This is a genomic window from Photorhabdus sp. RM323S (assembly GCF_042879375.1).
GTDB classification, from domain to species: Bacteria; Pseudomonadota; Gammaproteobacteria; order Enterobacterales; family Enterobacteriaceae; genus Photorhabdus; species Photorhabdus tasmaniensis.
This window is the reverse complement of sequence record NZ_JBHFKZ010000021.1, coordinates 1-57,671: the sequence shown is the minus strand read 5'-3', so window position 1 is coordinate 57,671 and position 57,671 is coordinate 1. Positions and strand designations below refer to the sequence as shown.

50 protein-coding genes, 1 tRNA gene and 1 other RNA gene (1 of these 52 running past the window's edge) are annotated in these 57,671 nt (G+C 42.3%); 28 read left to right on the top strand and 24 right to left on the bottom strand.

Going from position 1 to position 57,671, the window contains the following annotated elements; genetic code table 11:
- Both ACGF7G_RS11170 and gltB read right to left on the bottom strand, forming a co-directional pair.
- Positions 1 to 770 carry the 5' portion of a glutamate synthase small subunit gene (locus ACGF7G_RS11170; protein ID WP_387465499.1) on the bottom strand. The gene continues 649 nt to the left of window position 1, outside the view, so 770 of the gene's 1,419 nt are visible here — the first part of the coding sequence; its start codon is at positions 768 to 770; its stop codon lies beyond the left edge, outside the window.
- A gap of 9 nt (positions 771 to 779) precedes the next feature.
- Positions 780 to 5,237: a glutamate synthase large subunit gene (gene gltB / locus ACGF7G_RS11165; protein WP_387465498.1), complete on the bottom strand. Its 4,458-nt coding sequence runs from the start codon at positions 5,235 to 5,237 to the stop codon at positions 780 to 782.
- Between the two features lie 745 nt (positions 5,238 to 5,982).
- Between gltB and arcB the strand changes: the two genes are divergently transcribed.
- The 3 genes from arcB to mtgA all read left to right on the top strand — a co-directional run bounded on the left by arcB (position 5,983) and on the right by mtgA (position 9,945).
- Positions 5,983 to 8,325 (top strand): aerobic respiration two-component sensor histidine kinase ArcB, encoded by a 2,343-nt coding sequence (arcB, locus tag ACGF7G_RS11160; RefSeq protein ID WP_387465496.1) that lies wholly within the window; start codon positions 5,983 to 5,985, stop codon positions 8,323 to 8,325.
- Positions 8,326 to 8,561: 236 nt separating this feature from the next.
- A complete protein-coding gene (gene elbB / locus ACGF7G_RS11155; RefSeq protein WP_387465494.1) occupies positions 8,562 to 9,215 on the top strand; it encodes an isoprenoid biosynthesis glyoxalase ElbB in 654 nt (217 codons plus the stop codon).
- Positions 9,216 to 9,219: 4 nt separating this feature from the next.
- Positions 9,220 to 9,945 (top strand): monofunctional biosynthetic peptidoglycan transglycosylase, encoded by a 726-nt coding sequence (gene mtgA / locus ACGF7G_RS11150; RefSeq protein ID WP_387465492.1) that lies wholly within the window; start codon positions 9,220 to 9,222, stop codon positions 9,943 to 9,945.
- Between the two features lie 98 nt (positions 9,946 to 10,043).
- Here mtgA and dolP read toward each other — a convergent pair whose 3' ends face one another.
- From dolP to ACGF7G_RS11130, 4 genes are read right to left on the bottom strand one after another with little or no spacing between them, the layout of a single operon-like run.
- Positions 10,044 to 10,619: a division/outer membrane stress-associated lipid-binding lipoprotein gene (dolP, locus tag ACGF7G_RS11145; protein WP_387465490.1), complete on the bottom strand. Its 576-nt coding sequence runs from the start codon at positions 10,617 to 10,619 to the stop codon at positions 10,044 to 10,046.
- A 10-nt stretch (positions 10,620 to 10,629) separates the two neighbouring features.
- The gene (gene diaA / locus ACGF7G_RS11140; protein WP_036842149.1) at positions 10,630 to 11,220 is read right to left on the bottom strand and encodes a DnaA initiator-associating protein DiaA; all 591 of its coding nucleotides are present in this window, start codon (positions 11,218 to 11,220) and stop codon (positions 10,630 to 10,632) included.
- A 24-nt stretch (positions 11,221 to 11,244) separates the two neighbouring features.
- The gene (locus ACGF7G_RS11135) at positions 11,245 to 11,625 is read right to left on the bottom strand and encodes a YraN family protein (protein WP_387465489.1); all 381 of its coding nucleotides are present in this window, start codon (positions 11,623 to 11,625) and stop codon (positions 11,245 to 11,247) included.
- A 60-nt stretch (positions 11,626 to 11,685) separates the two neighbouring features.
- Positions 11,686 to 13,428: a penicillin-binding protein activator gene (locus ACGF7G_RS11130; RefSeq protein WP_387465487.1), complete on the bottom strand. Its 1,743-nt coding sequence runs from the start codon at positions 13,426 to 13,428 to the stop codon at positions 11,686 to 11,688.
- A gap of 63 nt (positions 13,429 to 13,491) precedes the next feature.
- Between ACGF7G_RS11130 and rsmI the strand changes: the two genes are divergently transcribed.
- Together rsmI and rnpB are read left to right on the top strand one after the other, a co-directional pair.
- Positions 13,492 to 14,358 carry a 16S rRNA (cytidine(1402)-2'-O)-methyltransferase gene (rsmI, locus tag ACGF7G_RS11125; RefSeq protein WP_387465485.1) on the top strand — a complete coding sequence of 289 codons (867 nt, stop codon included), beginning with the start codon at positions 13,492 to 13,494 and terminating at the stop codon, positions 14,356 to 14,358.
- A gap of 77 nt (positions 14,359 to 14,435) precedes the next feature.
- Positions 14,436 to 14,811: RNase P RNA component class A (gene rnpB / locus ACGF7G_RS11120), an RNA gene on the top strand.
- Between the two features lie 42 nt (positions 14,812 to 14,853).
- Here the strand turns inward: rnpB and ACGF7G_RS11115 are convergent.
- Entirely contained in the window at positions 14,854 to 15,555 is a 702-nt protein-coding gene (locus tag ACGF7G_RS11115) for a pirin family protein (protein WP_387465484.1), read from the bottom strand.
- Between the two features lie 110 nt (positions 15,556 to 15,665).
- On the opposite strand from ACGF7G_RS11115, the gene ACGF7G_RS11110 reads away from it, so the two are divergent.
- Positions 15,666 to 16,562, top strand: coding sequence for a LysR family transcriptional regulator (locus tag ACGF7G_RS11110; protein ID WP_133815543.1), 897 nt, complete (start codon positions 15,666 to 15,668; stop codon positions 16,560 to 16,562).
- A gap of 812 nt (positions 16,563 to 17,374) precedes the next feature.
- Here the strand turns inward: ACGF7G_RS11110 and ACGF7G_RS11105 are convergent.
- The 6 genes from ACGF7G_RS11105 to ACGF7G_RS11080 all read right to left on the bottom strand — a co-directional run bounded on the left by ACGF7G_RS11105 (position 17,375) and on the right by ACGF7G_RS11080 (position 20,343).
- Positions 17,375 to 17,770 (bottom strand): DoxX family protein, encoded by a 396-nt coding sequence (locus tag ACGF7G_RS11105; RefSeq protein WP_387465482.1) that lies wholly within the window; start codon positions 17,768 to 17,770, stop codon positions 17,375 to 17,377.
- A 215-nt stretch (positions 17,771 to 17,985) separates the two neighbouring features.
- Entirely contained in the window at positions 17,986 to 18,258 is a 273-nt protein-coding gene (locus tag ACGF7G_RS11100; protein ID WP_387465480.1) for a YqjK-like family protein, read from the bottom strand.
- On the bottom strand, positions 18,251 to 18,652 hold the full coding sequence (locus ACGF7G_RS11095; RefSeq protein WP_133815540.1) for a phage holin family protein: 402 nt from the start codon (positions 18,650 to 18,652) through the stop codon (positions 18,251 to 18,253). The genes ACGF7G_RS11100 and ACGF7G_RS11095 overlap by 8 nt, the downstream gene beginning before the upstream one ends.
- A 1-nt stretch (position 18,653) precedes the next feature.
- Positions 18,654 to 18,959 (bottom strand): YqjD family protein, encoded by a 306-nt coding sequence (locus ACGF7G_RS11090; RefSeq protein WP_133815539.1) that lies wholly within the window; start codon positions 18,957 to 18,959, stop codon positions 18,654 to 18,656.
- 191 nt (positions 18,960 to 19,150) lie between these two features.
- A complete protein-coding gene (locus ACGF7G_RS11085) occupies positions 19,151 to 19,822 on the bottom strand; it encodes a DedA family protein (protein WP_133815538.1) in 672 nt (223 codons plus the stop codon).
- A gap of 290 nt (positions 19,823 to 20,112) precedes the next feature.
- Positions 20,113 to 20,343 carry a hypothetical protein gene (locus ACGF7G_RS11080; protein WP_387465479.1) on the bottom strand — a complete coding sequence of 77 codons (231 nt, stop codon included), beginning with the start codon at positions 20,341 to 20,343 and terminating at the stop codon, positions 20,113 to 20,115.
- 81 nt (positions 20,344 to 20,424) lie between these two features.
- Here ACGF7G_RS11080 and ACGF7G_RS11075 point away from each other — a divergent pair, with 81 nt between their 5' ends.
- Entirely contained in the window at positions 20,425 to 21,387 is a 963-nt protein-coding gene (locus tag ACGF7G_RS11075) for a TerC family protein (RefSeq protein WP_387465477.1), read from the top strand.
- A gap of 289 nt (positions 21,388 to 21,676) precedes the next feature.
- On the top strand, positions 21,677 to 22,924 hold the full coding sequence (gene sstT, locus ACGF7G_RS11070) for a serine/threonine transporter SstT (protein WP_387465475.1): 1,248 nt from the start codon (positions 21,677 to 21,679) through the stop codon (positions 22,922 to 22,924).
- A 129-nt stretch (positions 22,925 to 23,053) separates the two neighbouring features.
- Here the strand turns inward: sstT and ACGF7G_RS11065 are convergent, their stop codons facing one another.
- A complete protein-coding gene (locus ACGF7G_RS11065; RefSeq protein ID WP_387465473.1) occupies positions 23,054 to 25,075 on the bottom strand; it encodes an FAD-dependent oxidoreductase in 2,022 nt (673 codons plus the stop codon).
- A 435-nt stretch (positions 25,076 to 25,510) separates the two neighbouring features.
- On the opposite strand from ACGF7G_RS11065, the gene ACGF7G_RS11060 reads away from it, so the two are divergent.
- Together ACGF7G_RS11060 and ACGF7G_RS11055 are read left to right on the top strand one after the other, a co-directional pair.
- Positions 25,511 to 25,927, top strand: a complete 417-nt coding sequence (locus ACGF7G_RS11060) for a DoxX family protein (RefSeq protein WP_387465472.1) — start codon at positions 25,511 to 25,513, stop codon at positions 25,925 to 25,927.
- A 102-nt stretch (positions 25,928 to 26,029) separates the two neighbouring features.
- The gene (locus tag ACGF7G_RS11055) at positions 26,030 to 26,617 is read left to right on the top strand and encodes a GNAT family N-acetyltransferase (RefSeq protein ID WP_387465470.1); all 588 of its coding nucleotides are present in this window, start codon (positions 26,030 to 26,032) and stop codon (positions 26,615 to 26,617) included.
- A 53-nt stretch (positions 26,618 to 26,670) separates the two neighbouring features.
- Here the strand turns inward: ACGF7G_RS11055 and ACGF7G_RS11050 are convergent, their stop codons facing one another.
- A complete protein-coding gene (locus tag ACGF7G_RS11050; RefSeq protein WP_387465468.1) occupies positions 26,671 to 27,597 on the bottom strand; it encodes a VirK/YbjX family protein in 927 nt (308 codons plus the stop codon).
- Between the two features lie 529 nt (positions 27,598 to 28,126).
- On the opposite strand from ACGF7G_RS11050, the gene idi reads away from it, so the two are divergent.
- Positions 28,127 to 28,660, top strand: coding sequence for an isopentenyl-diphosphate Delta-isomerase (idi, locus tag ACGF7G_RS11045; RefSeq protein WP_387465466.1), 534 nt, complete (start codon positions 28,127 to 28,129; stop codon positions 28,658 to 28,660).
- Between the two features lie 45 nt (positions 28,661 to 28,705).
- Positions 28,706 to 29,650, top strand: a complete 945-nt coding sequence (locus ACGF7G_RS11040) for an SAM-dependent methyltransferase (protein ID WP_387465464.1) — start codon at positions 28,706 to 28,708, stop codon at positions 29,648 to 29,650.
- 472 nt (positions 29,651 to 30,122) lie between these two features.
- Here the strand turns inward: ACGF7G_RS11040 and nadS are convergent, their stop codons facing one another.
- Both nadS and ACGF7G_RS11030 read right to left on the bottom strand, forming a co-directional pair.
- Positions 30,123 to 30,419: a NadS family protein gene (gene nadS / locus ACGF7G_RS11035; protein WP_113044380.1), complete on the bottom strand. Its 297-nt coding sequence runs from the start codon at positions 30,417 to 30,419 to the stop codon at positions 30,123 to 30,125.
- 46 nt (positions 30,420 to 30,465) lie between these two features.
- A complete protein-coding gene (locus ACGF7G_RS11030) occupies positions 30,466 to 30,789 on the bottom strand; it encodes a type II toxin-antitoxin system RelE/ParE family toxin (protein WP_011148113.1) in 324 nt (107 codons plus the stop codon).
- A gap of 383 nt (positions 30,790 to 31,172) precedes the next feature.
- Between ACGF7G_RS11030 and ACGF7G_RS11025 the strand changes: the two genes are divergently transcribed.
- Positions 31,173 to 31,742, top strand: coding sequence for a Bro-N domain-containing protein (locus tag ACGF7G_RS11025; RefSeq protein WP_387465461.1), 570 nt, complete (start codon positions 31,173 to 31,175; stop codon positions 31,740 to 31,742).
- Between the two features lie 182 nt (positions 31,743 to 31,924).
- On the opposite strand, the gene ACGF7G_RS11020 is transcribed toward ACGF7G_RS11025, so the two are convergent.
- From ACGF7G_RS11020 to rpsU, 4 genes are all read right to left on the bottom strand, one after another.
- Positions 31,925 to 32,001: transfer RNA gene (locus ACGF7G_RS11020), tRNA-Ile, on the bottom strand.
- A gap of 323 nt (positions 32,002 to 32,324) precedes the next feature.
- On the bottom strand, positions 32,325 to 34,175 hold the full coding sequence (gene rpoD, locus ACGF7G_RS11015; RefSeq protein WP_387465459.1) for an RNA polymerase sigma factor RpoD: 1,851 nt from the start codon (positions 34,173 to 34,175) through the stop codon (positions 32,325 to 32,327).
- Between the two features lie 170 nt (positions 34,176 to 34,345).
- Entirely contained in the window at positions 34,346 to 36,091 is a 1,746-nt protein-coding gene (gene dnaG, locus ACGF7G_RS11010; RefSeq protein ID WP_387465457.1) for a DNA primase, read from the bottom strand.
- Between the two features lie 121 nt (positions 36,092 to 36,212).
- Complete coding sequence (rpsU, locus tag ACGF7G_RS11005) at positions 36,213 to 36,428, bottom strand: 30S ribosomal protein S21 (RefSeq protein WP_001144069.1); 216 nt, start codon at positions 36,426 to 36,428, stop codon at positions 36,213 to 36,215.
- A 307-nt stretch (positions 36,429 to 36,735) separates the two neighbouring features.
- Between rpsU and tsaD the strand changes: the two genes are divergently transcribed.
- A complete protein-coding gene (tsaD, locus tag ACGF7G_RS11000) occupies positions 36,736 to 37,749 on the top strand; it encodes a tRNA (adenosine(37)-N6)-threonylcarbamoyltransferase complex transferase subunit TsaD (protein WP_387465455.1) in 1,014 nt (337 codons plus the stop codon).
- A 69-nt stretch (positions 37,750 to 37,818) separates the two neighbouring features.
- On the opposite strand, the gene plsY is transcribed toward tsaD, so the two are convergent.
- Positions 37,819 to 38,469, bottom strand: a complete 651-nt coding sequence (plsY, locus tag ACGF7G_RS10995; protein ID WP_133815525.1) for a glycerol-3-phosphate 1-O-acyltransferase PlsY — start codon at positions 38,467 to 38,469, stop codon at positions 37,819 to 37,821.
- A 106-nt stretch (positions 38,470 to 38,575) separates the two neighbouring features.
- Here plsY and folB point away from each other — a divergent pair, with 106 nt between their 5' ends.
- On the top strand, positions 38,576 to 38,926 hold the full coding sequence (gene folB, locus ACGF7G_RS10990) for a bifunctional dihydroneopterin aldolase/7,8-dihydroneopterin epimerase (RefSeq protein WP_387465453.1): 351 nt from the start codon (positions 38,576 to 38,578) through the stop codon (positions 38,924 to 38,926).
- Between the two features lie 178 nt (positions 38,927 to 39,104).
- Positions 39,105 to 39,923: an undecaprenyl-diphosphate phosphatase gene (bacA, locus tag ACGF7G_RS10985; protein WP_387465451.1), complete on the top strand. Its 819-nt coding sequence runs from the start codon at positions 39,105 to 39,107 to the stop codon at positions 39,921 to 39,923.
- A gap of 93 nt (positions 39,924 to 40,016) precedes the next feature.
- Here the strand turns inward: bacA and ACGF7G_RS10980 are convergent, their stop codons facing one another.
- Both ACGF7G_RS10980 and ACGF7G_RS10975 read right to left on the bottom strand, forming a co-directional pair.
- Positions 40,017 to 41,243, bottom strand: a complete 1,227-nt coding sequence (locus ACGF7G_RS10980) for a multifunctional CCA addition/repair protein (protein ID WP_387465449.1) — start codon at positions 41,241 to 41,243, stop codon at positions 40,017 to 40,019.
- Between the two features lie 16 nt (positions 41,244 to 41,259).
- Positions 41,260 to 41,880, bottom strand: coding sequence for a TIGR04211 family SH3 domain-containing protein (locus ACGF7G_RS10975; RefSeq protein WP_387465447.1), 621 nt, complete (start codon positions 41,878 to 41,880; stop codon positions 41,260 to 41,262).
- A 747-nt stretch (positions 41,881 to 42,627) separates the two neighbouring features.
- Here ACGF7G_RS10975 and ACGF7G_RS10970 point away from each other — a divergent pair.
- The 12 genes from ACGF7G_RS10970 to hldE all read left to right on the top strand — a co-directional run bounded on the left by ACGF7G_RS10970 (position 42,628) and on the right by hldE (position 56,674).
- Positions 42,628 to 42,783, top strand: a complete 156-nt coding sequence (locus tag ACGF7G_RS10970) for a hypothetical protein (RefSeq protein ID WP_387465445.1) — start codon at positions 42,628 to 42,630, stop codon at positions 42,781 to 42,783.
- A 116-nt stretch (positions 42,784 to 42,899) separates the two neighbouring features.
- A complete protein-coding gene (locus tag ACGF7G_RS10965) occupies positions 42,900 to 43,814 on the top strand; it encodes a hypothetical protein (RefSeq protein WP_387465444.1) in 915 nt (304 codons plus the stop codon).
- 1 nt (position 43,815) lies between these two features.
- Positions 43,816 to 44,643: a DUF692 family multinuclear iron-containing protein gene (locus tag ACGF7G_RS10960; RefSeq protein WP_387465442.1), complete on the top strand. Its 828-nt coding sequence runs from the start codon at positions 43,816 to 43,818 to the stop codon at positions 44,641 to 44,643.
- 26 nt (positions 44,644 to 44,669) lie between these two features.
- Positions 44,670 to 45,458, top strand: coding sequence for a hypothetical protein (locus tag ACGF7G_RS10955; protein ID WP_387465440.1), 789 nt, complete (start codon positions 44,670 to 44,672; stop codon positions 45,456 to 45,458).
- Between the two features lie 2 nt (positions 45,459 to 45,460).
- Positions 45,461 to 46,684, top strand: a complete 1,224-nt coding sequence (locus ACGF7G_RS10950; protein WP_387465438.1) for an MFS transporter — start codon at positions 45,461 to 45,463, stop codon at positions 46,682 to 46,684.
- 1 nt (position 46,685) lies between these two features.
- Positions 46,686 to 47,804, top strand: a complete 1,119-nt coding sequence (locus tag ACGF7G_RS10945; protein WP_387465437.1) for a hypothetical protein — start codon at positions 46,686 to 46,688, stop codon at positions 47,802 to 47,804.
- 8 nt (positions 47,805 to 47,812) lie between these two features.
- A complete protein-coding gene (gene asnB, locus ACGF7G_RS10940; protein ID WP_387465435.1) occupies positions 47,813 to 49,513 on the top strand; it encodes an asparagine synthase (glutamine-hydrolyzing) in 1,701 nt (566 codons plus the stop codon).
- Entirely contained in the window at positions 49,510 to 50,346 is an 837-nt protein-coding gene (locus ACGF7G_RS10935) for a hypothetical protein (protein ID WP_387465433.1), read from the top strand. The genes asnB and ACGF7G_RS10935 overlap by 4 nt, the downstream gene beginning before the upstream one ends.
- Positions 50,347 to 50,442: 96 nt before the next feature.
- Positions 50,443 to 51,183, top strand: a complete 741-nt coding sequence (locus tag ACGF7G_RS10930; protein ID WP_387465431.1) for an NADPH-dependent oxidoreductase — start codon at positions 50,443 to 50,445, stop codon at positions 51,181 to 51,183.
- Between the two features lie 160 nt (positions 51,184 to 51,343).
- A complete protein-coding gene (locus ACGF7G_RS10925; protein WP_387465429.1) occupies positions 51,344 to 52,294 on the top strand; it encodes an inorganic triphosphatase in 951 nt (316 codons plus the stop codon).
- Between the two features lie 16 nt (positions 52,295 to 52,310).
- On the top strand, positions 52,311 to 55,154 hold the full coding sequence (glnE, locus tag ACGF7G_RS10920; RefSeq protein ID WP_387465428.1) for a bifunctional [glutamate--ammonia ligase]-adenylyl-L-tyrosine phosphorylase/[glutamate--ammonia-ligase] adenylyltransferase: 2,844 nt from the start codon (positions 52,311 to 52,313) through the stop codon (positions 55,152 to 55,154).
- Positions 55,155 to 55,249: 95 nt separating this feature from the next.
- Complete coding sequence (gene hldE, locus ACGF7G_RS10915; protein ID WP_387465426.1) at positions 55,250 to 56,674, top strand: bifunctional D-glycero-beta-D-manno-heptose-7-phosphate kinase/D-glycero-beta-D-manno-heptose 1-phosphate adenylyltransferase HldE; 1,425 nt, start codon at positions 55,250 to 55,252, stop codon at positions 56,672 to 56,674.
- Positions 56,675 to 57,671 lie beyond the last annotated feature (997 nt).

Below are 57,671 nucleotides of genomic sequence, written 5' to 3'. Positions count from 1 at the left end.
ACGCCATCAGCATCTTCGTTTGCCAGTCCCCCGCGCATTGACTGATAGGTCCCTACACCAAGAAATATTGCATCAAACTGCTCTGTCAGTTCGGATAGGGCGATATCTTTGCCTATTTCAGTATTGAGCCGGAACTCAATTCCCATCTCAGAGAAAATTTTACGTCGGCGTACCATCACCTCTTTTTCCAGTTTAAATGCAGGTATGCCAAAAGTGAGTAATCCGCCTATTTCCGGGTGGCGATCAAAAACGACGGCTTGTACGCCATTACGGGCTAATACATCAGCACAGGCCAGCCCTGCGGGGCCTGCGCCAATAATCGCAACTTGTTTGCCTGTTGGCTGAACTTGTGACATATCGGGCTTCCAGCCCATAGCAATCGCTTTATCGTTAATGTAGCGTTCGATATTACCAATAGTGACGGCACCAAATTCATCATTCAGGGTACAGGCACCTTCACAAAGGCGATCCTGTGGACAAACGCGTCCGCAAACTTCCGGCAGGCTGTTTGTCTGATGGGATAAATCAGCGGCTTCCATGATGCGCCCTTCATTGGCAAGTTTAAGCCAATTGGGAATGTAGTTATGGACAGGGCATTTCCATTCGCAATAAGGATTACCACAGGAAAGGCAGCGATCTGCCTGTGTTTGTGCCTGAATTGCTGAAAATGACTCATAGATTTCCACAAATTCTATTTTGCGGATCTTCAACGGTTTTTTAGGCGGATCGACGCGTTGTAAGTCGATAAACTGATAGACATTCTGGCTCATCTGGGCTCCTTATTGCGCTTGAATTCGCAACTCTGCGGAAGAACGACTGCGATGTCCCAGCAGGGCTTTAACATCACTGGATTTGGGTTTCACAAGCGCAAATTTGTTCAACCACTGTTGCCAGTTAGCAAGAATATCTTCGCCGCGCTGAGAACCGGTCAGGAGAACATGTTCAGTGATAAGTCCTCTCAAATGTTCTTCGTGGATAGCTAAGGTTTCTACTGCCAGAACTTCTACCAGCTCCGGGTTAACCCGTTTGCGGAAATCATCATTTTCATCCAGAACATAAGCAAAACCGCCGGTCATTCCTGCACCAAAGTTTATTCCGGTGCGTCCGAGAATACAGACGATACCGCCTGTCATATATTCACAGCCATTATCTCCGATACCTTCTACAACCGTAATAGCACCTGAATTGCGAACAGCGAAACGTTCTCCTGCACGTCCAGCGGCGTACAGCTTGCCTCCTGTTGCTCCATACAGACATGTGTTGCCAATGATGGTTGCCTGATGGCTTTTGAAGGCAGAACCGACAGGAGGGTGTATGACGATGCGACCACCGGCCATACCTTTACCAACATAATCATTGGCATCACCGATAAGTGTCAGCTCCAGACCGCCAGCATTCCAGACACCAAAACTTTGACCGGCAGTACCATTGAAATGAATTTTTATTGGCGCAGCCGCGACGCCCTGATTACCATATCGGGCAGCGATAAAGCCGGAAAGAGAAGCCCCGACTGAACGATCGGTATTACGGATATCAAAATAGAAAGTTTTACTTTGTTGGCTCTCAATATAACAAGAGGCTTGAGCCAATAAGTTTTTATTCAATGTACCATTATCAAATGGCGGGTTATTTTCAGTGCAATATAACGTTTTGCCCTGATGGGGTTCAGCTGTTGCCAATAGCGGCTCAAGATTTAACTTGCTCTGTTTTGCTGAAATACCTTCCAATACTTCCAGTAGTTCAGTTCGGCCTATTAAGTCAGTCAGATTTCTGACCCCTAATTCCGCCATGATCTCTCTGGTTTCATGGGCGATAAAACGGAAGTAATTCATTACCCGCTCAGGCAATCCGTGGTAATGGTCGCGGCGTAATTTCTCATCTTGCGTTGCAACACCGGTCGCACAGTTATTTAAGTGGCAGATGCGCAGATATTTGCATCCAAGGGCAACCATGGGGCCGGTGCCGAAACCGAAGCTTTCAGCACCAAGAATGGCCGCTTTGATAATGTCCACGCCGGTTTTCAATCCGCCATCGACCTGTAAGCGGATCTTATGGCGCAATCCGTTGGCAACCAGAGCTTGCTGGGTTTCCACTAATCCCAATTCCCAGGGGCATCCGGCATACTTCACCGATGACAGTGGACTAGCGCCAGTACCGCCATCATAACCTGCGATAGTAATTAAATCGGCATAAGCCTTGGCAACACCCGTTGCAACAGTACCAACGCCGGGCTCTGAAACCAGTTTTACTGAGATCAGCGCATTGGGATTGATCTGTTTTAGATCGAAAATCAACTGCGCCAGATCTTCAATAGAATAAATGTCATGATGCGGTGGTGGAGAAATAAGTGTTATGCCTGGTACAGAATAACGTAGTTTTGCAATATACGGTGTGACCTTATCACCCGGTAATTGTCCGCCTTCTCCAGGTTTAGCGCCTTGGGCCACTTTAACCTGAATCACATCAGCGTTGACCAGATAAGCGGGTGTCACACCGAACCGGCCGGAAGCAACTTGCTTGATACGGGAAACTTTTTTTGTACCATAACGTGCGGGATCTTCTCCACCTTCACCGGAGTTGGAAAAGCCACCCAATGTATTCATTGCTTCAGCCAGCGCTTCGTGTGCTTCAGGGCTTAATGCTCCAATCGACATCGCGGCAGTATCAAAGCGTTTAAACAGCGCTTCGGCGGGCTCCACTTCTTCAATGGGGGTAGGTTCATCTTTTGTCTTTATCGCCAGCAAATCTCGGATTGTGGTTACTGGGCGCTGATTAACCAAGCGGCTATATTTCAAATAATCGTTGTATTCGCCACTGTGAACCGCAGACTGTAGAGTGCTGATGACATCTGGGTTATAAGCATGGTATTCGCCGTTATGCACATATTTCAGTGACCCTCCCTGATCAACTGGATGGCGGGGAAGCCATGCTCGCTTGGATAAGTTTCGCAGATCCTGCTCAAAATCGCTAAAGTTAGCACCGCCAATCCGGCTGACAACACCATTGAAGCAAAGCTCAGTTAATTCAGAATGTAAGCCGACGGCTTCAAACAGTTTAGAGCAACGATAGGAGGCGATAGTCGAGATGCCCATTTTCGACATGATTTTATATAGCCCTTTATTGATGCCATTGCGGTAGTTGAGCATGACATCAGCATAGGGTTTATTAATCGTGCCATTATCGACCATTTTGGCCAGTGATTCGTAAGCCAGATAAGGATAAATCGCTGTTGCACCAAACCCCAATAGTACAGTGAAGTGATGCGGATCACGGGCACTCGCGGTTTCTACTATCAGGTTGGTATCACAGCGCAGGCTTTTTTCTACCAAACGGTGCTGAATGGCCCCGACAGCCATAGGAGCCGGTATGGGTAACTTCTCTGGCGTAATATTGCGGTCAGATAATACCAGCAATACTGCACCATCTCTGGCGAGCTGTTCAGCCTGGTCACACAATACAAACAGTGCATCTTGCAGATGAGTTTCCTGCGGGTTGAAAGTTAAGTCTAAACGTTCTGCACGATAGTGCGGACTTTGTTGGGTTGTTAATTGATGAAAATCAGAGTAGAGCAGAATAGGGGATTTGAAACTTAACCGATGAGCCTGTCCCTCAGCTTCACAAAATACATTCATCTCCCGTCCAATACAGGTAGTGAGAGACATAACATGCGCTTCACGCAGTGGATCAATTGGTGGATTAGTGACTTGAGCGAATTGCTGGCGGAAGTAGTCATAAATAATCCGTGGACGGCTGGAAAGTACAGCAAACGGCGTATCATCACCCATTGAACCTGTTGCTTCCTGCCCATTCTCTCCCAGGACCCGGATAATTTGATCCAGCTCTTCATTACTGTAAGCAAATTGCTTGTGATAGACCGCCAGTGATTGATCGTTCAGATCCCGGTGGCCGGCTTGCTCTTCCAATAACTCTTCAAACGGGATTAGGCGTTTGACGTTTTTGTCCATCCATTCTTTATAGGGATGGCGGCTTTTCAGGTCATTGTCTGTTTCTTCTGCATGAAGGATGCGGCCTTGGCGGGTATCGATCACCATGAGTTCGCCGGGGCCGACTCGTCCTTTTTCTACGACTTCGTCGGGTTGATAATCCCAGATGCCGACTTCGGAAGCACAGGTGATCAGCTTATCTTTAGTAATGACATAACGTGCCGGGCGTAAGCCATTACGATCCAGATTACAGGCAGCATAGCGGCCATCTGACATGACGATACCGGCAGGACCATCCCAGGGTTCCATGTGCATAGAGTTGAAATCAAAGAAAGCGCGCAGATCCTCATCCATATCAGGATTGTTCTGCCATGCAGGCGGGACCAGCAACCGCATAGCACGGATTAAATCCATTCCGCCATTGAGAAACAGTTCCAGCATATTATCCAGCGAGCTGGAGTCTGATCCTGTTTCGTTGACAAAAGGAGCGGCAGATTGCAGCTCAGGGATAAGCGGGGTTTTGAATTTGTAAGCCCTTGCCCGTGCCCATTGGCGGTTACCGGTGATGGTATTTATTTCACCATTATGAGCGAGATAGCGGAAAGGCTGTGCCAATGGCCAACGTGGGACAGTATTGGTTGAGAAACGCTGGTGGAACAGGCAGATGGCTGATTCTAATCGTAAATCAGCCAGATCAGGATAGAAACGGGGCAAATCTGCCGCCATGCATAGCCCTTTATAGATAGTCACTAGATTGGACAAACTACAAACATAAAAATCACTGTCGCTGATGCGTTTTTCTATCCGGCGGCGGGCAACGAATAAACGACGTTCTAAATCACGAGCGCGCCAGCCAGCAGGAGCATTAACAAAAATCTGTTCGATACGGGGGAGGCTGGAAAGGGCTATTTCGCCCAGAATATCCCTATTAGTTGGTACTTCACGCCAGCCAACGACTGATAGCGTTTCATTTTGCAGCTCCTGTTCGACTATTTCCCGGCAGTTTTGAGCAATCTGAGGGTCCTGGCTGAGAAATAGCATACCGACCGCGTAATTGCGGGCTAAACGCCACTCTTGCTCTTGTGCGACCATTCGAAAAAAACGATCGGGTTTTTGCAGCAATAAACCACAACCATCACCGGTTTTACCATCTGCCAGGATTGCGCCCCGATGTTGCATTCGTGCCAGTGCATGGATAGCGGTACGGACTACTTTGTGGCTTGGCTCCCCTTCAATATGGGCTATCAGTCCAAAACCACAGTTATCCTTTTCTTGAGATTTGTTATATAGCATAGTGTGAACCTCCCCAGGTTCTGTCCGACTCTCACAGAAACTCACAGAAATTTGTGAGATTAATATTTTTACCGGCGTCTGAATTGCGTCCTCAATCAACCGCCACTTGTTTATTGACTATGAACAGGCGGTACTGAAATGGTATTGTGTCACTGCATAATTATGGTTCAGATGAGGATCTGACGGATGGTTTCTAGTGACTTCCCAAGTTAACGAGAAATGTAGATCAGGTCAAATATAGCCGGGATAAGATAAATACAGGCAAAAAATAGAGTTAATCGCATGATTTTTCAATAAAAAAGGTAATATGAAAGTTGTGTGATATAGATCATGTTAGGATTTTAATGTGAGTTATATCACTAATATTAGTGTGATATCTGTTTTATATATACTGTTAAATGTTTATTTGTTGGATTTAAATTCTGACAAATTAAAACTAAATAGAATTAATATATATTTTTGTTTATTTATAAGAATAAAGTTTTATCTTTTTGTGGTTATCAACAGAGTGAAAAAGAATTTTATGCTTATTTTGTCAATGAATTTGATTATTTATTCATGCTTAGATTGTGCGAAAAGACCGGCAGGGGTAAAAAGCCAGAATAATGTTTGGGAAATTATCATCAGAACTATTAAATAATACTATTGTTCTATCAGATCAACAATTCCTGTATTCCTTCAACGAAGTAGCTGGCTTTTTACGGTATGATCTGGGTTGGTCATAATTAACGGGAATCTTTATGAAATGAAGCTGCTCAGGGGCTTGGCCCAATATTATGTTGATTTAATGATGAAATTGGGGTTAGTACGCTTCTCATTACTGCTTGCATCTGCGTTAGTTGTTCTTGCTATGGGTGTGCAGATGGTCGTCACTTTTTTGCTTCAAGGAGGAGTGCAAAGTATTGATTTAGTTCGCTCAATTTTCTTTGGTTTGTTGATTACTCCCTGGGCGGTCTATTTCCTTTCGGTTGTTGTTGAACAGCTTGAAGAATCCCGCCAACGATTATCCAAATTAGTTGAAAAATTAGAAGTGATGCGTCAGCGTGATCGGGAACTTAATCAGCAATTAAAAGACAACATCATCAAGCTGAATCAGGAAATTTCAGAAAGAGAAAAAGCTGAACAGGCGCATCTGATATTGTTGGATAAACTAAAAGAAGAGATGAAGCACCGTGAACAGGCTCAGATTGAATTGGAGCAGCAATCTATATTGCTGAAATCTTTTCTCGATGCTTCTCCTGATTTGGTTTATTACCGTAATGAAGATAATGAGTTCTCTGGTTGTAACCGGGCGATGGAATTGTTGACGGGTAAAAGCCAGAAACAACTTGTCGGGTTAACGCCAAATGAGGTTTATGACAAAGAAGTTGCCCGCAAAGTGATGAAAACGGATGAAAAAGTGTTCCGCCATAATGTTGCTCTGACTTATGAACAATGGCTAGTTTATCCTGATGGTCGAAAAGCCTGTTTTGAACTTCGGAAAGTTCCTTTTTATGATCGGGTAGGAAAAAGGCACGGGCTTATGGGGTTTGGGCGCGATATAACGGAGCGTAAGCGTTATCAGGACGCTTTGGAGAATGCGAGTAGGGATAAGACGACTTTTATCTCAACGATTAGTCATGAGCTTCGTACGCCTTTAAATGGCATTGTTGGTTTGAGTCGTATTCTGCTCGATACTGAACTGACCTCTGAACAAAATAAATATCTGAAAACGATTCATGTCAGTGCTATCACGCTTGGCAATATTTTCAATGACATTATTGAAATGGACAAACTTGAGAGGCGTAAAGTCCAGATTGATAATCAGCCCATTGATTTTACCGGTTTTATGTCCGATCTGGAAAACCTCTCTGGGCTGCTGGTACAGCCGAAAGGGATTAAATTTGTGATGGATCCCGAACTGCCATTACCTGCCAGGATCATGACCGATGGTACCCGCTTGCGCCAAATTCTGTGGAACTTGATTGGCAATGCAGTGAAATTTACTCAAAAAGGCGAGATTAATGTTCGAATCTGGTATGAAAAGGGTGAATGTTTGTTGTTTGAAGTCACGGATACGGGGATTGGTATTCCACTTGATGAACAAGATAAGATCTTTGCGATGTATTATCAGGTGAAAGGCAGTCATGGAGGCTGTCCGGCAACGGGAACCGGTATCGGGCTGGCTGTATCCAAACGTTTAGCTCAAAGTATGGGAGGCGATATTTTGGTGGAAAGTGAGCCGGGACGAGGTTCTCGATTTACACTATCTATCACTGCTCCTGCTATGGAAGAGAGCCTCCCATGCCAGGAAGAGTCAGAAGATTACCCACTGCCGGCTTTGCATATCTTGTTGGTAGAAGATATTGAGCTGAATGTGATCGTTGCTCGTTCAGTACTGGAAAAACTGGGTAACAGCGTAGAAGTCGTGATGAATGGTAAGGATGCTCTGGCGGTGTTCAAGCCAGGGGAGTTCGATCTGGTACTGCTTGATATTCAGTTGCCTGATATGACCGGATTAGACATCTCCCGGGAATTACGTAAGCGATACGCCAAAAAGGATCTGCCCCCACTTATTGCACTGACTGCAAATGTCTTAAAGGACAAAAAAGAATATCTGGATGCAGGCATGAATGGTGTGCTGAGTAAGCCGCTGTCTGTGAATGCCTTAACTGCCATTATTGAACAATTCTGGGGAGAACAGTCTGTGCATCATATGAAGCCGGAAGAAGAGGAGTCAGGATTGATAAAAGATGAAGATTTACTTGATACAGAAATGCTTAATCAATACATCGAGCTGGTTGGACCTCAATTGATTCGCGATAGCCTGAATGTGTTTGAGAAAATGATGCCGGGATACCTGTCTGTGCTGGAGTCGAACATGACAGCTAAAGACCAGAAAGGCATCACCGAGGAAGCACATAAGATAAAAGGTGCTGCGGGGTCGGTTGGATTGCGTCATGTACAACAATTGGCTCAACAAATTCAATCGCCTGATTTACCTGCATGGTGGGACAATGTTCAGGAATGGGTTGATGAGTTAAAGCAAGAATGGAGAAACGATACGGAAACTTTAAGGGAATGGTTGGCAGGCGCTGAAAAAAAATAACCCCAACCGAGGTTGGGGTGCGCGAATACTGCGCCAACACCAGGGAAAACTTTTTACCCGCCTATCTGATGCATCTTTGTTGCGGCGAGTAAATGGGGAATTCTCCGTACATCATACAAGTACCAACATAGCAAAGATAAGATTTTTTGTTACAAGATTCATTAAAATCTGTGATGAAGATTGGTGTTTAACCCCCTAAAGGGTTAAGCAATAATCTACGACAAATGGAGTGAGCTATGAAATCAGTTGCAGTTGTCTTAAGTGGATGTGGTGTATTCGATGGTAGTGAAATTCATGAATCAGTATTAACTATGCTTTCTTTAGATCGTTTAGGTGTTAAAGTGAGCTTTTTGGCGCCGGATGAGCCACAACTTCATGTTATTAATCATATTAGCGGTGAAGAAACTGGCGGAGAACGTAACGTCTTACAGGAATCAGCCCGTATTTCAAGGGGAAAAATCAAGTCTTTGTCACAAGCAAATGCAGATGAGTTTGATGCCCTGATAATTCCTGGGGGATTTGGTGTGGCAAAGAATTTATCTGACTTTGTGGTTAAGACAATTGATTGCGAAATAAATAAAGATTTATTAAGTTTAGTGAGAGCTATGCACAAACAACATAAACCTATGGGGTTCATGTGCATTGCTCCGGTCATGTTGCCAAAACTACTTAATAAACCGGTGAAACTAACTATTGGCAATGATCCTGAAACGGCTGCTCAAGTGGAGGCAATGGGAGGCATCCATATAATTTGTAAGGTAAATGATGTTGTTGTTGATTTGGAAAACAAAATTGTTACAACTCCAGCTTACATGCTTGCTGAATCTATTTCTCAGGCGGAGGTGGGAATTGATAAACTTGTCAGAAAAGTATTGGAAATGACTGAGTAACTGGATGAGAAATCCTTTGCAATTTTTATGGCGCTGGCTTAAAAAAATCGTAATCTCAGTTATTATCTTGTGGATAGTTTCCGTTGTTGCGTTTTCATTTTTGCCAGTGCCATTTTCTATGATTATGGTTGAGCGTCAAATTAACGCCTGGTTATCAGTTAATTTTTCTTATATATCTCGTTCTGACTGGGTAGGGCATGAACAAATATCGCCAAATATCGCATTGGCTGTTATTGCTGCTGAAGATCAAAAATTTCCACAGCATTGGGGATTTGACTTTGATGCTATTGAAAATGCCCTTGAGCATAATCAAAATAACTCTGGAAGGTTGAGGGGGGCTTCAACGATTTCTCAGCAAACGGCCAAAAATTTATTTTTGTGGGATGGACGTAGCTGGTTGAGAAAAGGATTGGAAGCTGGAATGACCTTTGCCATTGAATTAGCATGGTCAAAAAGCCGAATTCTGACGGTTTATCTTAATATTGTCGAATTTGGTGAGGGTATTTTTGGTGTTGAAGAGGCATCCAGACACTATTTTCATAAATCAGCCAGTAAATTGACTGCATCAGAAGCTGCTTTACTCGCTGCTGTATTGCCTAACCCGCACCGCTATAAAGTTGACGCACCTTCGGCTTATGTTTTACGGCGTCAACAATGGATTTTGCGGCAAATGCGGTTGTTGGGTGGGGTGAATTACCTTAAGAAAAACGAGTTATTGAAGAATAATTGAGGGAAGAATGGTAAAAAGGAAAAAGCGCCCGCGCCAAAGAATGACGCGGCTTAATATATCCAGGGTAGATTTATGGTGCTATCCCCCTCAGTATTGTGTTAATTCAGATAAGTAAACGCAGTTGTTACCCGCTTAACACCGTCAGTTTCGCTGGCAATTTTCGCTGCGGCGTTACCTTCTTGTTTAGTCAGAATACCCAGCAAAAAGACCTCGCCGTTTTCTGTAACGACTTTTATATTGGAAGACTTAACAGTATCACTAGCCAGAATTTTTGAGCGTACTTTAGTGGTAAGCCAGGTATCTTTAGAAGCTGTGCTTAATTGAACGGGTTTCCCTTGACGAATTTCATTGTATACAACATGAGCTCCATCAACACGCGATGCTATCTGTTTTGCGCGGTCTGAAAGGCTTGAATCCGGGCTTTGGCCTGTCAGCAAAACTTTCCCTTGATAAGCAGTGGTAATAACACGGATACGCTCTTTAATCTGCTTATCTTTGTTAAGTGCATTACTGACACGTGCTTCCAGCGTACCATCGTCAACCTGTTGACCAATAGTACGGGGATCGGTTGCGGTTTTAGTCGCTACAGCGGCAGAACCTATTACTGCCGCGCCAATACATCCTTGTAACATTACAGCGGCACAAACCGTAGCTAATAGGGAGAAAAATCGCATTATTGGCTCCTTAGTCATCCTGATGGGGAAAAAGTGTATTATCGATTAAGTCACACAGGCAGTTAACTGTCAGCATGTGAACTTCCTGAATTCGGGTGCTGCGATGAGATGGGATACGAATCTCCACATCTTGTGGCCCTAACAAGCCAGCAAGTTCACCACCATCATAGCCGGTAAGGGCGACAATCGTCATATCGCGGGTTACAGCCGCTTCAACGGCTTTAACAATATCCCGGCTATTTCCATGAGTGGAAATAGCCAATAACACATCGCCTGGCTGACCTAATGCCCGTACCTGTTTAGCGTAAATTTCATCATGTTGTTTACTGCTTGAAATCGCGGTTATTACCACATTGTCTGCGTTAAGTGACAATGCTGGCAGACTCGGGCGTTCAGTTTCAAACCGGTTGATCATATTGGCCGCAAACCGCTGGGCTGTTGCAGCAGAGCCACCATTACCACAGCAAAGGATTTTGTTACCATTCAGCAATGACTGAACCATCATTATTGCAGCCCGAGAGATAGCATCAGGTAATGCTTCTGCGGCTGCAATCTGAGTTTGAATACTTTCTGTAAAACAGACTTTAATTCTATCCAGCACGTTTATAACCTACCCAGTATCATTTTAGCGAGCGAACTCATCTTGATTGAAAGCATTTGGCAACCACACAAATTGTTGACCAGTAATAGCACAAATATCAAAGCGACAAGAAGTGGTTTCAAAACACTCACCTCGTTGAAACAGCCATACTGCGGCAGCGTGCAATAATTTTCTACGCTTGCTGCGGGTCACGGTCGCCAGTGCATCGCCATATTGCCCTTGTTTGCGAAAACGGACTTCAATAAAAACCCAAGTTTGTTTGTCTTTCATAATCAGGTCAATTTCACCGCCATGAACTTTCACATTCGCAGCGATAAAAGTTAGCCCCTGTTTTTGCAAAAACAACTTTGCCTGTGTTTCGTAGCTGCGTCCCAGCAAATAACTTGTTGGTTTTTTTATTTTCATCCTGAAAAGCGTTATTTGAATTTAATTGCCACCTGATGACAAGCGGCAATTAATGCTTAATTAAATGGTAGTGATTTGGCCTTGATGATATTGCATCCATTGGAGCTGTCGGAAAATCGCGCAGTTCTCCTGAACAGACAGCATCCCTGAGGCACCATTGAGATGGAAATCACTTTGAAGCTGTACCCGACTGAACTGATTTGCTAATGACCAGGCATCAATACCCATAGCGTAAAGGCGCATCAAAGAGTAATCATTGGCAAATTTACCGGCTGCTTGTTGCATCAGTGGCAAGTTAGCGCCAGCGATTAATGGAATGTCGCTGAATTGCATTCCTTCCATCTCCAGACGGAAATCAGGACCGGCACCAGCTTGATTACTGCGGGAGCTTGCATAAAAGGCTGGTTTATTACGGGAACTGATTGCCATATCAATCATCGGTTTAATCAGAGTCAATTCATCTAAAGTGGAAACAATATAAACTGCGTCCACTGAGCCGCCGGCAGAAGTAGGAACGACATCTGTATTTAGCTGGGGAATTTCCAGATCACCAATAGTGGTTGATACAGGTTGATTGTTTGTTGCACTGATGGCTGTTCCGGTCAGGCGAATACCTGTGCCTCTATTAATTAACTGTTTCAGTTCGGTGGAAGAGCCAAAGGTTTGTTGCAGAACAGTATGCCCACCTTGTTTTTGCCATTCCTGTGCAAATGCCTTGGCAATCCGGTCACCAAAGGTACCCCGGGGAACGAGTATCAGAGGATTCTGTTTCTGTTGTTGCCAAATATGCTCCGCGGCATTTTTCGCTTCATCTTCTGGTGATAAAGAGAAATAACAGACATTGGGCCGGGGTTGCGCATTATCTAACTCGTTCAGCACCAGCATGTTTAATGACGTATTCATCTGAACCAGTTTAACCACATTTGGTTTCAGTAACGGCCCGACAACTAAATTCACGCCGTCTTGTTCAGCCTGAATCAATAAATTTTCCAGTGGCTGGCTTGCCGTATCATAGATTTTGACCTGTTGTGTGTTAACCGGCACATTGGCTATGACGGGCATTGACTGAACGGCTGGTGTTGTTGGTTCAACGGGAATCTCTGCATTTGGCAGGGCATCGGCAGAGACCACTGCATCTGACGTATTATCGTTGATTGCTGTAGATAAATTTGCCGGATTTTCTGTTGGCAGTAGTGGGGCTGGCAAACCAGCCTGAGCATCAAGAAAACCCTGGCGGATTGCTTCGCCGAATACTTTTGCCTGACCGCTTAATGGCAGGAACAGTGCAATATGGATGTCAGTGCTTTGCGATTGGATGGCGGCTGGTTGTAGCTGGGTTGGGAGTGACTGCGCGGCTGGGTTTTGTGGATAACGAATTTTCCAGTCACGGACAGCTGCTTGTAGTTTGTCAGAGTCCTGTTTGTTATCCTGATAGGTACTGAGTAAGTCCAGCCAGCCTTGCAGAATATTTTCATCAGCGTTGATGACCAACTCACTGCGATTGTGTGGTGAAAGACGGGTCAGCGTTTGCCAGGTATCATCAATATTTTTTTGATGAGCGACATTGTCTTTCAGAAGTGGCTCCTGAGCGATATAAGCACGGATGACATCCAGAGAAGGTTCGCCATTAGCGGCATCAATGATGGATTGATAACGGGCGATTTCTGTACTGACTTTATCCTGAGTTTGCAAAGGTTGTTGTCCCTGTTGGTCAGGTATGGAACACCCTGCGATGATCATAACTGCCAGCATAGCTGAACAGACTAAACCAGTTTTGATACGCACAAAAATTGAGGAAAGCATACTGTATCCAGCGATGTTTTTTTCAAAGATGCTCAATTTTAAATCGGTCATTCGGATGAAACAATGAATCAACCCAATCGAGCAGTGGTTACGACATCCACGCTATATGTTGTGCCAACCCCCATTGGAAACCTGGGTGATATCACTCAGCGTGCACTTGAAGTTCTTGAGCATGTCGATCTGATTGCGGCCGAAGATACGCGACATACTGGCTTGTTGCTTCAACATTTTGCCATTAATGCGCGCATGTTCGCACTTCATGATCATAATGAACAGCAGAAAGCAGATCAATTAATTACAAAACTTCAGCAGGGGCAGAGTATTGCATTAGTCTCTGACGCGGGAACGCCACTGATTAATGATCCTGGTTATCATGTGGTTCGCCGTTGCCGTGAAGCCGGTATTCGTGTTGTTCCTCTACCTGGGCCTTGTGCGGCTATAACCGCATTGTCTGCTGCTGGTCTGCCATCAGATCGTTTCTGTTACGAAGGGTTTTTGCCAGCTAAGAGTAAAAGCCGGAAAGATACCTTACGGGCTTTGGAGCAGGAGCCGCGGACGTTAATTTTTTATGAATCCACTCATCGTCTAATCGATAGTTTAGAAGATATGGTTGATGTGTGGGGAATTAAACGTTACGTCGTTCTGGCACGAGAATTAACAAAAACCTGGGAATCAATTCAGGGGATGCCGGCAGGTGAACTTCTGGCATGGGTTAAGGAAGATGAAACTCGTCGCCGTGGTGAAATGGTATTGATCGTTGAAGGTTATAAAAAACCGGATAACGATGCTTTACCGCCAGAGGCATTAAGAACGTTGGCGCTCCTTCAGCAAGAGTTGCCGTTGAAAAAAGCGGCTGCTCTGGCGGCAGAGATCCATGGTGTGAAGAAAAATGCGCTTTATCGCCATGCTCTAGGAGAGCATGAAGAGTAACAATAATTGTTGATAAACAAGGCATATAATCAGTAAACGCCTATACATCGTTTGTTAAACCTCTTATAATCCGCTGCGGAGTTGACTAGACAGTCGCTGCTTTATCATCGTCCTTTTGGACGATAGGTAGGGGAGAGGAAAGTCCGGGCTCCACAGGGCAGGGTGCCAGATAACGTCTGGGGGGTGAAAGCCCACGACCAGTGCAACAGAGAGCAAACCGCCGATGGCCTGCTTATGCAGGATCAGGTAAGGGTGAAAGGGTGCGGTAAGAGCGCACCGCGCGGCTGGTAACAGTCCGTGGCACGGTAAACTCCACCCGGAGCAAGGCCAAATAGGGGTTCACTAGGTACGGCCCGTATCGAACCCGGGTAGGCTGCTTGAGCCAGTGCGCAAGTGCTGGCCTAGATGAATGATTGTCCACGACAGAACCCGGCTTATCGGTCAACTTCACCAATTTAGCCCCATTAGGTTAGTCCTGATGGGGCTTTTGCTTTTTCAGGCGGCCAGATCAATTAACAACCCCTGGAACTCAGTATCTGCTTTTAAAACCAGACGATTTTCTTCATGAATAAAAGCGCCATCTCCACATTTAATCAAAGCGTTATCCTTCGAATTGCCTTTTATTTTTATATTGCCGTTCAAGGATTGCAGATAAGCATTTTTTCCTTTTAATTGCAGATGGTGAGATTGGCTCTTATTAAGAGAAATATGATTTACCCACACTTGCTGGCGTAATTGCATACTGCCATCCTCTGCGGTTGGAGAGGCAAGCATAGTCAATGGTTGCTCTGGTAACGCCATCCGTTGCAACGGTAAGCTTTCCTGCTGAGGGAAGGCATTTAGCCAAAGTTGTAAGCGGGTCAGTGGCTTATTCGCACTGATATTATGTTCACTGTAGCTGATGCCTTGACGGGTAGAAAACAGTAAACATTCTCCCTTGCAGGCTCTGACATGATTGCCTTCACTGTCACGATATTCTGCTTCACCTCGCAGAATAATGTTTAGTATATCCACATGTGGATAAGATTTAGGCTGGAAAGCGGCTTTTGGTGCGATAACTTCCTGATTCAGTACACGCAGAGCGCCATAACCTAAAAACTTTGGATCAAAATAGTGACCAAATGAAAATGTATAACGGGCCTGTAGCCAACCATAGTCAGCTTTTCCACATTGCTTTGCTGTTCTATTTATAATCATGATGGCGGTTACCTTCAAAAAACACACACTAACGATAGTAATTATCTGGACGGCGAAATGTTAGCCAGTTAATCTGGTCACCATATTCAAATTTCCTGATTGAGAAAAATATGAGCAAAGAACGAGCGCTTACACTGGAGTCTCTACGGGTCATGGATGCGATTGACCGGCGGGGAAGTTTTGCTGCGGCAGCCGATGAGCTTGGCCGTGTTCCTTCTGCACTTAGCTATACGATGCAAAAGTTGGAAGAGGAGCTGGATGTGGTGCTGTTTGACCGTTCGGGTCACAGAACCAAATTCACCAATGTTGGCCGTATGTTGCTTGATCGTGGACGTCAATTGCTTGAAGCTGCGGATAAATTAACCGCTGACGCAGAGGCATTAGCGCGGGGTTGGGAAACTCACCTGACAATCGTTTGTGAGGCATTGGTCCCTGCTTCTTCATTGTTCCCATTGGTGGGCAAACTTGTTCAGAAATCGAATACCCAGCTCTCTTTATTGACTGAGGTTTTGGCTGGTGCATGGGAGCGGTTGGAAACAGGTCGGGCGGATATTGTTATTGCACCGGATATGCATTTCCGTGCATCGGCAGAAGTGAATTCACGCCAGCTTTACAGCATTACCAATGTCTATGTCGCCAGCCCTGATCATCCTATTCATCAAGAACCAGAGCCTTTGTCTGATGTCACGAGGGTGAAGTACCGTGGTATTGCTGTGGCAGATACAGCAAGGGAGCGCCCGGTATTGACGGTTCAGTTGTTAGATAAGCAACAACGTTTAACGGTGAGTTCGCTGGAAGATAAACGTCGGGCTCTTTTGGCCGGGTTAGGAGTTGCCACTATGCCTTATCCTATGGTGGAACAAGATATTACGGCGGGTCGTTTGCGGGTGATTAGCTCTGAATACAGCCATGAGACAAATGTCATTATGGCATGGCGGCGAGACAGTATGGGAGAAGCTAAATCCTGGTGTTTGCGGGAAATTCCTAAATTGTTTGCTAACCGCTAAGATAGATGAAAAGCTGGAAAAATCCGTTATGATCTTCCGGCTTTATTTATTATCTCCCGTGGAGAATATCTTTGTCAGGTTAGAATTATATTTATATATCACATGTTATTTTGGTGCGCTCAATATTTTCCGAATAAATTAACCTTATATAATTGAAATGTATTCTCTTAGGTTTAATTAATGAATGATGTAATCAGATAATTATTTTATTGCCATATTTTATATTTATTCGGTGAAAATAAATTACATTTATATAAGTGATACATATATACTGAAAAATTCATTTCCATTAATAAGTAGAGGGAATAAAAGATTATTATAAAACTTGGTATTATTGTAGAGATGATTTTTGATTGGAAATAATTCACTCTATTTTTTTGGATTATTTTTGTAACTTGGTTTTTATATAATGCATTGATTTAAATCATTATTATTTTTGTTTGCGGTTTTTGGGTCTACTTCGTGGAATTAAATTAATTTAATGATATTGAGGTGGAAAAACTTAATATAATAATAGATATGATTTTAGAGTTGTAATTTTGTTATTATTTTTAATATAAAATTTATTTTTCCTGATTTTTATATATTTAACATAATTAGATATTTTAGTGGTTTTGGTAATGAAAAAAGATGCGGTAATTTATATTTATTGCAATGTAAAATTTTCATTACTTGATTAAATGGCTTATTAAAAGTAATAATAAATAGACTGAATATCCATTAAAACAGGCGTTATTATTCAGCGGGTTCTATTTAAAAACAAGCCGAAAGATCTTCTGGATCCTCCGGCTAATTATTTACCTTTAGGTAATTTACCAATTCTTATTTATTAGACGGTCGATACTGAATTTACCTGGCCCCGAAATAGCCAATAACAAATAGCCACCGCCGATAGTCAAATTCTTTAGAAACATAGTTTGGTTCATGCCTTCAGCAAAGTTGCTGTGGAAAAGCAGGGCAGTCAGCATACAGAAACTAAAAGTAAATAGCGCTGTTGTACGGGTTAAGAAACCGAACAGAATGGCTAGGCCGCCACCCAGTTCAAGCAAGATAGTCAATGGTAATAAAAAACCAGGAATCCGCATGGCTTCCATATATTGTTGAGTACCAGCATAGGCATCACCTAACTTTCCATAACCTGCAACGATAAACAGGATTGGCATCAAAATACGGGCTAATAGCAGGGCTCTATCTTCAAATTTTTTCATTAATGACTCCAAGGATACAGATAAATAATGATGATTTACTTAATGATTAGGCTGCACTAACTTGAAATAGCACAATTTGCTAATTATTAACAGATGGAATGTATACTAAAGAGAGGGGCGCTTAGTTGTAAGTAAGGATTATTAACAATTTTATACAAAGTTTTTGAATGTAAGTAATGTGATTGATAATCAATAAGATATATTATGAAGAATAATTACTTCTTTCTTTTCAATATCTTCAATGCACCAATGACTCGGCGGGTCCAGCGATAGAATTTCACTGGGTGACGAAGACCATATAAAGAGATGGTACTGGCTCCGAGTAGCAGATAAGGTTTTAATGACAAAAGCTTTTTCCAGCCTTTGTCATAAGGCTCGGTGATATTTCGCCAGTGCTGGGTATCGTTAGAAAGTATCAGCCGTTGTAACAGGATACTTTTGAGTAATTGTTGTTTTTTCAGTTTTCTTTTTTGGCTCTGTTTACTCATTACTATGATCCTCCAGCATCTCTCTATCAATCTTTAATTGCTCGCGGGTTGCGTTAAGTAATGTTGAATTACGGGATTTCCTGATAGTCCATATCAGGCCAATGAGCGCCAGGGTTAACAAAGTACCTGTGGTGACGGCTAATGCAGTAAGACGCCAGGCTGGATCGACAGCCCAAAAAATCAGAGCAAGCAGGCACATCAGGCCAAAAGCGGTAAACAGCAATGTCAGACCGGTCATTAATATCAGTTGTATCAGCGTTGCCTTTTCCTTTTCCAGTTCTACAACGATCAGTTGTAAGCGGGTTTCTACCATCCCGATAATGATGGTGGCAATGCGTTGAAGAGAATCAAGGACCCCTTTACCGGGGCCTTGAGATTTGGATGGGTGGTTCATATTAGCGTTTAGCCAACAATACACCTAATACGACAGCCACGGCGGCACCAATGCCAATACTTGTCCACGGTTTGTCGTGAACGTAGTCATCAACATGACGAGCCATCTCTTTTGTTTGCATAACGACTTTGTCACTGACAGTACCAAGTTTCATGCGAGTTTCTTGGAGTACGGCTTCTATTTTTCCGCGGATTTTTTCCAGTTCGACATCGGATTTATCACCGGAATTTTTGATCACTTCCTCTAGTGTTTTCGAGAGGGATTTTAATTCAATGCGTAAGTCTTCAGCAGTTTTGTTATGTACCATGTAAATACTCCTTATGTAGGTGTGTATATTTGATTTAGTCAGTCGATTTTCCAGAGGCTGGAAAAGACTATCCTTAAATATAGCTTATATTTTAGAAGGTGAATGAAAAACATTAGCGTTATTTCACTATTCTGCCGCAAACAATACTTTTGTCTGCGACAGAAGGGGATTTAAGGATTTTTCAGAATGAACTACTTTTTTTGAGGGGATTGACACGTTTTTTTACGTAACACAACTAACAAACTACCGCTAAAACCAATAATTAGTAAAGCAAGTGGCAGTAATATCAGGAAATTCATTACCAGATCTTCATACTGACGGAAAATAGGGGTTTTACCGAGTGCATAGCCCAGAGAGGTCAGGATAACGACCCACAGGAAGCCACTGAGCCAGTTAAAAAACTGGAAACGGCTGTTTTTCAGGCCCGTTAGACCTGCAAGTGTTGGTAATAGGGTTCTTATAAATGCGAGGAAACGGCCGATAAGTAAAGCAGACAGACCGTGGCGGTGAAAAAGATTGTAAGCTCTCTGATGATAATGAGCTGGGAGGTGGGAGAGCCAACTTTGTACTATCCTAGTATTTCCTAACCATTTCCCCTGAAGATAACCGACCCAGCAACCTAAGCTTGCTCCGGTGGTCAATATAACAAGTGTTACCGGGAAACTCATTGCACCTTTGGCAATTAATACGCCAACTAATATAAGTAAGCTGTCTCCTGGTAAAAATGCAGCGGGAAGCAGGCCATTTTCAAGGAAGAGTATCAAGAATAGCATGATATAAATGGCCCATAGTAGGGATGGATTGGCCAGAGTTTCATAATCCTGGTGCCAAAGTGCATATATAAGTTCTTTTACTATTTCCATCAGGTGTTCCTAAAATGCCTTTGTTCGTTCATCCTGAAAGCATAAGGCTAAACCGATTAAACTGTATCCTGTTTTAGTTATTTGGCCGGTTATAACGCCTTTTCAATCCGTTAAGAGAGGCAAATGGTGCGGCCTGCGACACTGTAACAAAATCAAGAGTGACTAAACAGAAAATTTTGGTGATCAATTGAACATTGATTGGGGTGGAATAATAAATTGATCTGATGAGATCGGTTTATTGGATTTTTAATTTAAATTAATCGCTATTTTCTCACTGTTTTATTTGCAGTTTATTGGCTATTTCTATGAGTCAATATTTTTGCGATGATGGATTGATTCTTGAGTGAATTTGATTTACTTTTCACCATAGCAAAGGGGAGTAACTTCCTTGCCGGTTTATCGTCATTACGATGCAATAGCATCCGGTAGCCGGGCAACCTTGAACTGATACCTGGTGGTACATTTTTTGTGTTGTAAGTGAGACCTTGCCAGAAGGCGAGGGTTGCTTGCAATACATTCATCTCCATTACGTGGGGAAGAAATATAGCAACGGCTGACGTCTTCTGAGACTTCAGCCGTTTTTGTTTATGTAGAGAAAGAAAATGAACTCAGTGGGTAATCCTGTTTTATGGGGAAGTTTCGCCGTTTTAATTACGATTATGTTGTTACTGGATCTGCTCTTACAAGGGCGTAAGAAAGAGCGGACAATGTCATTTCGTCAAGCTGCTGTCTGGAGCGTAATTTGGGTAAGTTTGTCACTCTTATTTACATTAGGATTGTGGTGGTATTTCAGAGAAACTGTAGGGGAAGCTGTCGCCAATAGTCAGGCAATGGCTTTTCTTTCGGGTTATTTACTTGAAAAAGCACTCGCTGTTGATAACGTGTTTGTCTGGCTGATGTTGTTCAGTTATTTTGCCATTCCGGTAAATTTGCAGCGCCGGGTGCTCATTTACGGTGTCTTAGGCGCAATTGTGCTGCGTACTGTGATGATCTTTGCAGGGAGCTGGCTGGTTTCTCAATTCAGTTGGATACTCTATCTATTTGGCATCTTTCTGTTGGTTACTGGCGTTAAGATGGCGTTGGCAAAAGAGGATAATTCTCCGATAGGGGATAAACCTTTTGTCCGCTGGTTCAAATCGTGTATTCGTATGACTGATCATCTGCACGGGGAACGTTTCTTTGTTAAAGACAATGGGTTGTTGTATGCGACCCCATTGATTTTGGTTCTGATTTTGGTTGAAATCAGTGACGTTATTTTTGCTGTAGACAGCATTCCTGCTATTTTTGCAGTCACAACAGACCCTTTTATTGTTTTGACCTCTAACCTTTTCGCTATTTTAGGATTACGTGCAATGTATTTTCTGTTGGCAGGTGTAGCAGAGAAATTCACAATGCTGAAATATGGTTTATCCGTCATTTTGGTATTTATCGGTATTAAGATGCTGCTAATGGATATTTATCATATTCCTATGGGCGTTTCTCTGGGGACTATTGCGATTATTTTGACAATAACAATGATTATTAATGTTTGGGTAAATAAGTATAAAGCTAAAGAGATCCAGTAATCAGGGAACTATTTTTTAACAGGCAACCTTATCTTCTTGTTCAGGGGGATAGGGTTTCTTATTGTCTTAAATTACTGAAAAATGGTTAAACATAAAAGTAAATAATTGTGCTTTGTAAATGTGTAAATTGCCGTTTTGATCACACAAATGTGAATGCATTGTTAATAAGTGCTGACAAGGTTGTATATTTTAACTGTTTCTGCTTTCCACCATTCTTGGGTTCCCTATACTGAGGCAGCAAACACAAAAAATAGAGGTTCAGCTGAACTGTTAATAAAATGGGTCAATTATGGAAAAACAAAAGCGTGGCTTCGTGCATTACATTGCACAGGGGAGCTTGGTTAAACAAATTTTGGTCGGTTTAATTGCAGGGATACTATTAGCGTGGTTGGTGCCTTCGGCTGCCAAGTCGGTCAGCTTGCTTGGGTCGTTGTTCGTTAGCGCCTTAAAAGCAGTAGCCCCGGTATTGGTATGGATTTTGGTTATGTCTTCTATTGCTAATCACAAAGAGGGCCAGAAAACCAATATTCGTCCAATTCTTGTCCTCTATATTCTGGGTACTTTTTCCGCCGCTTTAGTTGCTATGGCCGGTAGTTTTATGTTCCCGTCACAATTGGTGCTGGCTGTAAATGATGTTCAGATGTCTCCTCCTGAAAACATTATGGAGGTGATTAAAGGGGTATTGGGTAATGTTGTCGCTAATCCGGTGAATGCGTTACTAAATGGTAATTATGTCGGTATTCTTGCCTGGGCTATTGGTTTGGGGATCGCACTGCGTCACGCGAAGGATTCAACTAAATCTCTGATTCATGATATGTCTGAAGCGGTTACTCAGATTGTTCGGGTAGTAATCCGTTGTGCACCTGTTGGTATCTTCGGCTTGGTGTCATCAACTATCGCAGAAACCGGTTTTAATACTTTGTTGGGATATGCCCAACTGCTGGCTGTGTTACTGGGTTGTATGCTGGTTGTCGCATTTGTTGTAAACCCATTGATCGTTTATTGGAAAATTCGTCGTAACCCTTATCCACTGGTATTTGCTTGCTTGCGTGAAAGTGGCGTGACAGCATTTTTCACCCGTAGTTCGGCTGCGAATATTCCGGTGAATATGGCTATGTGTCGCCGTATGAATCTGCATGAAGATACTTATTCGGTTTCCATCCCGTTGGGGGCAACGATCAATATGGAGGGTGCTGCGGTGACTATCCCGGTATTGACTCTGGCCGCGGTAAATACGCTCGGGATACCCGTTGACCTGCCTACAGCATTGTTGTTAAGCGTGGTTTCTGCCATTTGTGCCTGTGGTTCTTCTGGTATAGCGGGTGGTTCCTTACTGTTGATCCCTCTGGCCTGTAGTATGTTCGGTATTTCTAATGAAATTGCTATGCAGGTTGTGGCGGTTGGTTTAATTATTGGTGTATTGCAGGATTCGGCAGAAACCAGCTTGAACTCTTCTACTGATGTATTGTTCACCGCTGCGGTTTGTCAGGCTGAGGATGACCGTCTGGCGTTGGATCAGCTAACTCAGCGTGATTGACTGACGTTTTCCGGTTGAAGTTAAGAAGATGGTAATAGGTAAGAAGAATAAAACGTCCGCGCCAGGAATGGCGCGGTTCGAGCGTTTACTGCATCTTGGCGGTCTGCCTGTGACCGCCATTATTTATCGTCAGATTTTAAGCCCCAATCGAGTGCCCTGATTGATAGCCCGTCGGGCATCCAGTTCAGCAGCAACATCTGCGCCGCCAATAAGGTGCACGGTTTTTCCCGCTTGCTGTAACGGTTGATACAGTTCTTTCAGTGGCTCTTGTCCGGCACAAATAATGATGTTATCTACGGCAAGACAGCTCTGTTCCCCGTTACAGCTGATATGTAATCCCTGATCATCTATTTTCAGATATTGCATATTGTTGAGCATTTTCACGCCACGCATGTGCAGACTGGTTCTGTGTACCCAACCTGTTGTTTTACCTAATCCTTCACCCACTTTGGTCGGTTTACGTTGTAGCAGATAAATTTTTCGGGGGGAGGGTTCTGGTTTCGGGCCTTCAAGCGATAAACCACCACGATGTGCCAGATTCTGGTCAATGCCCCATTCTTCGCTGAAAGTGGTACGATTAAGGCTGGTGCTTTTTCCCGGTTGACTCAGATATTCAGCGATATCGAAGCCAATTCCACCGGCACCAATGATAGCTACATGCTGACCGACAGTTTTTTTGTCCCTGATAACATCTAAGTAGCTCAGTACTTTTTCGTGATGAATACCATCAATAGTGAGTTGACGGGGCACGATGCCACTGGCGATGATCACTTCATCGAAACCGGCGAGTATTTCTGTCGTTGCGGTCTGATTCAGCCGTACATCAACATGATGGATTGCTAATTGACGCTGAAAATAACGTAATGTTTCATGAAACTCTTCTTTACCGGGGATCTGTTTGGCAATATTGAATTGCCCGCCAATCTGCCCATGACGTTCAAACAGAGTGACATGATGACCACGGCTGGCAGCCGTCACGGCAAATGACAATCCAGCAGGTCCTGCACCGACAACCGCCAGTTTTTTGGGCATGGTAACCGGTTCGGCAGCCATTTCTGTTTCGTGGCAGGCGCGGGGATTAACAAGGCAGGAGGCTATTTCACCGACAAAAATCTGATCCAGACATGCCTGATTACAGCCAATACAGGTGTTTATCTCATCAGCTCGTCCTTGTTGGGCTTTCAGAACAAATTCAGCGTCAGCTAGAAAAGGCCGTGCCATGGAAACCATATCCGCACAACCTTGTGCCAGCGCTTGCTCTGCAATTTCTGGATCATTAATCCTGTTTGTTGTGATCAATGGGATTGAAACTTTCCCCATCAACTTTTGCGTTACCCAACTGAATCCGGCGCGGGGAACCATCGTGGCAATAGTTGGAATTCGTGCCTCATGCCAGCCGATACCCGTATTGATAATAGATGCCCCCGCTTGCTCAATAGCGACGGCTAATTGCTCGATTTCCTGCCAATCAGAGCCCTCTTCGACTAAATCCAGCATTGAAAGCCGGTAAATCAGAATAAATTCCCGTCCGGTTGCTTGACGGACTGCTTTGACAATCTCCACGGCAAAGCGCATTCGATTTTCAAAACCGCCACCCCATTGATCCTGGCGGTGGTTGGTGCGGGTAGTCAGAAATTGGTTAATCAGATAGCCCTCAGAACCCATGATTTCTACACCATCATAACCTGCTTGCTGTGCCAATTGCGCACAGTGAGCGAAGTCAGCAATGGTTTGCTGAATGTCTTCTTCTGTCATTTCACGGGGCATAAATGGGTTAATCGGGGCTTGAATGGCAGTAGGGGCGACAAGATTCGGCTGGTAGCTATAACGGCCGGTATGCAGGATTTGCATGGCAATTTTTCCACCAGCCTGATGAACCGCATCTGTAATAACTTTATGATGGATAAGGTCTTTTTCATCTACCAAAAATGCTGTGCCTTTTCCTATAACACCTTGTTTATTTGGGGAAATTCCGCCTGTGACAATCAATGCTACACCTCCTGCTGCCCGTTCAGCATAAAAGTGGGCAAGCCTCTGGGCGCGATCGGGATGTTCTTCTAACCCGGTGTGCATTGATCCCATCAGAATGCGGTTTTTCAGTGTGGTGAACCCCAGGTCTAAAGGGGTGAACAGGTGAGGGTAGTGGCTCATTGCAATCTCCGTCGGGTGTTTGTCAATCATAACCAGATTATTGTTATTGTGTCCGAAACCACGAGGCAAAAACATCAGGTGGTCGGATGAGATAGTGGTTCAAATCTAGATGGAATAAGGTTAATTGGGAAAAAAATGTTAAATGAATGTGACGTGTATCATAAAATCTCGTTCTGCCATAGGTTGATTAAAGAGAGTGGGAATGCAGAAGTTGTTGATGGACTCCTTGATGATTGATTTTATCATTCTCAATGACAACGATGTTGTTGGTATTTTCTAAGCTTGGTATATAACAATTAGTTATTAGCATTGTTATGAAATAATAATAATTATCAAAAAATCGGGAAGTAGAGTTCAGTATGATTTGTGTAAGCTAGATTTTATGGCGAAATGGACAATATAGAGGATGATATTCGATCCCATTGAGGTGTAATTATGTTGAAACAATTTGACCAGTTTGTGAACTACCCTGATTTTGCAAAGTTATTTCTGCGGTTATCACTGGGATGTTTGATGTTATTGCATGGTATTCATAAAGTTCAACCTGATGGACTGAAAGGCATTGAAGCCATGCTGACCAATGTAGGGGTTCCCACTTTTATTGCTTATGGTGTATTGATTGGTGAAATTGTTTGCCCGGTTTTAATTATCCTTGGTATTTTTACTCGTGTTGCTGCATTGATAGTTGCTCTGACAATGGGTGTCGCAGTAGTACTTATCCACGGTTCTGATATTTTCTTCCTGAACAATGCAACGGGGGGATGGGGTGTTGAAAGTGCGGGTTTGTTTTTCCTGGTCGCATTATCCATCATGTTCCAGGGTAGTGGGCGTTTTACTTTAATAAAAGATTAATTTCTCATATATTAACCCCATTCTGGTTTTGATTCTGGAATGGGGAGATGTCTTCTATACTTAACTTATTTATTAATACCAACGGTTATTATGAGAAAACAAATGACTGAATGGGTCACTCTGGAAGGGAAAAGGGTTATTCTTGAACCTTTGACGCACCAGCGGCATGATGAATTTGTACAGGTAATTGAAGAGGGGGAATTACATAGATTGTGGTACACCAATATTCCTTCACCGGTTGATCTGAGCAAAGATATTGATCGCCGTTTATTCTTATATGAGAGAGGCACCATGCTGCCTTTTGCTGTTGTTGACCACCGGACAGGCAAAGCCGTTGGAATGACCACTTATATGAATATTGATTCTCATGCTCGCCGGATGGAAATCGGTTCTACCTGGTATGCGCGTTATATCCAGCGGACATATATCAATACAGAAGCGAAGTATCTGCTATTGAAATATGCTTTTGAAGAATTGAGTTGTATCGCCGTAGAATTTCGTACTCATTTTCTTAATCATCAGAGTCGGAAAGCGATAGAACGGCTGGGTGCGAAACTTGATGGGATTTTGCGGAGTCATACTTTATCTAAAGATGGTAGTATCAGGGATACTTGTGTTTACAGCATTATTAATGGTGAATGGCCTGCGGTCAAAAGCCATCTTGAATGGCAGATGGTTAAACCAAGATAGAAGCCATTTCAAAAACCAGGCTATGCCACACTGGGTGGCGGCCTGATTCTGATTTAATTTGAAGGCAGAGAATCCTGCATTCCATTATCCAGCTCATCCAGTAATTGATAACGGCGACGATATTCAGCTCGTTTCTTACTGGCGATATCTTCAAGAGATTTTCTTTCAATGGTTAATGGCAGATGGAAATCTTTATTTTTCCCCCTTGCTCCACCTAATGATTCCCAGAAAGAATCGTAATCAGCAACTAATTTGTCTTTCTTTTTATGCCAATAGCGCAGGCTTTTATAGATGTGGGTATCATTGCTGGCTGCCAGAATTTGTTGACAACCAAAGTGGGCAGCAAAACGGCAAACAGATTCAAGCAGTAAGCGTTTTGGAAATAATCCGTAACAATCTTTCGTTGCATGGCGGATAATTTCAAGGGTTGTATCTTCTTTGGAACCTTGTAGCCCACCAATAAATAGTGTCTTTTTACCCGCAATGGTCAGTAGCGTAAAAGCACATTTTGCTAGCGTTTTATTATCTTCCGTCCCAATAAATAAGGTAAGCTCGCCTTCTTTGTTAAAACAGTCCATAGAGTCTATAAAAATAGTATAAGTTCCGCTTTTACCATTGATAACTGCTAATGGATATGCGTTGGAACAAAAAATTTTATTGATAATAGACTTATTTAGCCCGGTAAATAACAGCTGATAATGTTCATTTATTGCACGTAACGTTTGCCCTTTGTTGAAATTGATACTCAGATAAGGGCGATGTAGTTTAGAAGGCAAACAAGGTTGTTTCTTCAAAATATCCAGATAAAACGGTGTGTTAACTATCTGGTTTAATAGTTTTAGCGTCGATATTGGCATCAGAGCACTACGTAAAGCAAACTTGGTGCGATTCTGTGCAGAATACCAGTGAGGGCTTGGACTGATTTTTTTTCCGACTAAATCTGTAAATAGTCTGATACCCGAGTTGGCAGGTTGATACATATATTCCATTCTTTTCTAATTCTGATTACGATATGGCACATGGCAGGAAAATTACTTAATTTATCGAGTATACTACTTTGGTATTAAACAATACCTCAACAAGCTTCATTTGCGTTGTTTTTAACAAGATTGTAGTTATTGATTAACTTCGATTTAATAATTGATGATGTTTTTTCGTTTTAAAAGTATACAGAAGATATAAGGAGATTGATTCAGTCTTGGTGATTTGCAACGAATTTGGCAGGTCAGTATTAACGGTAAATGAGTGCTGTTAGATATGCTCGCTTTTAGGATAATTAAGTTAAAATTATTAATGATATTTCTATAGGTCTATTAGCTATTAGTTATGTGCATTATAATAAAGTTATGTAATTTGTTTTTATTTTATTATTAATATCATTTGGTTAAATTATTTAATTATATTTTCATTGAATTTGTTTGACATTCGCAGGGTATAAATTCTATTTTTATTGTTAATTTATATTTACTCATTTTGTGGGTTACTTCACTTCACAAAAGGTCATTAGCAATGGATGAAATGCTTATTCTTGTTGATAAACATGATAATCCCATTGGTTCAGCGGGAAAAATGGATGTTCACAAAAAAGGTATGTTGCACCGGGCCTTTTCTATATTTGTTTTTGATAGTAAAGGAAATTTACTCCTACAGAAGCGGGCGGTGAACAAATATCATTCGGCAGGACTTTGGACTAATAGCTGTTGTGGACATCCTCGAATCGGAGAAACGCTGGAGGTAGCTGCACACCGTCGGCTTGGTGAGGAAATGGGGTTTGACTGCCCATTGAAAAAGGTTTCGTCATTTATTTATCACGCAACACTACCTAATAATTTGATTGAATACGAATATGATCATGTTTTCATTGGGAGGTTTGATAAAGAGCCGATAATTAACGCTGACGAAGTATCTGATTATAAATGGGTTAATTCGCTGGAATTGAAAGCGTTAATTGATAAAGCTCCCTGGAAATATACAGTTTGGTTTAAAGAAATCGTTTATAGCCTTTCGAATCAAGATGTTGAAGATTGGCAAAGGCAGCTCTGATGGCAATGTAATTTATCGGATAACCGCAAAATTGGATGATAGATCATGAGTATCTTAAACAACATGTTGTACACTGATATTGATCCTGCCCAGCCTTATCACATCATCCGTGGGGAAACCTCCAACGATTATGAAAGCAAAGTAGTGCAAACTTATTGTGAAGATCCAGAGCGTTGGCGCAAAGTGATTGGTAATACGCTGTTATTTCAGTTTGGTGTTTATGATGATCCCGCTTCAAAACCACCAATTTCACTGGATGAATCAGGTATTCGTTATTTTGATCGTCAACTGCTATTGGCTGGTCTGGAGACAAAGATAGAGCGGCCTGCGATTCGGCGCATTTTGGATATTGGTTGTGGCTGGGGTTATATCTTGAAATATCTGGCTGAACGCTTCCCTGAGTGTGCTCGCTTGGATGGGGTTAACATCAGCGAGCAGCAATTGCGGTATTGTGCCAAGTTTCATGCAGAACATGGGCTGTCCAAGCGTATCAATCTATATCTATGTAATGCACAGGATATTGATCGTTTACCTGATCCACAAGAGCTTTATAATCTGGTGATTATCCGTGGTGTCATTTCGCATTTTCCTAATTTGCTGTATGAAAAGACCATGCGTGCATTGTTCAAACGCATGGAGGTTGGTGGCCGGGTGATTATTTCTGACAATCTCTATAATGTGGATCTAGGCACCTATAAATCGGATACTCCTGACATCATCGATCGCCTCGCTTGTGGTAATCGTAAAGAGTCTGCTTATTTCAGACAAGTGTTAGAGGAAAGCGGTTTTATCATTAAGGATATGAGAGTATTGCCGTCTAATGCTGATGTAGTGCATTGGCTGCTGGATGTTAAGGCCAACATCGAACGAAATTTTCCTGAAGGTGTTAATGGTGCTTTAGAGGAGCTTCGTGTGTTAGCTGAAAATTTCTCGATCGGTCAGGTGAAAAACTATGTCTCGACCTATAGCGTTATCGCACAGAAACTTTAACAAGCAGCTTGGTTCTTAAAGCGTTAGTTGCACTTTTAGAATTGATCCGTGCATTTCTGAAATAGATAACGGAAACGTAGCTAAGGCCATCGGGGTAACCTCCCGATGGCCTTTAACATTTACCACCTGTGATCAAGCTACTGTGCCTAATTTTCTACCCTTCATAAAACGCAATCAGATGCACGCAACGTCATCTGCGTCGCGCTCATGCTGCACAATCCCCACGAAATAAAAGTAAACCTGACGTAACGCACTACACCGCACCCGCCTGCACGTTTTGGATCAAAAGAGGATCACGAAGATAATTACAATGCAATGATATTAAAGGAAAAATTCTATTTTACGTGAAAAAGAAGATCACGAAAGGAAGCCGTGTTTTATCATAGAAATCAGATAGAGCGCGGCTTTACAGGATATACAGAACTGAAATTATTTTATCCTTTTGCATTATGACAAGGAGAAAGTGAAAGTATTAAAGTGTGCTTAATTCATTAATAAGCGCAGGATTACGTTCAAGCATCTTAAGTAGTTTCAGTGATGAACCAGAAGGAATGCGGCGGTGCTGTTCCCAGCTTTGAATTAGAGATGCAGAAACGCCAACAGCTTCGGCAAATTCACTTTGTTTTAAGCCAAAGGTTTCACGTAAGTTTTTTACATCAGGCAGGCGATGGTAATGGATATTTTCATCAGAAACAGAAAGTTCGCCTTTTTCAATTGCTACCATCTGATTCATGCTTTCAACCAGATCGTTAAAAAGTTTTTTGTCCATAGTTTCTCCGCTGTATGAACATTGCCGCGTATCTGCGCGGTGTTAATTACTGTAATTTGTTACTGATGGCTTTAAGTACCTCTTTTTCTTTTGGAGTTAAGTCATCTTTTTTATTTTTAGGGTAAATCAAAAGGAGATAGAGCCTCCCAGTTTTGGTTATGGCATAGTAGATAATTCTTACTCCGCCACGTTTTCCTATCCTTTCTCGCTGCCAACGAATCTTTTTACATCCTCCAGTAGCGCTGATGGTACTACCCTGCTCGTGATTCTTTAGTAAGTGCTCCTGTAATAGCCTAAATTCATCATCGGTTAACAGTTCTGCTCGTTCTCTACTAAATACGGGAGTTTCAATAAAAACCAGATATTCCATAAAAAACATCCTTGCCTATATATGGAAATATGATATTCGTACATAGTACGATAGTCAAGATCAAATCGTACTGGAGACTAGATCTTAATGCACATAGAAAATTGTAGTTGATCTTCTGAAAACAATTTATTATCGTTTTATGCATGGGGACTCAAAACCTCAAGTAAGCGGTCAAAACCAACCCCGTTAGTGTTGGGTTTTTTATGCCTAATTTTTAATGGTAGCTATTCGGCTATCATCTCTCTGATTCAATGTCGGGAGGGCGACTAATACAACACCCGCAAGGGGAATAAGTCCGCGGTTTCTTACTGCCGTTTTGAGCCTCCCGACACCATATTCTTAAATGGTAAACCCAATTCTCAAAGAAAAGTAAGGAGTCAGCAATGGCTAGTCTATCCGTAACTCCATTTATTTTTGAAAATCAGCAAGTACGTACATTGATTAAAAATGGCAATCTTTGGTTTGTTGCACAAGATGTATGTGATGCTTTGAAAATCATAAACAGCCGCGAAGCTATCGCAAAACTTGATGATGATGAAAAGGATGTAGCTTTAAGTGACACCCTTGGTGGAAAGCAAAAAGTAAACATTATCAATGAATCAGGAATGTATTTTCTGACAATCCGATGTCGTGATGCCGTAAAGAAAGGAACTTTACCCCACCGTTTTTGTAAATGGGTTACTAGTGAAGTTTTACCTTCGATTAGAAAGACCGGTAGCTATATAGGCAGGGAGAAGAGTATTTCACTAAGTCAGCTCATTATTTGTCCTTATTGTCAGAAACCAGCCAATGTTTTAAGTACAGAAAAATTGCATAGACACAGAATTGAAGTCTTGGCAATTTGTGATTCTATTCGGTGTCCAGAACAAGCTTTTAAATTTGATCTATGTTTCTCGCATTATCTTCAAGAAGAAGCAGGAATAAGGGTAGAAAAAGTGATAATGTTAAGATGATGTTAAAAGGTTGATAAATAGCCTAACTTTCTGCTCAGAAATTGAAGCTGGCTAGTGTGTTTTCATCTGGGTAATGGCTTTATGAAAAAATCTCTGTCGCCATTTTGTCGCCACTGACTACCAGAAACAAAAAAGCCACTCTTGTTTGAGTGGCCTAATGCACTGATTTATCAGCGAAAATCTGGTGGCCCCTACTGGACTTGAACCAGTGACCAAGCGATTATGAGTCGCCTGCTCTAACCAACTGAGCTAAGGGGCCGTTGGATGGGAAGGATTATACGTACAGTTTTGCTTGCGGTCTAGCTTTGCAAACTCGTATGATCACTTTGTATACAAAATTAAGTTTTTATTAAGTAGTAGAAGGGGATAGCGGTATATATTGGTTGTTTTTATGGCTTATTTAACGTTTTTATAAATCATTGGATTAATTTTTAATAAGATCTTTGGCGTTATCGGGTCATATTATTATCCCGATGATCAATATATTTTTATATGTGATTATATTAATCATCTCCCTTTATAAAAAACAAAAGCGTCCGCCGAAGCAGACGCTTTTCAGTTAGCATGACTTAAAATTGTTGATTATTCATCAAGGAAGCTACGGAGCACTTCAGAACGACTTGGGTGACGCAGTTTACGCAATGCTTTCGCTTCGATCTGACGGATACGTTCACGGGTGACATCGAACTGTTTGCCGACTTCTTCCAGTGTATGGTCAGTATTCATATCGATACCGAAACGCATACGCAGTACTTTTGCCTCACGAGCAGTCAGGCCCGCCAGGACATCGTGGGTGGCTGAACGCAGGCTTTCTGAAGTTGCAGAATCCAGCGGCAGTTCCAGCGTTGTATCTTCAATAAAATCACCTAAATGTGAATCTTCATCATCACCAATCGGGGTTTCCATTGAGATAGGTTCTTTGGCGATTTTCAGTACTTTACGGATTTTATCTTCCGGCATTAACATCCGTTCTGCCAATTCTTCCGGTGTTGGTTCACGTCCCATTTCCTGCAACATCTGACGGGAAATACGGTTGAGTTTGTTGATTGTTTCAATCATATGAACGGGAATACGAATGGTACGTGCCTGGTCGGCGATTGAACGTGTAATCGCCTGACGTATCCACCATGTAGCGTAAGTTGAGAACTTGTAACCACGACGGTATTCAAATTTATCAACCGCTTTCATCAGACCGATATTACCTTCTTGGATCAGATCCAAGAATTGCAGACCACGGTTGGTATATTTTTTGGCGATTGAAATAACCAAACGTAAGTTGGCTTCAACCATCTCTTTTTTCGCACGGCGAGCTTTTGCTTCACCGATGGACATCCGGCGGTTGATATCTTTCACCTGTTCAATGGTTAAACCGGTTTCTTCTTCAATCTGACGAAGTCTGTTCAGACTACGTTGTACTTCTTCTTCAACTTCAAGTAATTTTTCAGACCACGGTTTGTTCATTGCTTTTGCAGCAGTGAACCAAATGTCACTGGTTTCATTACCGGAGAACAGAGTGATGAAGTTTTTCTTCGGCATTTTGCACTGCTCAACACACATTTTCATGATTTGACGTTCTTGAAGACGAACGCGATCCATCATAGAACGCATGTTGTTGACCAGATAATCAAACTGTTTTGGCACCAGACGGAACTGTTTGAAAACTTCTGAGAGCATTAAGATTTCAGCAGCCGCATTTGGATGGTTACGGCCATTTTTCTTAATTTCCTTACGGGTGATCTCATACTGTTCTTGCAGTTCCCGGAATTTCTGGCGAGCTAATTCCGGATCGATGCTGTTGTCATCATCACTATCGCTATCTTCGTCACTGTCTTCACTTTCGTCGTCTTCATCATCATCAAGTTCTTCCTGTGGGAGCTCAGAACCAACGTGAGTAGCGGTAGGTGCGAGGTCTTCTTCTGCGTTCGGGTCGACAAAACCGGTAATAAGATCTGACAGGCGGGCTTCACCTGCTTCTACACGATTATACTGTTCCAGTAAATAGGTGATTGCCTCAGGATATTCAGCAACAGAGCACTGTACCTGATTGATGCCATCTTCAATGCGTTTAGCAATGTCGATTTCACCTTCCCGGGTCAATAACTCAACGGTACCCATTTCACGCATGTACATACGTACTGGGTCGGTGGTACGACCGATTTCAGATTCAACGCTAGACAGGACTTGCGCAGCAGCTTCCACAGCGTCTTCATCTGTGTCGTTAGTGGTTTCTGCTAGCATCAGATCATCGGCATCAGGTGCTTCTTCCATTACCTGAATGCCCATGTCATTGATCATCTGGATGATATCTTCGATCTGATCGGAGTCGACGATATCTTCCGGCAGATGGTCATTGACCTCAGCATAGGTCAGATAGCCTTGCTCCTTACCACGGGTGACAAGTAGCTTTAGCTGTGACTGCGGGTTTTGCTCCATAAGACGGTATCCACACTTCAGAGTATTTGGGTTGGTGTCGGTCGGCGAAACTAATCTGCCAACAATAACTTTCAGGGGCGTTTTCGTTGTATTGCCGCTGCCCACTTATCGCGGCAAAATGTAGGGTTATTTCCCTACCTAATGCGGCATTTAAGCCGTGAATTCAGTGTTTACTTTCTGGCACGGGATTCATTAATCAAGCGAACTTCTTCGCGTTCTTCCGGTGTCAGGCCTTCGGTTCTTGCCCTGGCGATAAGAATATCTAAACGTTCTTCCAACGCTGAATCAACGAGATGATCCAACGCGTCACGAAATGTATTTTCTGCTATTTCTTCTACTTGTATATCGTTCCATGCAGCTAATTTTTCAAGTTGTTTACTAAATTTATTATCACGATATTGTTCTAGCAGCTGTCCAGTTGTCAGCCCTGGCTGAGTAAGACAAACCTCTACAAGCTCTATAAACAATGACAAGCCTGCAATTTTGGCCTGCATAATTCCCTGCAACGGGGGAACTAAAGCCGCTAAGTGTGGGTTTTGTACCAACAGTCCTATAAGTATACGCATAGTTGTCGGTTTTAGCTGCGGCATCTGATAATTATTCCCACTTTCCAAACGCTGTGGTAATAAACGTTCCAACTGCACTGCATCGGGAATACCTAACATATTGCCGAGTTCTTGCCTCATATAGAGGCGCAGAGTTTCCCCTGGAATCTGGTTAATCAATGGTACCGATAGTGAACTGAGTTTTGTTTTCCCTTCAGGATTACTCAAATCAACTTGTGGCAATAACGATTCGAATAGAAATTCAGACAATGTGTGAGATTGCCCCATTCTTTGTTCAAATGCTTCACGGCCTTCTTTACGAACTAGTGAATCAGGATCTTCGCCATCAGGCAAAAACATAAAACGTAACTGCCTACCATCATTAAGATAAGGCAGTGCTGTTTCCAATGCTCGCCATGCTGCGTCACGCCCCGCTCTGTCGCCATCGTAACAACAGATAATGTTGTCAGTAGCACGGAAAAGTAACTGAATATGTTCCGATGTCGTCGAAGTACCTAACGAGGCAACGGCATAATCAATACCAAATTGTGCCAGAGCCACCACATCCATATAACCTTCAACCACTAATAACCGTGAAAGGTCACTGTGATTTTGTTGCGCTTCATAGAGGCCGTATAGCTGGCGACCTTTATGGAAAATTTCAGTTTCTGGTGAGTTGAGATATTTTGGGAGTGCATCTCCCAGAACCCGTCCACCAAATGCAATCACGCGCCCCCTACGGTCACGGATTGGAAACATGACTCGTTCACGGAAACGGTCGTATGTACGGCCATTATCATTAGATACCAGCATACCGGCGTCATTTAACTGTTGACGATCTTCCGTGCTGCGGGCAAACCGTTTCAAAGCGTTATCCCAGCCTGCGGGAGCGAAGCCAATTGAGAAACGGTGGATAATCTCTTCACTAAGTCCACGTTGAGCCAGGTATTGCCGGGCTTGTTGTGCAGCGGAGCTATTTAGTGAATTCTGATAGAAGCTGTTAAGCTTATCCATCAGCTGATAAAGATTTTGTCTTTGGTGGCGTTCTATTTGACTGCTGCCGGAGCCTGCTTCATAAGGGACTTCCAGCCCATGCATCGCGGCCAATTCTTCAATAGATTCGACAAACTCAAGTCTATCGTAATTCATCAGAAAATCGATAGCGTTGCCGTGAGCGCCACAACCAAAACAATGATAAAACTGCTTATCGCCATTAACAGTAAATGAAGGTGTCTTTTCATTATGAAACGGACAGCACGCGTGGTGATTTTTACCCTGTTTTTTAAGTGGCACACGAACATCGATCAGGTCGATAATATCGGTACGAGCTAATAAATCATTGATAAATGCGCGCGGAATTCGTCCAGCCATAAGCCCTTTTTACGCCTGTTGATGAACGACAATAAGCCGCGCTCCCTTTCGGAAAGCACGGCCTTTATCTGCAACTACTGTTGTCTGCAAATTCAATCACTATGCGGATCAACCGCAAGGATTAGTACAGACGAGTGCGGCGTGCGTTTTCACGAGCCAGCTTTTTAGCGTGACGTTTTACAGCAGAAGCTTTAGCGCGTTTACGTTCAGTCGTTGGTTTTTCATAGAATTCACGACGGCGAACTTCTGCTAACACACCTGCTTTTTCGCAGGAACGCTTAAAGCGACGCAGTGCTACGTCGAATGGCTCGTTTTCACGTACTTTAATTACCGGCATGTGCCTCTCACCTCAATAGAAATCGGTCTTGCTGGCGTGGGATGCCAGCCATCTTAAAATGGTGCGGAATTTTACTTCAATGAACATGGCTTTGTAAAGCGCCGAAGCAAATTGAAACAACAACATTACAATGGTGACTTGCAGCGAAATTTGCCAGTCAGTTCCGTAAATATTGATGATAACCACACAGGGATTTTACGTAGGGCGCTGATTATAGACTAAACAGTAAAAATAGTCAGCATGTAAACCGCGCAAATTATCTTATTAATGATAAACTGATTCTCTTCTGTGGAATATAGGTAGTGTAATGCGAGTTTTAGGTATAGAAACGTCTTGCGATGAAACCGGAATCGCAATTTATGACGATCAAGCCGGTTTATTAGCGAATCAATTATACAGTCAGATTAAATTGCACGCTGATTACGGCGGTGTTGTGCCTGAACTGGCTTCACGTGACCATATCCGCAAAACAGTTCCCTTAATTCAGGCTGCTTTGAAAGAGGCAGGATTAACCCGTAAAGATATTGATGCAGTGGCTTATACCGCAGGTCCTGGTCTGGTTGGTGCATTATTGGTGGGGGCGACTATTGGCCGTTCTCTGGCATTTGCCTGGGATGTTCCTGCGATTCCTGTTCATCATATGGAGGGGCATTTATTGGCTCCGATGCTGGAAGATAATAGCCCTGAATTCCCGTTTGTGGCTTTGCTTGTGTCCGGTGGTCATACTCAGCTTATTAGCGTAACCGGTATTGGTGAATATGAGCTGCTTGGTGAATCGATAGATGACGCCGCAGGTGAAGCATTCGATAAAACAGCTAAATTACTTGGCCTGGATTATCCGGGAGGTCCGTTACTCTCCAATATGGCGCAGAAAGGGGAAGCCGGGCGTTTTGTGTTTCCTCGTCCGATGACAGATCGCCCTGGGTTAGATTTCAGTTTTTCGGGGCTGAAAACTTTCGCATCTAATACGATTCGCAACAACAGTGATGATGAACAGACCAGAGCAGATATTGCCCACGCTTTTGAAGATGCGGTTGTTGATACATTAGCGATTAAATGTAAAAGGGCGCTTGAACAGACCGGGTTCAAGCGGCTGGTAATGGCCGGTGGCGTCAGCGCCAACTTCACATTGCGTACCAGAATGAAAGAGGTCATGGCAAAATTGGGCGGCGAAGTATTTTATGCGCGTCCTGAATTCTGTACAGATAACGGCGCTATGATTGCGCTTGCCGGTATGATCCGCCTGAAAGGCGGAGTCAGCGACGCTCTTGGCGTAACGGTTAAAGCCCGCTGGCCACTGTCTGAATTACCTGCATTATAAATCTTTTATACAGTGAAAATAGAAAACCAGTCACTCAATCAGTAGCTGGTTTTTTATTTGGCAATATTATTAATCTTCTTTTCCTTGCTCTGCCTGAATTTTTTCTTCCTCAGTCATCTCTTTTTTCTTTTTGAGCTTGTTCCAGATACGACTTTCCTGGCCGCGCCACAGGCGTTGGATATTATCATGGTGACGGAGCAGTACCAGACAGCAGAGCATGGCAACCGGAAAAGTAAATTCAGGTTTAAACCACCAGACATAGAAAGGGGCTATCAAGGCGCTGACAATTGCGCCTAGAGAGGAATAACCACTCAGTAATACTGTCAACAGCCAGGTACCTGTCATCAAACCCATCAGATCCCAGCCAATTGCGGCAATAGCACCAAAAGCAGTTGCTACTCCCTTACCGCCTTTAAAATGGAAAAAGATCGGATAAATATGGCCGAGACAAGCAGCTATTGCCGTAATTCCCAGATAAAAAGGGGGAACATTAAGCTGATAAGCCAGCCAGACTGGGACCATACCTTTCAGAACATCACAAATCAGTACCACTGCCGCAGTACTACGGCCACCAATCCGCAATACATTTGTCGCTCCTGGGTTACCTGAACCATGTTGGCGGGGATCCGGCAGCCCAGCCAGACGACAGATAAGTATTGCGCTGGAGATTGAACCGCAAAGATACGCGAAGATAATCATGCCAAGCGCGATAGCACTCATAATGTCTCTCCAATAATAATGGTCGTTTTCTTAGCCTAGTCATGGATAATACGCATATTTAGTCGGAAGTGGTATCCGACAAGTTGAAAAACAGGAAAGCGACGTGATGGATATCGTATTTATTGAGGAATTAGCTGTCATCACCACCATTGGTGTTTACGATTGGGAACAGACCATTAAACAGAAGTTAGTGTTCGATATCGAAATGGGATGGGATAATAAACGCGCATCTTCCAGCGATAATATCGAACATTGCCTGGATTACGCCGAAGTTAGCGAAGCGATTATCAACCACGTAGAAAATCAGAATTTTGCTCTGGTTGAAAGAGTAGCGGAAGAGGTGGCTGATCTGCTATTAGACCGCTTTAATTCGCCATGGGTACGGATAAAAGTCACTAAGCCGGGGGCGGTGGCACAGGCTCGTCAGGTCGGTGTTATTATTGAGAGAAAAAAATAATCCGATCAGAAGTGAATTCAGTTGTCATATTATTGTCATTATTCTTGCATAGGCTGGTATGCATCATTGCCAGGCGTGATAATTATGTCAATTGATTAATGGCAATGGAAAAATGGTAGCTGGATCCATCTGTGCTACCTGTTTTGGAGATTTGTTTAATGGAGTGAGATCTCTCTATATGACTGACTTTTCTACCTTGTTTCATGCATTTATTCTTGGTGTTGTTGAAGGGCTGACTGAGTTTCTTCCTGTTTCTTCAACGGGTCATATGATCATCATCGGTCATTTGTTGGGGTTTACCGGCGATAAAGCTGAAACATTTGAAGTTATTATCCAGCTTGGATCGATTCTTGCGGTGGTAGTGGTATTTTGGCGTCGTTTGTTTGGGTTAATTGGTATTCACTTTGGTGAAGTTCCTCACGAAGGTAAAACCAACGGTAAGCTGAAACTGAGCCACATTCTTTTGGCGATGTTACCTGCGGTGACACTTGGGTTACTGTTTCACGATACTATTAAATCATTGTTTAACCCACAGAGTGTTATGTACGCCTTGATTATTGGTGGTGTGTTACTGATTACCGCAGAAATTCTGAAACCTAAAACACCGAAAGCAGAAGGGCTGGATGATATTACTTATCGTCAGGCTTTTATGATTGGTTGCTTCCAGTGTCTGGCATTGTGGCCGGGATTCTCTCGTTCAGGCGCGACAATTTCGGGTGGAATGCTAATGGGGGTTAACCGTTATACCGCATCAGAGTTCTCGTTTATTCTGGCGGTACCGATGATGATGGGGGCGAGTGGGCTGGATTTATATAAAAGCCTGCATTTTTTGACCGTTTCTGATATCCCAATGTTTGCTGTCGGTTTTATTACTGCATTTATTGTCGCATTGATCGCAATTAAAACCTTCCTGGCATTGATTAAACGTATGTCTTTCATCCCATTTGCTATCTACCGCTTTATTGTCGCCGCCGCTGTTTACTGGGTATTTATGTAGTGAATGATTCCCCTGATATCGATTTAATTCAGATATCATCCAACGTTTGATATCAGGGGATGCACCGAATATTTGATCTTTCAGACAACAATACTAATCTTGTTGTTGCTTCCATTCAGCCAACGCTTGCTGACGCTGGCGTCGCAACTCATCACCAATATCCGCACCACGCAAGCCGCTGTCTACAATACTTTTCACCTGGACTTGGCTGGCAACCTTAAATGCCTGTTGCAGATAATGACCTTGTGGATAGGGGGTATCTTCAAAACCGGTACGACCCCGCGCATCTGCTTCACTGGTGATAATCAACTGATCTATTCGCTGAGGTTTACGCCACGCATCAACAGAATCAAACAACTTAAGCAATGTTTTTGGCCGCAATTGATCGACGGTATGCACTAAGTCATGATATTGAGCGACCAGTTTTGCCAGATCACGGGCAGAATTAGGCACACGCAGACGTTGGCACAATTGATCGACTAACTTAACGCCTGCTGGCCCATGTCCATAATGATGAGGCCACTGTTCCGGCGGTGTCAATCCTTTGCCAAGATCATGGCATAGAGCAGCAAAACGGCTATCTACTTCATCTGTCAGCTCAGCGACAACTTTCAACACCATCAATGTGTGAATACCGGTATCAATCTCAGGATGCCACTTTTCCGGTGCGGGAACGCCAAACAGATTATCAATTTCAGGAAACAGTACCGCCAATGCACCACAATCACGTAAAACCTGAAAAAAAACTTGCGGTGAATGGGTGGAAAGGGCTTTTTCTGTCTCTTTCCAGACACGCTCTGGTGTGAGTGCTGATAACTCTCCGTTGGTTGCCATTTTTGACATTAACGTTAATGTCTCTGGTGCGATGGTAAATCCCAAATGGGCGAAACGGGCGGCAAAACGGGCGACTCGTAATACTCTCAGTGGATCTTCTGAGAATGCATTGGAAACATGGCGTAAAATACGATTATTTAAATCATCAACCCCACGGTAAGGATCGACAAGCTCGCCTTCGACTGTTTGAGCAATCGCGTTAATGGTCAGATCACGGCGTAGCAAATCATCTTCCAGTGTGACATCCGGCGCGGCATAACAGGTAAAACCCGTATATCCCGAACCGGATTTTCTCTCAGTGCGTGCCAGCGCGTACTCTTCATGATTTTTGGGATGCAGGAACACCGGAAAATCTCTGCCAACTTGCTGATATCCTTGAGACAATAGTTCTTCTGGAGTCCCACCAACAACAACCCAATCCCGTTCTTTCACCGGAAGGTTTAGCAGGCGGTCGCGTACTGCACCGCCAACCAGATAGATTCTCACCTGAATATTCCTTAAATTAACTCATCCAACGGTCATTACGTTTACGACGCGGAACCATGTGTGGCAGTAACAGCCCTAAAATTAAACCTGCACCTGCAACACCACCGCCGTACATAAACCATTGCAGAATGATATTGCGTTGTTTGTCATCAAGTTGCAGATTCGCAGCATCGAGTTTTTTCTCTGCCACAATCAGTTTACTTTTCAAGTGTTCATTTTCTTTTTTCAGTCCTGCAATAACGTCATCGCTGTTTGCAACTTTTTGTTGCATATCGGCAGTACGCTGATTCCAGCTATTGTCTATATTGGCTAACTTATCCGTCAATATCTTGATTTCCTGCGCCATCTCCGGGAGGCGGGTGCGCAAGCTCGGTTTATCACTGAGTTGGTTAACGGGCAGCCAGACAAGACGGCCTTTATCATCCTTCACCTGAGCGTAATTACTGTCTTGGTTGATGCTTATCAATGTGACTGCATCACCGGCATTCAGTGTGCCGGCAATACGATATTTGTTACCCGGCCCAGCGTGTGTGTAGGTAGATAACTCATCAGATACATAGCGCTTTTCTTCCGCGTGGGTAGTAAGCGAAAAGCTCAGGCTGAATAGCGCTGTAAGAAGTAAATGTAATTTTCGCATTGTCATTTCAACTATTCTTTATCTATGGTGAGTTTAGAGCTTGATAGTAAAGAGTTAAGTTTGCTAGAGCAAACAGTAAACCGAAATAGGAACTATCTTAACGGGTCGAATACGGGGTTTACTGGTTGTTTGTTTAACAGCACGTGTTTTGCCAATTACTATCATAACTTTCAGCAAAGAGAAAATGTTAATTTTCTCATTGAGCAAGATCTTGATCAGGACGGGGAAGAGGCTGTTGGTTTTAACGTAATGACGTACTGAGTTAAAGGTTTATCGATGTGGTGTAAAGCCGTCATAATTTACAGATTCTCGGTTCTGGATTCAACAGAGGGTATGGAAGAAGAGGGGCCGCTGTGCAAATAACTTCAGCATTAATAAAACTATTTTTATGATGTTCGACAAAAGACTGGAAGCATTTGTGGACAATCAACTTGGCCTGATAGCAGAAGGAGTAGCGTTGTCAGACAACTTATTGGGATAGTAACCCATTGAAGATTATTAAATTTATCATAATACACCACTTTAATGGATGGAAGGTTTGGCTAAATTCAACAATGATATTGTGCATATTGTGCTTTCTGCAATGTCAATCTTATTTAATGTTGTTAACTTGACATCAACATTAATAGATCCTAATTTTAAAAAACCATTACAAAATAGAGTAGTGGGATGGGACATAAAATTTATTTTTAGAAAATTTTATGTTGTGAAATTAATTAAAATTATACGAGTTAACTGGAGTAAGATATGAGTAACTCTTCGTTTTCTGTATCACGTAGTGTTGAAAAAAATACAGGTATTACTAGTTTTTCTGTAGCTCGTAGTGTACAGAAAAATATGCAGGTTATGAATTATTCTGTAGGGCGTAGTGTGCAGAAGAATGTGAATATCTTTAAATTATAAATTATCACGACAAGCGTTTAAATGAATTTGGATTGTATGAAGATTCAAGTGGTTTCATTTATTCAATTGTCAGGTATAGACTGGAAAATAACATAGGATCTTACCGGTCCTATGTTATGAATAATTATCAAGATAAAGCAGGTATACATTTTGTTACGAGGGTTGTAAGAATGATTTTATATCCGGCTTTAGATTTAAAAAAGAAAGTTAAAATCAGAAGTGGTACATCTACGCTGCTTGTTTCTGACGATGAAATAGTCCTCATGGAAGATACTACCTTTGGTGCTCATTATCAGGATATGAAGCTTGTTTATGTTTCCAGGGTTAATGAAGAGAACAACAGCATTACGTTTTGTTTCTATCAGAAAAATAAAAAAGGTGAAAGGAGTGATGATTCTTTGGAGTGCTCAAATGCTGCGGTTGCTTCCTACTTATATTCTATGTTGAAAGGTAAAAATATAAATAAAAACAGAAATTGTATTATCACTAATCAGATAATAAATTCTTCATGGATATTAAAATACATCAATAAAAATAAAGAAGGGCATTTGGTTTCAATATCAAGATATTTATTGAAAGATACGATAAAAGAACATCATGTTTATCATGGTAATGATCTTTATGATGATGTTGAAAACGTAAGGGTAGATATTATATCGAGCAATAAAATATGCTTAATTGATATTAGCAGCTTATTATCTGAAACTCATTGCCTGAAAAGATCGAAAGAAATTTTGCTACGTCTGTCAGCCGATAAATTAGGTTATAAGATTATAGCATTCTCATGTGAAGACAACATATTACATTGCCTTCTTTGTTACAATGGGGATTTTCATCGATCATTTCCAGTGAGTAGTCTATATATTATGTGCTGTTATTTAGAATACTTCGGCGGAGGGAAATTAGAAAGAAAGATATATATATGTAGAAACATGGAATCACATATTGAGCTTCCTTTTGAGCTGAGAGAAGAAGGTATAGAAACTCTGTTCAGCTCACAAATTTCAACTAATATTTTAGAGGATGAGTAATATGGAAGGTGTAGGTTATTTTTTACACTTTCATCAAGACTATATAGACTTTGATGAAAAATTTGCAGCGTGTGGTGGGAGATCGGATGCCTATGAGGTATTGGCTCTTCATTTTAATACGGAAGTGGAAAGCTTAAAACGTTTTGTAAAATGGAAAAACAAACCTTTTTGTCTGCATACTGCCGTAATGGATTTAGGGCGAGATTCTGATGCGGTTAGGCCCGGATTACGAATGCTGAAAGAACAGGTCGACGCTATAGAACCGTATTCTGTGACAGAACACCATGCCATCTTAAATGCGCCGGGAGGTGATGAGTTTGGTATCTTCTTTCCTCCCGCAGAATTACCGGAACAAAAAAAGAGAATTGTGTCGAATATCAGGGCACTACAATCAGAATTACCCGCAAAGATATTGATTGAGAACCCAATTTTATCCTATGGGCTGAAAAGCATCTGCATAAAAGACAGGGTGAATTTCTTTAATCAAACGGTTAAAGAGTCCGGCGCGAGAATGCATTTGAGCCTTTCAAATATTGCATATAGCAATAAATATGGCGTAGATATCGATCCTGATGAATATTTGTCGTATATAGATTTTTCCATGGTTGATCAAATTCATATGTATGTGAACAACCAACAGCAAATGAAAAATGCACCTAAAGAATATCTTGAAAGTGATATTTGGTTGAAAAGCAGCTTGGAGCAAGTGGTGAAATACCAGAATATCCGGCCGCTTATTTTCTTTGAGCTAGAGGCGGTTACCCCACAGTTGGCTGAGCCAGAATATCTGCGGGATACGATTGAATGGGCTAGAAGTCTTCTTGCCTGAAATTCTCATTCATTGGAGGTGGCATTATGTTAGCAGACGTGCAAAATATCATGGCTAAAATGATTCGGGATAAGGAATTTTTAAAGCAAGTTATTGACAGTGAATATGCTGTTTTGAATGATTTCTCCTTATCATCAGAAGAAATTTTTTATCTGAGGGATCTGGATCTTAACAGCATTGCTAAACTCAGTTTTCAGGTAAAAGAAGAGCGGATTGTGCGTCGGGACGGGGAGTTTGGGCTTTTTATACAGGAAATAAAAAAATATCTCGATTATGACAACTATGCTCTGCGTTTTACCGAATTCTATAAAACCGGCTCGGTAAATAAACTTTTTGATGCGAAACAATACTATCATTATTTTTCTAATATATTGCTGCGTTACAATTATCCTGGTTATCTGTTTGAATTGCTTAATTTTTGCTATAAAAATACCTGTATCTGTTGGGTTAACTATAATGAACCGGCAGTGGAGTACATAGAAAATTTATCGGTGAATGATAAGTTGGTGTTGTCGCAGCATCGTGATGTTATCAGGGTTAGATCCTCGTTAAAGGATTATCTGAATATTATTTTTTCAGAGGGTGAGGGGTCGGTAAGAATATTAATCGTTAAACATCCTCATATTCCAAAAACGACTTCTTTCACTAAATTGACAGAGGGTGATATTTTGTCTTGTTTGATAGAGAATGATAATGAGGCAACGTTATTGCAGCTCATTGAGAAGTTTGGTATTTCATACATCAAGGATAGCATTGAAGATCTCAACGATAAAATTGAGCAGGGATTTATAAAATATATCCCGAATAGGAAGTAGTTATGGTTTTTATTAAAGATAATAACCTGAGATCTCTATTTTCATCAGTGACAACTTCAGCCATTGGTGACTGGATATTTCAGGTTTCTATATTGCTCTATATTTATCACTCGACAAAATCGGGGTTGATGGTTAGCTTTTTTATTTTGTCTTCCGCTTTGCCGGGATTGATTTTTTCGCCGTTTATTGTGCGATTCCTAAATGGAATCAGTAATAAAATGGCTATGATTTATGGAGATATATTGCGAGCTATTTTGATTCTTTGCATGCTACCGGCGTTGCAGTCGATTTATTATATTTTTTTGATTAATGTGCTAATTGGTATTGTTAGCACAGCATTCAGAACCGCTTATATCAGAAAGGTTACTGAGCTGTATGACGCCAATGCCAGGAGTAAAGTTAATGCGATTTTAAATAGTGGATCTTTTATTGCCATGGGTTTGGGATCAGTGATAGGTGCTCTTTTACTCAATAGCTTTTCTGTTGAAACCGCGCTTATTGTTAACGCAATGAGCTATATAATCTCATGCTTGTTTTTGGTTGGAATAAGCAGTGATTCAGAACTGCTTCATGAGAAAATAAAGAAAAAAGTCACCATCAATGAGATAATTTATAAACTTTTTTATGAGGTTAAGCGGAGTCCTATACTGAGTGCTATTATTATTTTGGGGTTGAGTTGGGGAGTAGTGGGAGGTGCATTGAACGTCCTGTTACCTGTGATATTTATGAGTGATGAAACGGGAGTAAAATTACTGAGTACTTTTTATATGGTGCAGGCAGTCTCCATGCTGGCTGGTTGTATTATTGTTTATAATATTAAGTTTGATGGGGAAAAAAGATCTGCTTTTATCTTATTTATCATCGCTTATTTTTTTCAAGCTGTATTTTTTTCGGCGGCGTTGTTTATCAACAATATCTATCTGGCATTTGTCTTTATATTCTTTATGCGGCTGTGTGGCGGGATTATCATTCCATTGGATATGACGCTTATACAAAATAATAGTAGTGAGATGAATTTACCATTGGTTTATAACATTCATAGTCTAAGTTATACCAGCTTTTATCAATTATCGGTGCTGATTGTTGGGCTGATGATCGACGTTTTTAATATTGATATAACTAAGAATATTATCGGATTAACATCGCTAATCGTGATATCGATTATCTGTCTGATATCTTACATATCCATGACGAAAAAAGCGGTTTCTGATTCTGAGGTGGTGTGAGATGAATAAAGCATTGGCATTGATTACTCGTTTGATGGAAAAATTTAATCAGGAATATACTGAGTTACTGGGTGATATTCATTCTATTAAGGATGAAATGTTAGCTGTGGATTTTGAGAACAAGTATCCGGTCTCGTTGATTAACTACCTTAATAGACAATCTTTGCTTTCATTGTTTATGGTACCTGTTGAATTTGGTGGAAGGAGAGCCAGTCTTAAATCGGCGGTTAGCTTGTTACCCTATCTCTCTTATTATTCTGTCAATCTTGCATCACTGTATATGTTCCATTTTCAATGTACAGCTCGGCTTAATAATTATGCTGGTGAGAGCCTTTACCGGGAAATTGCGCAGAATATTCATCACAGCGGGCGTTTGATGTCTTCTTCCTGGAGTGAGGGAGAACAGAATCCAGCATCGGTTCTCAATACTTTAGGTAATAATGTTTTAATATCAGGAAATAAATATATCTCAACTGGGGTCTCCGAATCCTGTTATCTGCATGTGATCGTTAATGATAAGGAGTTTGGTGGAAAGTCGTTTATTTGTCTTCCCAACGTGTTTACCGAGACAAGGTTAAAACTGTTGCCTCTTGATCTGATTGGCTTTAAATCAGCAAAAAACTGTTCAATAGTATTTTCTTCCCTAAGTTGCGATAGTCGGTATTTTCTTGGCGGACGTGGGAATGGTGCCGATCTACAAATAAATAACCACGAATCTGGCATCAATCCGGGGTTATTAGCATTGGGTTTGCTTGCCAGATTGCTTGATATTCTGGAACAGGAGTATAAGTATATCTATGATAAAGATGTTTATAAAAAGATTGAGGATAAGTTTTATGCTTTTATCCGGGTTTTTGCATGTTTTCTCGATTCCGGGGAATATTTTGACCTGACTTGTAGCCTGAGTTTTAAATACTTATCTACAGCATTAGTTAGAGATTCGGTGTTAATTTTGCTCCCTTTCTTCGGACCATCGGTGCTGAAAGAAAGAAATGCTGTAAATAATATCATTCAAAATGCTCTGTTGCTCCAGTATATGGGGCCAGCTAACTATCAGATTGAAAATAAAATATCTTATGACCTTTTCTCTGATGGCCATTTTAAAATCAGTTACGATTAGGAGACAAAATGTGCGGAATTGCCGGCTATTTTAATCTAACCCATGAAAAGATTTGGCTAGATAATCATGTCGTTTCTATTCTGAAAGATAGCATTAGCGATCGAGGTCCAGATTTTAAATCTGAAATGATAACGGAAAATTTTGGCATTTTTTTTAGTCAACTTTCTATCACTGGCAAAGGTCACCATGCATTACAACCTTATTCTAAGAATAAAATGCACGTTGTTTATAATGGTGAGATATATAATTTTATTCGTCTGGCAAAACAGTATACTCTATTCAATTTGGAAGAGGACAGCTGTGACGGTCAGATTCTTATTCCCCTGATAGCAAGAATGGGGCTGACCAAGGCACTACGTGAGCTGAATGGTGCCTTTGCTTTGGTAATGATAGAAGGTGATGCTATTTTCCTTGCCAGAGATATTCTTGGCAAAAAGCCTCTCTATTATCTGATTCAGGATGACGTTCTCTTTTTCTCTTCTAACGTTTCAGGACTAATGAGGATAAAAAGAGATATTGAATTGGATCTTAATGTGGTTGCAGATTTTTTTATATTTAAGTCATCTGGTTATGAATCCTGTTTTGTGAAGGGAATTTTTGAGGTGCCCACCGGGGGATTCTTATGCTTTGATCGCAATAAGAAAGATCATGATTTAATAAAATACCACGCTTTCAGTACTGAAAAGAAACAGGTTGAAGGTGAGGAAATTATGGTTTCGTTGATTGATGCAGTCTCTTTGAGATCACGTCATTCCCGCCCTATTGCTTCTCTGCTCAGCGGAGGGTTAGATTCTTCAATTATTAATTATTTATTAAAGTTGGATCATATTGAGTTTAATGCGTATACCATCGGCAGTGATGATGGTTATGAGTTTGATGAGATACCACTGGCAAAGGCTTTTGCCAGTCAATATGGAATTAGACATATTCCCTTATTGCTTAACGAACAGGAGATTCCTTCTTTATTAGAAGAATCTGTTTGGTATATGGAGCAACCGGTACAGGACCCTATTATTGTTAACTCCTTAGCTTTAGCTAAGGAAATTAATAAAAACCATCGCGTTTTAATAACCGGGGATGGAGCAGACGAGCTGTGGTATGGTTATTCGCGCTATAGTGATCTGATAAATACTGGTTGGTCAGCTTATTTGCGGTCACTTATGCTATTTACTCAAGATGAGATTCGGATTAAGTATTATGACATTGCACATTACTTTGGTAGCAATATTCCTCCAGCTGATATTGAGTCTGTTACATTGAAGGAAATGGAAATACGTTTTAAAAACTATCATCTTACTCGGATGGATAGAATATTTATGAAAAACGGCATTGAAACAAGAAGCCCATTTTTAGATCCGGCCCATATGCAGCTAGCTATTTCAGTTTCTTCCATAGATAAATTTCAGGATGGTATTGGTAAGTATCTGCTACGTAAAGTATTTTTACCTTATCTTGGCCATACCGTTAGTTACCGTAAAAAACAGCCATTTACTTTCCAATTTCACTTTATGAAAAATAAAGAAATCTTTAATTATTTTGCTTCGCCTTTATTTGATGGGAACTCGGTCGTACATGATTATCTTTTTCTTGATGATCTCAAAAGAAAATCTCTGCGAATAGAGGATTGGAATATACATGATTTTAATAAACTATGGTCTGTGAAAGTTTTTGATTTGTGGTATAGGAATGTTTATCAGGAGTGTTTATGATACAATACATTGAGTATTTTCCACTTAATAATAGTGGAAAAAATATATTTGTATACTTTGCACTTAATATAGAAGACAGTGAACCCTGCGGTTTAGGCCACGGATATACCAGTGTGAAGTTTTCACCTGATTTTAAAAATCACGCATGGAGAATGTATGGACTTTATGAAGGGGTATTTAATATTCTGGAAAGGTTTGCTGCTCACCAGATTCCGATAGCACTGTTACTTAATTCCAATATAGTCATTAAATATCCTTTGTTGGCAAAAGAACTTCAATCTTATAAGAATATCGAGATTGTAGCTCACGGAAAAACCAATACGGATTATTTTCATGAACTGACTTATCACCAGCAGCTTCATTATATTCGGCAAGTGAAGAACACATTGGAAGATTTTTTCAGCGTTTCTGTAAACGGCTGGTTATCTCCCTGGATTAACGGTAATGAATATACGCTTAAAGCGCTGTCTGAATCTGGTTTTCATTATACTCTGGATTGGTCTTGCTCAGATTTTCTTACTAAAATTACCTGTAATCATGGAACATTGATTTCTGTACCTTATAACGTTGAAGTTAACGATACTCCGTCGCTGTGCGCTAAAAGCCTGACTACCGCAGATTATTTTCAGTCGATGCGGGATTATATTGATGGGCTTTTGCTTATCGCAAATCAGAAATTGTCGCCGGTAGTTGCGTTTCCGTTACATACCCCTGTTATTGGCAGACCCCATCGTTTACGGTATTTAGAACAACAGCTATCCTTTTTCCGAAAGTTGCACAGAGAGAAAAATATTACGCTGACTTTACCTGGCGATATTGTTGCTTGCCATTAATGAGTAATGACGCCAACTTATAGAATCATGTAGTATTCTTGATTCAATGTCATTGCTCATTTGGGTAAGCCCCAATGTACTATTCACAGAAATGTTATGAATCAAATAATTGAACTACTCACTTCGCACCGTAGTGAACGCAGTTATCTCGACAAACCTATTCCTGAAGATATTCTGGCTAGTATTATTGAAGCTGCACATCTCGCACCGACGTCAATGAATTCACAGCAGGTGTCATTAGTGGTGATCCGTGATGTGCACCGCCGAGATAGGATTGCAGAATTGGCTGGTGGTCAGACATGGATCGCCCAGGCACCGGTATTTATTACCGTAGTACTGGATATGCATAAAACACGCCTCGGTATAGAGATGAGTGGTAAACAGCAGATCGCGCATCAAAGCATTGAAAGTCTAATTTCAGGCTCAACTGATGTCGGTATTGCATTAGGGGCTTTGATGACCGCAGCCCGTTCTCACGGTTTGGGTGTTGTGCCGATCGGGGGTATTCGTAATAATCCAAAGGCGCTGATTGATCTCCTGCAATTGCCGGAACTCACTTTCCCGGTGGCCGGTGTCGTGATTGGCTATGTTGATATTCCTGCACAGCAGAAACCGCGTTTGTCGCTCAACAGTTTCTGTCACGAAGAGCATTATCGTTGTGACGGATTACCGGAAGCGATTGAACAGTACAATAAAACGCTAATGACGTACTGGCATCATATCGGTCGCAGTGACGGTAGCAATTGGAGCATGAATACCGCCAGCTATTACCAAGATATTTATTACCCAAATGTGCTTCCTGCTATTCAGCAACAAGGCTTCAAATTGGATAAATAACTCAAATAAAATTGGGGGTTGCGGGGCAACGGAATGAAAAAGCCGTTGCCTCGAATGCAACTTGTTATTGGAGGCGGGTTGATGAAAATAGCGTCTAGTCGCAAAGAAAAGTGAAATCAGAGTAAGATAATAACCAAAGATTGCCATCAATGGTGCAGATATGAGTGTCGAAATTGAATTAAAACTTACCGCTAAACCACGAGCTATTCCTGTCATCCGTCAGCAATTATTGTTATTTCCTCATCACTACTTTGCGCCGCAAAAGTTGACCAATATCTATTTTGAAACGGCGGAGAACCAACTGCGCGGTCTTGATATGGGATTGCGTATCCGTGGTTTTGACGACCGGTATGAGATGACAATCAAAACAGCCGGGAAAGTGATCGGCGGGCTGCATCAGCGACCGGAATACAATGTGCCATTGTCAAAACCGGAACTGGCGTTGACATTGTTTCCTCCTCATATCTGGCCTGAAAACTGTGATGTAGAAGCGCTGCAATCTCGTTTAAATGCGTTATTCAGCACTGACTTTATGCGCGAGAAGTGGGTGGTTACTTACGGGCAAAGTGAGATTGAAGTTGTGCTTGATCAGGGAGAAATCATTGCAGCAGACGGCAAAGAGCCAATCTGTGAGTTTGAGCTGGAGCTGAAACAGGGAACTGTCATGGATGTATTAGCGTTGGCTGTTGAGTTGGCAAAGTCAGACGGCTTGCGACAGGGAAATAAAAGTAAAGCGGCTCGTGGTTATCAATTAGCTCAGGGGAAACCAAAGGCCGTTCTGACTTCTGTTCCGACAGAAATTGATATGCAGCAGTCATTACCTGCTGTACTTTCGTCAATATTGGCCCATTGGCAAGAGCAGGAAGAGTACTGGCTGGCAGGCTTGTCAGAAGGTCGGCATGGTTTGAAGCAAGTACTCACTTTAGTTCAGCGGATGATCGACTATGTTAATGAACCGGTAAGCAGGCCGGAACTGTTGGATAATCAATGGGTGGCTATTGACCAGACATTATCAGCAGCGGAAACAGTGGCTGAAACGCTGTGTTACAGCTCGAGCTATTTGCAATGTAAGTTAGCACTGACTATGTGGTTAGTTCGTCTCACTGCTTGAATAACAGGAATTCTCTATGTTGCCACTTTCGACCCCGCTTCTGGCTCAGTTACAGAGTGTGACCAAGCATTTTCAGGAACTGGCTTTGCGTGTTAAAGATCTTGCTCCTCATGAGCAGGCTGTGTTGTCACTGAGTGATTTTGTTGTTGATAATCTGCAAATTCACCCAGAATGGTTAACCGAAATCCGCCAGAATCCACCGCAAGCGCAGGAGTGGCATCAATACGCGGAATGGCTGCAACAGGGACTTTCATCAGTAGAGAATGAAAATACCCTGATGCGGGTTTTACGTCAGTTCCGTAACAAAATTTTGGTCAGAATCGCCTGGTTACAGGCGTTGCACCGCAGTACGACTCAGGAGACGTTGCAACAGCTCAGTATGTTGGCTGAAACGCTGATTATTGCTGCTCGTGACTGGTTGTATCCGCGTTGTTGTCAGGATTGGGGAACCCCTTGCAATGATCAGGGCGAACCACAACCCCTGTTAATTCTGGGCATGGGGAAACTTGGCGGTGGCGAGCTGAATTTCTCTTCCGATATTGATCTGATTTTTGCCTATCCTGAAAACGGTATTACCTGCGGTGGCCGCCGTGAAATGGACAACGCTCAGTTTTTTACCCGTTTGGGGCAGCGTCTTATCAAAGTGCTCGATCAGCAAACGGTGGATGGTTTTGTTTATCGGGTTGATATGCGTTTGCGCCCATTTGGCGACAGTGGTCCACTGGTATTCAGTTTTGCCGCATTGGAGGATTATTATCAGGAACAGGGACGTGATTGGGAGCGTTATGCGATGGTCAAAGCGCGAATTATGGGCGCTGGCAGCGAATCGTATTGTGACGAATTACGCCGGATGTTAAGGCCGTTTATCTTCCGCCGTTATATTGATTTCAGTGTGATTCAGTCTCTGAGAAACATGAAAGGGATGATTGAACGTGAAGTTCGTCGCCGTGGTTTGAAAGACAATATCAAATTGGGTGCGGGAGGTATCCGTGAAATTGAATTTATCACGCAAGTATTCCAGCTTATTCGTGGTGGCCGTGAGCTGTGTCTGCAATCTCCGGCGCTGTTACCCACGCTTCAAGTAATAGAAAAATTGGAACTTTTGTCGTCATCACAGGTAGAACAACTTGCTGACAGTTACCTCTTTTTGCGGCGGCTGGAAAATCTTTTACAGTCAATTGACGATCTGCAAACTCAGACGTTGCCGGAAGATGAACTGAACCGTTCACGGTTGACGTGGGGAATGGGATTTGAAAGCTGGGATGAGTTGATGATTGCATTGAACAGCAAGATGGGCGCTGTTCGGGTCATCTTCACGCAATTAATTGGTGATGACAGTGATAACAATGAAGAAGAAGCGGGTCATGTGCCATTTAAGAGTTTATGGCTGGAAAATCTCGAAAAAGAAGAGCTAATCATGCTAGCTCCTCATTTGGATGAATCAGTTGCACAGCAGATATTACATGTCATTGCTGTATTCCGTCAGGATGTGGGAAAAAGAACCATTGGCCCTCGCGGACGTGACGTCCTTGATCATCTGATGCCACGTTTGTTGGCAAAAGTTTGCTTGCGACAAGATACCAATACGGTGCTGGAGCGGGTTATTCCGCTGTTGTTGAGCATTGTCAGCCGCACAACTTATCTGGAACTGATGTTGGAATCAGAAGCCGTACTGACACACGTTATCCGGCTGTGTGCGGCTTCACCGATGATTGCCACTCAGCTTGCCCGCCACCCCTTGTTGCTGGATGAACTGCTTGATCCCCAATTTCTGAATAAACCCTTACCACTGACTGCCTATAAAGATGAGCTGCGGCAATATTTGTTACGGATACCAGAAGATGATGAAGAGCAGCAATTAGAGGCTCTTCGCCAGTTTAAACAGGCGCAATTACTGAGGATTGCGGCGGAGGATATCACCGGCGTGTTACCGGTGATGAAAGTGAGTGATCATCTGACTTATTTGGCCGAGGCAATTATTGAGGCGGTGGTTCAACAGGCGTGGGGACAAATGGCAAAACGCTATGGTATTCCATCACATCTGAATCAGCGGCAAGGGTTGGGATTTGCTGTAATTGGTTATGGCAAACTGGGGGGATGGGAACTGGGTTACGGCTCCGATCTTGACTTGGTTTTCCTGTTGGATTGCCCGATGGATGTCATGACTGATGGTGATCGATCGATTGATGCCCGGCAATTTTATTTGCGTCTTGCCCAACGCATTATGCACCTGTTCAGTGCCCGAACTTCCTCTGGTGTGTTGTATGACGTAGATGTCCGCTTGCGACCTTCGGGCGAATCAGGAATGTTAGTCAGTACCATCGGAGCGTTTGCTGATTATCAGCGGAATGACGCGTGGACTTGGGAACATCAGGCATTGGTCCGCGCCCGTATGGTCTTTGGCGATGAAAATTTGCATCAGGATTTTGAGCGGATACGCCACCAGACGTTATGCACGGACCGAGAACCGGCTTTATTACGTCAGCAAGTCAGGGAAATGCGGGAGAAGATGCATAAACATTTAGGCAGCGGCCATTCAGATCAATTTGATATTAAGGCTGATCCGGGTGGGATCACGGATATCGAATTTATTGCACAGTATCTGGTACTGCGTTACGCCTCTGAAAATGAACGCCTGACGCGCTGGTCGGATAATGTACGGATTTTTGAGTTAATGGCGGCTTATGGAATTATGGATGAAGATGAAGCCGCCGCGTTAACTCAGGCTTATGTCTCCATGCGTGATGAATTGCATCATTTGGCGTTACAGGTGTTTTCCAGCCGAGTACCCGCTGATTGTTTCCGAAAACAGCAGGAGCGGGTAGGTCATAGCTGGCAGCAATGGTTGGGTGAACAATAACGGGTTATAGCGGTTTGGTGCATGGATTTTACTGGCATTTTCCTGAGCTATGGTAATATTTATCACCAGTTAATATCTGATATTTGGAGTAGGGGATGAAAGTGACACTCCCGGATTTTCACCATGCGGGTGTTTTAGTCGTTGGTGATGTGATGTTAGACCGCTATTGGTATGGGCCAACCAGTCGGATTTCACCGGAAGCGCCGGTACCTGTAGTAAAAGTAAATACCATTGAGGAACGTCCGGGAGGGGCGGCCAACGTTGCTATGAATATAGCTGCTCTTGGGGCGAATTCACATTTGGTTGGTTTGACAGGGATTGATGACGCGGCGCGTGCACTGGATGAAAAACTGAGTAGTGTTAACGTGCGCTGTGATTTTGTTGCTGTGCCGACTCATCCGACAATTACCAAACTGCGGGTACTTTCCCGTAACCAGCAGTTAATCCGCTTGGATTTTGAAGAAGGTTTCGATAACGTCGATGAGCAACCGATACTTGAGCGCATTGAACAGGCGTTACCTCATATCGGCGCATTGATTTTATCTGACTACGCCAAAGGCGCGTTGAGCCGGGTCCAGAAAATGATCAAACTGGCGAACGATGCTAACGTGCCGGTGTTAATTGATCCGAAAGGGAGTGATTTTGAGCGTTATCGTGGTGCAACTTTACTCACGCCGAATTTGTCTGAATTTGAAGCGGTCGTGGGCCACTGCAAAGATGACGACGAATTGGTTGAGAAAGGCACTAAACTGGTTAAGGACTTAGATCTACAGGCATTACTGATCACCCGTTCTGAACAGGGGATGAGTTTGTTGAGCGTTGATCAGCCACCATTACATTTGCCAACACAGGCGCAGGAAGTGTTTGATGTTACTGGTGCCGGCGATACGGTGATTGGTGTGTTGGCAACAGCGATTGCGGCTGGAAGACCATTGCATGAAGCTTGTTTTCTGGCGAATGCCGCCGCGGGTGTTGTGGTTGGCAAATTGGGAACCTCGACGGTTTCGCCAATTGAGTTAGAGAATGCTGTTCGGGGCCGCGCTGAAACTGGTTTTGGTGTTATGAGTGAATTTCAGCTTAAACAGGCCATTGCTCATGCTCGTCAGCGTGGCGAAAAGATTGTGATGACCAATGGTTGTTTCGACATTCTGCATGCTGGTCATGTTTCTTATTTGGAGAATGCTCGTAAACTGGGTGATCGGCTAATTGTTGCTGTTAACAGTGATGTTTCAACCAAGCGGCTGAAAGGTGAGACTCGCCCTGTTAATCCACAAGAACAGCGAATGATTGTGTTATCTGCACTGGGAGCTGTGGATTGGGTTGTTCTGTTTGAAGAGGACACACCGCAGCGATTGATTGCCGATGTTTTGCCGGATGTATTGGTGAAAGGAGGTGATTATCAGCCTGAGGAGATCGCTGGCAGTGAAGAAGTTTGGGCGGCGGGTGGTGAAGTCAAAGTGCTGAACTTTGAAAAGGGTATTTCAACAACCAACATCATCAAGGCGATTAAAAAGCAGTGAATGACTTGTTATAAAACAGAGCTTGCTGGGAAATAAAGTACTGGCCAGAGTATGCCGATTGGAGTGAAAAAGAGGACACTCCAGCGGCATGGTTTTGTGAGTAGGGCGGGATTTAACTTTGTTTATCTTGCCATATTTGATTTATTTACCCGTGATTTTACACACGATTTATTTTACATTTACCTAACCTGCCATGAGTATTTAAAAATGCAAGTGAAAAGGTATTAAAGCTTTTGGTTTTTTTATCAAGGTCGGATTTAACTCGGTAAATGCGAGTTTTTAGCGGGGGATTTAATGGTATTTAATCGGAAATGATTAACCGTTAAAAGAGAGTTGAAAAGAAATCCACATATAAAAGAATATTATCCGAACGGAATAGGTATTAAAGCGTTTTATCAGCGGTTGTTTTACGGATAAAACTCTAAAAGTAATACAATAAAAAAGGGATAAAACGGTTAATGTGGCAGGATTTAAGTGCTGAAAAAGGTGGGTAAAACAGCGTTGGTAAAGATAAAAAGAGGAGAGATTTAAGGTTTGTTAAACGTAAAACATGATATTTTATGGTGATTAAATGTAATAAAAATCCCGTATTAAAAGGGGTGAAAACGAGGATTAAAATTTTATGCACGATTTATTTTACATTTACCTAACCTGTCATGAGTATTTAAAAATGCAAGTGAAAAGGTATTAAAGCTTTTGGCTTTTTTATCAAGGCCGGATTTAACTCGGTAAATGCGAGTTTTCAGCTGCGGATTTAATGGTATTTAATCGAAAATGATTAACCGTTAAAAGAGAGTTGAAAAGAAATCTGCATATAAAAGAATACTATCAGAACAGAATAGGTATTAAAGCGTTTTATCGACGGTTATTTTACGGATAAAACTCTAAAAGTAATGTAATAAAAAAGGGATAAAACGGTTAATGTGGCAGGATTTAAGTGCTGAAAAAGGCGGGTAAAACAGCGTTGGTAAAGATAAAAAGTGGAGGTGTTTAGGGG

Excerpts from the sequence above, each read along its gene's own strand:
- idi (WP_387465466.1), top strand. The coding sequence starts at position 28,127 with ATGGATGAAATGCTTATTCTTGTTGATAAACATGATAATCCCATTGGT.
- ACGF7G_RS11105 (WP_387465482.1), bottom strand. The coding sequence starts at position 17,770 with ATGAAAAAATTTGAAGATAGAGCCCTGCTATTAGCCCGTATTTTGATG.
- ACGF7G_RS11040 (WP_387465464.1), top strand. The coding sequence starts at position 28,706 with ATGAGTATCTTAAACAACATGTTGTACACTGATATTGATCCTGCCCAG.
- rpoD (WP_387465459.1), bottom strand. The coding sequence starts at position 34,175 with ATGGAGCAAAACCCGCAGTCACAGCTAAAGCTACTTGTCACCCGTGGT.
- ACGF7G_RS10935 (WP_387465433.1), top strand. The coding sequence starts at position 49,510 with ATGATACAATACATTGAGTATTTTCCACTTAATAATAGTGGAAAAAAT.
- ACGF7G_RS11095 (WP_133815540.1), bottom strand. The coding sequence starts at position 18,652 with ATGAACCACCCATCCAAATCTCAAGGCCCCGGTAAAGGGGTCCTTGAT.
- hldE (WP_387465426.1), top strand. The coding sequence starts at position 55,250 with ATGAAAGTGACACTCCCGGATTTTCACCATGCGGGTGTTTTAGTCGTT.
- ACGF7G_RS11110 (WP_133815543.1), top strand. The coding sequence starts at position 15,666 with ATGAGCAAAGAACGAGCGCTTACACTGGAGTCTCTACGGGTCATGGAT.
- ACGF7G_RS11055 (WP_387465470.1), top strand. The coding sequence starts at position 26,030 with ATGACTGAATGGGTCACTCTGGAAGGGAAAAGGGTTATTCTTGAACCT.
- ACGF7G_RS11085 (WP_133815538.1), bottom strand. The coding sequence starts at position 19,822 with ATGGAAATAGTAAAAGAACTTATATATGCACTTTGGCACCAGGATTAT.
- ACGF7G_RS10970 (WP_387465445.1), top strand. The coding sequence starts at position 42,628 with ATGAGTAACTCTTCGTTTTCTGTATCACGTAGTGTTGAAAAAAATACA.
- dnaG (WP_387465457.1), bottom strand. The coding sequence starts at position 36,091 with ATGGCTGGACGAATTCCGCGCGCATTTATCAATGATTTATTAGCTCGT.
- ACGF7G_RS11065 (WP_387465473.1), bottom strand. The coding sequence starts at position 25,075 with ATGAGCCACTACCCTCACCTGTTCACCCCTTTAGACCTGGGGTTCACC.
- arcB (WP_387465496.1), top strand. The coding sequence starts at position 5,983 with ATGAAGCTGCTCAGGGGCTTGGCCCAATATTATGTTGATTTAATGATG.
- nadS (WP_113044380.1), bottom strand. The coding sequence starts at position 30,419 with ATGGACAAAAAACTTTTTAACGATCTGGTTGAAAGCATGAATCAGATG.
- ACGF7G_RS11060 (WP_387465472.1), top strand. The coding sequence starts at position 25,511 with ATGTTGAAACAATTTGACCAGTTTGTGAACTACCCTGATTTTGCAAAG.
- ACGF7G_RS11030 (WP_011148113.1), bottom strand. The coding sequence starts at position 30,789 with ATGGAATATCTGGTTTTTATTGAAACTCCCGTATTTAGTAGAGAACGA.
- ACGF7G_RS11135 (WP_387465489.1), bottom strand. The coding sequence starts at position 11,625 with ATGAAAATAAAAAAACCAACAAGTTATTTGCTGGGACGCAGCTACGAA.
- folB (WP_387465453.1), top strand. The coding sequence starts at position 38,576 with ATGGATATCGTATTTATTGAGGAATTAGCTGTCATCACCACCATTGGT.
- ACGF7G_RS11080 (WP_387465479.1), bottom strand. The coding sequence starts at position 20,343 with ATGAATGTATTGCAAGCAACCCTCGCCTTCTGGCAAGGTCTCACTTAC.
- ACGF7G_RS10955 (WP_387465440.1), top strand. The coding sequence starts at position 44,670 with ATGTTAGCAGACGTGCAAAATATCATGGCTAAAATGATTCGGGATAAG.
- ACGF7G_RS11100 (WP_387465480.1), bottom strand. The coding sequence starts at position 18,258 with ATGAGTAAACAGAGCCAAAAAAGAAAACTGAAAAAACAACAATTACTC.
- glnE (WP_387465428.1), top strand. The coding sequence starts at position 52,311 with ATGTTGCCACTTTCGACCCCGCTTCTGGCTCAGTTACAGAGTGTGACC.
- gltB (WP_387465498.1), bottom strand. The coding sequence starts at position 5,237 with ATGCTATATAACAAATCTCAAGAAAAGGATAACTGTGGTTTTGGACTG.
- mtgA (WP_387465492.1), top strand. The coding sequence starts at position 9,220 with ATGAGAAATCCTTTGCAATTTTTATGGCGCTGGCTTAAAAAAATCGTA.
- ACGF7G_RS10965 (WP_387465444.1), top strand. The coding sequence starts at position 42,900 with ATGAATAATTATCAAGATAAAGCAGGTATACATTTTGTTACGAGGGTT.
- dolP (WP_387465490.1), bottom strand. The coding sequence starts at position 10,619 with ATGCGATTTTTCTCCCTATTAGCTACGGTTTGTGCCGCTGTAATGTTA.
- ACGF7G_RS10960 (WP_387465442.1), top strand. The coding sequence starts at position 43,816 with ATGGAAGGTGTAGGTTATTTTTTACACTTTCATCAAGACTATATAGAC.
- ACGF7G_RS10975 (WP_387465447.1), bottom strand. The coding sequence starts at position 41,880 with ATGCGAAAATTACATTTACTTCTTACAGCGCTATTCAGCCTGAGCTTT.
- ACGF7G_RS10930 (WP_387465431.1), top strand. The coding sequence starts at position 50,443 with ATGAATCAAATAATTGAACTACTCACTTCGCACCGTAGTGAACGCAGT.
- ACGF7G_RS10950 (WP_387465438.1), top strand. The coding sequence starts at position 45,461 with ATGGTTTTTATTAAAGATAATAACCTGAGATCTCTATTTTCATCAGTG.
- tsaD (WP_387465455.1), top strand. The coding sequence starts at position 36,736 with ATGCGAGTTTTAGGTATAGAAACGTCTTGCGATGAAACCGGAATCGCA.
- plsY (WP_133815525.1), bottom strand. The coding sequence starts at position 38,469 with ATGAGTGCTATCGCGCTTGGCATGATTATCTTCGCGTATCTTTGCGGT.
- ACGF7G_RS11075 (WP_387465477.1), top strand. The coding sequence starts at position 20,425 with ATGAACTCAGTGGGTAATCCTGTTTTATGGGGAAGTTTCGCCGTTTTA.
- rpsU (WP_001144069.1), bottom strand. The coding sequence starts at position 36,428 with ATGCCGGTAATTAAAGTACGTGAAAACGAGCCATTCGACGTAGCACTG.
- elbB (WP_387465494.1), top strand. The coding sequence starts at position 8,562 with ATGAAATCAGTTGCAGTTGTCTTAAGTGGATGTGGTGTATTCGATGGT.
- sstT (WP_387465475.1), top strand. The coding sequence starts at position 21,677 with ATGGAAAAACAAAAGCGTGGCTTCGTGCATTACATTGCACAGGGGAGC.
- ACGF7G_RS10925 (WP_387465429.1), top strand. The coding sequence starts at position 51,344 with ATGAGTGTCGAAATTGAATTAAAACTTACCGCTAAACCACGAGCTATT.
- ACGF7G_RS11050 (WP_387465468.1), bottom strand. The coding sequence starts at position 27,597 with ATGTATCAACCTGCCAACTCGGGTATCAGACTATTTACAGATTTAGTC.
- bacA (WP_387465451.1), top strand. The coding sequence starts at position 39,105 with ATGACTGACTTTTCTACCTTGTTTCATGCATTTATTCTTGGTGTTGTT.
- ACGF7G_RS10945 (WP_387465437.1), top strand. The coding sequence starts at position 46,686 with ATGAATAAAGCATTGGCATTGATTACTCGTTTGATGGAAAAATTTAAT.
- ACGF7G_RS11130 (WP_387465487.1), bottom strand. The coding sequence starts at position 13,428 with ATGCTTTCCTCAATTTTTGTGCGTATCAAAACTGGTTTAGTCTGTTCA.
- asnB (WP_387465435.1), top strand. The coding sequence starts at position 47,813 with ATGTGCGGAATTGCCGGCTATTTTAATCTAACCCATGAAAAGATTTGG.
- ACGF7G_RS11090 (WP_133815539.1), bottom strand. The coding sequence starts at position 18,959 with ATGGTACATAACAAAACTGCTGAAGACTTACGCATTGAATTAAAATCC.
- ACGF7G_RS11025 (WP_387465461.1), top strand. The coding sequence starts at position 31,173 with ATGGCTAGTCTATCCGTAACTCCATTTATTTTTGAAAATCAGCAAGTA.
- rsmI (WP_387465485.1), top strand. The coding sequence starts at position 13,492 with ATGAATCAACCCAATCGAGCAGTGGTTACGACATCCACGCTATATGTT.
- ACGF7G_RS11115 (WP_387465484.1), bottom strand. The coding sequence starts at position 15,555 with ATGATTATAAATAGAACAGCAAAGCAATGTGGAAAAGCTGACTATGGT.